Source organism: Thalassobellus sediminis, from assembly GCF_044386045.1.
GTDB classification, from domain to species: Bacteria; Bacteroidota; Bacteroidia; order Flavobacteriales; family Flavobacteriaceae; genus Thalassobellus; species Thalassobellus sediminis.
This window is the reverse complement of the sequence record NZ_JBISCD010000040.1, coordinates 922,743-980,413: the sequence shown is the minus strand read 5'-3', so window position 1 is coordinate 980,413 and position 57,671 is coordinate 922,743. Positions and strand designations below refer to the sequence as shown.

The window sequence follows — 57,671 nt, the reverse complement described above, 5'->3', positions numbered from 1 at the left end:
AGTTTTTTCACCTATTCCAGAAATAGTTTCAAGTTCTGTATTTAAAGCCCCTTTACTACGCTTATTCCTATGATGCTCTATACCAAAGCGGTGCGCTTCATTTCTTAAAAACTGTATCACTTTTAAGGTTTCACTCTTCTTATCTAAATATAAAGGAATTGGATCGTTTGGATAGAATAATTCTTCTAAACGTTTTGCAATACCTATAATGGCTATTTTTCCTCTTAAATTTAAAGCATCTAAACTTTTTAATGCTGATGACAATTGCCCTTTTCCTCCATCAATAATAATAAGTTGCGGCAATGGTTGCTCTTCATCTAACAAACGTTTATAACGCCGATACACCACTTCTTCCATAGAAGCAAAATCGTCTGGCCCTACAACTGTTTTTATATTAAAATGACGGTAATCTTTTTTACTTGGTTTCCCGTTTTTAAACACTACGCATGCTGCAACCGGATTCGTTCCTTGAATATTAGAATTATCAAAACATTCTATATGTCTTGGTTCTTCATGAAGGCGTAAATCTGTTTTCATTTGCGCCATAATACGATTGGCATGCCTATCTGGATCTACAATTTTTATTTGCTTGAAACGATCCATTCTAAAATACTTCGCATTACGAATCGATAAATCTAAAATATGTTTTTTATCACCTAATTTAGGAATGGTTACTTTAAGAGCTTCTCCTAAATTAACTTTAAAAGGCACATAAATTTCTTTTGAATTAGAATTAAATCGTTGCCTAATTTCTGTTATAGCTAATTCTAATAATTCCAAATCGGTTTCGTCTAATTTCTTTTTTATCTCTAAGGTATGAGAACGAATGATAGATCCGTATGATAGTTGTAAAAAATTAACGTAACCATAACTTTCGTCACTAACTATAGAAAACACATCTACATTGCTAATTTTTGGGTTTACAATGGTCGATTTTGCTTGGTAGTTTTCTAAAACTTCAATCTTTTCTTTTATTTTTTGAGCTTCTTCAAACTGCATGTTTTCAGCAAAACTTTTCATTCGAAGTTTAAACAAACTTAAAGAATCTTTAAAATTTCCTTTTAAAATTTCTTTTATAGCTTTAATGTTTTCGTTGTAAGCTACTTCTGTTTCCAAACCTTCACAAGCACCTTTACAGTTTCCTAAATGATATTCTAAGCATACTTTATACTTACCAGCATCCACTTTTTCTTGAGCCAGATGATAATTACACGTTCGTAAACTATACAAGCCTTTTATTAAATCTAACAGTACATGCACGGTTTTTCCGCTGGTATATGGTCCAAAATATTCGCTACCATCTTTAAAAACACGTCGCGTAGAAAACACTCTTGGGAAACGCTCTTTTTTTATACAAATCCAAGGGTATGACTTGTCGTCTTTAAGTAGTACATTATATCGAGGCTTATGCTTTTTTATTAAATTATTTTCAAGTAAAAGCGCATCTGTTTCTGTATCAACAACTATATGCTTAATGTCGGCTATTTTTGTTACTAATACGCGGGTTTTACCATTATCATGCGTTTTAGTAAAATAAGAACTTACCCGTTTCTTTAAATTTTTAGCCTTTCCTACATAAATAATAGTGCCTTCTTTATCATAATATTGATAAACTCCAGGTTGATTTGGTAGTGTTTTTAGTTGTATTTGTAAATCGGGAGTATCCATTAAATCAAAGGTAATTATTTTAATTTTTTATTGCTGAAATACTACTTATATAAATGTGTTAAACTTTTAAATAATTTGATTTTTGAATTGACAAATTCACTACATTTCGCCACGTTTTATAAAACCTTAAAATGAATAAAAAAATTATCGGACGTATTGATATTGTTGACTTTCCTAAATTAGGGCTATTCAATATTGATGTGAAAATTGATACAGGTGCCTATACATCTGCCATTCATTGTTCTAAAATTATTGAAGAAAACAATAGTTTAACATGTATTTTTAATAGTGACGACCATAAAAACTTTGGAAAAACAGAAATTATTTTCGACACCTTTTCACGTACCAACGTAAAAAGCAGTAATGGTTTTAAAGAAAATAGATATAAAGTTAAATCTGAGGTCATATTTTTTGGAAAAACATATAAGATTAACTTAACTTTAAGCACTAGAGAGGACATGAAATTTCCGGTATTAATTGGTAGACAATTTTTAAAAAGAAAATTTATGGTTGATGTAGACTTGGAAAACATTTCTTTTTACAAAAAAGCACAATGAATATAGTAATCCTATCAAGAAATTCAAACCTATACTCAACTGAAAGATTGGTTGAAGAAGGTGAAAAAAGAGGTCACAAAGTAGAGGTTATAGACCCATTAAAATGTGATATTATTATAGAAAAAGAAAAACCTACCATTTATTACAAAGACAGGTATCTAGATTATGTGGATGCTATTATTCCTAGAATTGGAGCCTCAGTAACCTTTTATGGTTGCGCTGTAGTGCGCCAATTTGAAATGATGGGTGTTTTTACCATAGTAACATCTGATGCCATTCAGCGTTCAAGAGATAAACTACGCAGTTTACAACGCTTAAGTAAAGCAGGAATAGGCATGCCTAAAACGGTTTTCACCAATTACTCTAGAGATGTTGAAGAGGTTATAGAACATGTTGGAGGTACCCCAGTAATTATTAAATTGTTAGAAGGCACTCAAGGTTTAGGTGTTGTTTTGGCCGAAACAAAAAACGCAGCAGAATCGGTTCTTGAAGCTTTTAATGGCTTACAAGCCAGAGTAATTGTGCAAGAATTTATAAAAGAAGCTGGCGGCGCAGATTTAAGAGCACTAGTTGTTGATGGTCAAGTTGTAGGAGCTATGAAACGCCAAGGAAAAGAAGGTGAATTTCGTTCTAATTTACACCGCGGTGGGTCGGCTAATATTATAAAACTAAATCATGACGAATTAAAATTAGCAATGAATGCTGCTAAAGCTTTAAAACTCCCTGTTTGCGGTGTAGACATGTTACAATCTTCTCGAGGCCCTTTACTTTTAGAAGTAAATTCTACCCCAGGATTAGAAGGTATTGAAGCTGCTACAGGACGAAATATTGCAAAAAGCATTATTCATTATATTGAAAAAAATAGCCATAAAAAATAAATGACTCTACCAAATACTAACATTTTAAATATTTTAAACACAAAAATATACCCTGGCGAAAGCAAAGAAGTTAATTTTGATGTGGCCAATTTACACACATCAACACCTGTAAACATTCCTATTATTGTTGAACGTGCCAAAAAACCAGGTCCCATTGTACTATTTACAGCTGGTATTCATGGTGACGAGGTAAATGGTGTAGAAATTGTTAGAAAATTAGTAGCTAATGGCATAAACAAACCAAAATGCGGTACCATTATTTGTATGCCCGTTATTAATGTTTTCGGATTTATAAATTTAAAGCGTGAGTTTCCAGATGGTAGAGATTTAAATCGTGTTTTCCCTGGCACTAACAATGGCTCTTTAGCAAGTAGAGTTGCTTACAAATTAATAAACGAAGTACTTCCTTATGTAGATTATATTATGGATTTTCATACCGGTGGTGCTGGTCGTTTTAATGCTCCACAAATACGCATTACAAATGGAGATTCTCAACTTAATAATTTAGCTAAAACCTTTGGCGCTCCTTTTGTTTTATATTCTAAAAACATATCGAAATCATTTAGACATACCTGCTTTAAATTAGGTAAATCTATGCTTCTTTTTGAAGGTGGAAAATCTTTTCATATAGATGAAAATGTAACAACTGCAGGCGTTAACGGCGCTAAACGCATTTTAAAGCATTTAGATATGCTAAATACTAAATTTAAAGTATCTAAACCTAAAAAAGAAACCGTTTTTATTGAAGAAAGCAAATGGCAACGGGCTAAATACTCAGGCATGTTTAGAGCAAAAACACCTATTGGTAAGCATGTTGAAAAAAGGGAAGTTTTAGGAAATATTACAGATCCTTATGGTAAGTTTAATTACGAAGTAAAAGCTCCAAACTCGGGCTACATCATCAATGTAAATGAAGCGCCTATTGTGTATCAAGGTGATGCTTTATTTCATATTTCAACTAAACTTGAAGCTTAGATTATGACGAAATCTGAACTACGAAAAACATATAAAACACTTCGTAATAATTTATCAGAAAATGATATTGATGAGTTTAGTTTAGCCATTGCCAATCAACTTTTAAAACTTCCTATTTGGGAGCATACATTCTATCATATTTTTTTAGCTATAGAAGAACAAAAAGAAGTTAACACCGATTATATTTTAAATATTCTTTCGGGTAAAGACAAAAATATCCTGATTTCTAAAAGTGATTTTGAATCAGGAAACATGACTCATTTTCTTTTAACTGATAACACCGCTATTAAGAAAAATAAATACAATATTCCTGAACCTGTTGATGGCATAGAAATTTCAAATGATAAAATTGATGTTGTTTTTATTCCGCTTTTAGCTTTTGACAAACAAGGAAATCGTGTGGGTTACGGTAAAGGTTTTTATGATCGTTTTTTATCCAATTGCAAACCCAAAACTATAAAAATAGGGTTATCTTTTTTTGAAGCTGAAACTGAAATTAATGATGTTTATGAAAGTGATGTTAAATTAGATTGTTGTGTTACGCCTGAGTTGGTTTATGAGTTTTAATTTTTACAGGTTTCGCAGTATGTTTTCCTAAGATATTCAGTCGCTAGTAACTGAAAAGTCACTCCTCCTTTTTCAATGGAATTAAATAGTTTGCAGTACCTCTCTTTATTCATGTTAATTGCATTAAACATTATAGTTCTATAACTAGAATCATACATTAAACCACTATCTATTATTGTTAAATTCAAATAATAAAACAATAAATCTTCATTAATATCTATACTCCTTGCTTCATCTTCTAAAAGCTTTATTGACAAATCTGTATTTGCATAATAACTAAAAAACTGTGCTAAACTTAAATAATCATAATCAGAAAACGGAAATTTATCATAGTTGTTATTTATATATGTAATCGATTTATCTTTGTTTACATAATCTTTTGATTTCATTAAATTTTCTGCTTTTATAATATGAAAATTTACCATCATTCTCGAAATAAGAGAACTATGAATACCATAGCTTTTTAAAACATTTATTTGTTTTTCTAACTTTGTTTCATTTATTTCTAGGGAGTTATGCCTCCATAACTTCAGTTTAATTACTACTATATTATACTTTACTTCTCTATTTTCAGGCACTAGTTTTTCTAACTCCAATAATTCATTATAAACAATTAAAGATTGCCTCTCATTTAGCATATATCTATAAGCAGAATTCTTATTAAATATCTTAACGAATTTTTCCTGTTTTGGAATATCCATTTTCCTCAATATATCTGGAGACACTTCCTTTGCTTTTAATTTCTCAAAAATAGAATTCTGAATTTCCTTTGCTTCTTCTATATATTCCAAATTTATAGCCTCATTAAACTTTTTTAACAACAAATCTGAAGTGACGCTTTTATACCTATCCTTCTTTTCTAATTCTAATTCTACAACAGCCTTTCTATGATTATTTAAAATAGGCTCCATTTTTTTTGAAAGATCTCCTACTAACTTTTCTTTAATTTGATTTTTATTTAAAATTAGTAAATTTTCATATTCAGTTTCTTTTATATCATTTAAAAATTCCACCCAATTCTCAGAAGAAGAAATACTTGTTTTTATAGTTGGTTTTTGAAATTTTTGTAACGCTGCAACAATACTATTAGCTCGTTGTTCTTGTAATTCTATATTTCTATCTAAATGTCCTTCTACAGATGAATACGCTTTAATATTTATAGCTTTAATATTAAAATCGGTTAATCGTAAAGAATCGTAAATAGGCTTAATATCTTCTTGAGAATAATTAGATTTATTCTTTTCAAAAGGGATTTTAAACTTTAATATTTTGTTTCTAATTAGATAACTTTCTTCTGCAGAAGTTTTTATTTCTTTTGGATTATATGTTAAAGAATCTAAATACATGCCCATATCCAGTAAATCCCATGAATAATTCTCTAAATCATATAACCAATAATATTTACATAAATTTTTATTACTTAAAAACAAAATATTGTATTCTAATTCTTCGCTAACAATACCCTCTGGAACACTTCCTACATAAACTCTAAAAAAAGAATCTCCGCTTGATTTTAATTCTTTTTTTAATTCCTCCCTATATATTGGTTTAAGAAGAAAACCTCTTATTTGAGAATCTGCTACAGTTTCATAAGCGCAATCGTATATACTTTTAGGAACAATATCTATCGCTATACCATCTCCAGCATTCTTAAACAATAAATCAAACCAATTTTTATCATTTATCTGAAAGTACAAATCATTCTTTTCTCTTTTAATAGAAAACCTAACCTCTTTAGGTTTTTGTTCAAATATCTCTATACATTGCTGACACTTTTTGTCTCTATCATTTCCTGGAAAAGTAATATCGTAGGTATTTTGAGCGCTAACACTATTTGAAATGAATGTATAGAATAAGACAAGAAGCAAATATTTACTTTTCATTAATTGAGGGTTTTTATATATAAAGATAACGAACACCTTTAAGAATAGAAAAATACTTACTTAAAAGTTTGAAAAATATACTTAATTCTTAGAAAATGCCTTCTTATTAAATACAATAAGCATTATAAAACCAGTACTTATAGCCATATCGGCAATATTAAAAACAGGTTCGAAAAAGTTAAAACGTTTACCACCATAAAAAGGTACCCACTGCGGTAAATCTACTTCAAATAAAGGAAAATAAAGCATGTCTACAACGCGACCGTGTAATAATGAATCGTATCCGCCTGCATCTGGTAAAAACGTTGCAATTTGGCTATAACTTTCATCAAATAAAACACCATAAAAAACAGAATCGACAATATTACCTAAAGCTCCTGCAAATATTAGAGCGATTGCTATTACCAATATTTTTGACCCTTGTTTTCTGGTTGTATCGTATAACCAATAGCCAATACCAAATATAGCAACGACTCTAAACAACGTTAAGGCTACTTTGGCAGTTCTATCGGAGATAAAAGAGACAAAATCACTAATTTTTGTTCCCCAAGCCATTCCATCGTTTTCTATAAAATATATTTTAAACCAACTAAAAACGGCAACACTTTGATGAAGTGAAAAATGGGTTTTAATATATATTTTACTAACCTGATCGATAAGCAAAATAAGAATGATTAAGAAAACAGATTTTTTTAGTGACATATAAAAAATAAAAACGCCTCAATATATGAGACGTTTTAATATATAATTAAAATAAAATTATTGTATGTTTTTTGCTTCAATACTTAAAGTAGCATGAGGCACTAACTTTAAACGTTCAGCATTTATTAGCTTACCTGTAACACGACATATACCATAGGTCTTGTTTTCTATTCTAATTAAAGCATTTTTTAAATCGCGAATAAATTTTTCTTGACGAATAGCTAATTGCGCATTAGATTCTTTACTCATAACAGCACTTCCTTCATCAAAAGCTTTAAATGTTGGAGAAGTATCTTCTGTACCATTATTATAGTCATTCATATACGCACTTTTAATAAGCTCTAAATCATGTTGTGCTTTTTCTATTTTTTCTAAAATTAGCGCTTTAAATTCTGCTAAATGTTCATCTGAATATCTTACGTTAGCTTCTCCCATAATTTTTTAATGTTTTTGAATATACAATTTGGTATTTACATCATCAAAAGCAATTTCTATACCGTTCTCTAATTTATCTTTTATTTCAAGGTTATCTGTTAATGTTTCCGATTTTATATAAGCTATATTATCATCTACTGCACTTGTAACATATTCATCTTTTTGAAGCAATACATCTATTCTATCAGTTACTTCAAACCCGGAATCTTTACGTAAATTTTGAATACGATTTATTAATTCTCTCGCAATACCTTCTTTTCGTAAATCATCACTAATGGTTACATCTAAAGCTACTGTTATAGCTCCTTCGTTTGCAACCAACCAGCCTTCAATATCTTGCGATGTAATTTCTAAATCTGTGCGTTCTAAAGTAATCTTTTTTCCATTAACTTCAACATCCAAATTTCCAATTTTTTCTATTTTGTTAATATCTTCTGCTGTAAAGTTAATTACTACAGCTGCAATGGCTTTCATGTCCTTACCGAAACGTGGTCCTAAAGCTTTAAAATTAGGTTTTATTTGTTTTACTAATATATCTGAAGCATCTTCTAAAAGCTCTACTTCTTTTACATTTACTTCATGCTTTATTAAATCTGAAACCGCTAAAATCTCTTCCTTTTGTTGTTCATTATCAATTGGAATCATGATTTTTTGAAGTGGCTGGCGCACTTTTATCTTTTCTTTAGCTCTTAACGAGAGTACTAAAGACGATATTGTTTGTGCACTTTCCATTTTTCGCTCTAAAGACTTATTTATAAAACCAACATTTACCTTTGGAAACTCAGCCAAATGTACACTTTCAAATTGTTCAGTTTGTGTCGTTTTTGTTAAATCTAAGTAAAGTTTATCCATAAAGAAAGGCGCAATTGGTGCTCCTAACTTAGCAATAGTTAACATACACGTGTAAAGTGTTTGGTATGCCGAAATTTTATCTTGTTGGTAATCACCTTTCCAGAAACGTCTTCTACTTAAACGCACAAACCAGTTACTTACATAATCTTGAGTAAAGTCTGAAATAGCACGAGCTGCCTTTGTTGGTTCATAATCGGCATAATATTCATCTACTTGTTGAATAAGCGTATGTAATTCTGAAAGAATCCAACGATCTATTTCAGGTCTTTCATCTAAAGGAATATCTGCTTCACTATAAGTAAACCCATCAAGATTTGCATATAGATTAAAGAATGAATAGGTATTATATAGTGTGCCGAAAAACTTACGTTTTACTTCTTCAATACCTTCTAAATCAAATTTTAAATTATCCCAAGGATTCGCATTAGAAATCATGTACCAACGTGTAGCATCGGCACCATAATTTCCTAAAGTTTCAAAAGGATCGACCGCATTACCTAAACGCTTAGACATTTTTTGTCCGTTTTTATCTAACACCAATCCGTTAGACACCACATTTTTATAGGCTACAGAATCGAAAACCATCGTTCCAATAGCATGAAGCGTATAGAACCATCCTCGTGTTTGATCGACACCTTCTGCAATAAAATCGGCTGGGTATGATTTTTTATCATCAATTAACTCCTTATTTTCAAAGGGATAATGCCATTGTGCATAAGGCATAGAACCAGAATCGAACCAAACATCAATTAAATCGCTTTCGCGGAACATTTTCTGTCCCGTTGGTGATACTAAAACAACCTCATCAACAATATTTTTGTGCAAATCGATTTTTGCATAGTTTTCTTCAGAATTATTTCCAACTTCAAAATCGGCAAAAATATCTTCAGATAAAACGCCTGCTGAAACCGCTTTTGCCATTTCATTTTTCAACTCTTCAACCGAACCAATACAAATTTCTTCTTTACCATCTTCTGTTCTCCATATTGGAAGTGGAATTCCCCAATAACGAGAACGCGATAAATTCCAATCGTTAGCATTTGCTAACCAGTTACCAAAACGCCCTGTTCCTGTTGATTTTGGTTTCCAATTAATAGATGTATTTAACTCATGCATTCTTCCTTTAACATCTGTAATTTTAATAAACCATGAGTCTAACGGATAGTATAAAATTGGTTTATCTGTACGCCAACAATGCGGGTAGTTATGCTTATATTTTTCTACCTTAAAGGCTTTATTTTCTTCTTTTAATTTAATAGCTAACTCAACGTCTATTGATCGTTCTGGAGCTTCTCCATCTGGATAATACTCATTTTTTACATATTTCCCTGCTAACTCTTTCATTTCTGGTCTAAAACGACCTTGTAAATCTACAAGAGGCACTAAATTATCATTTTCGTCTTTTACTAAAAGTGGTGGGACTTCTGGTACTGCTTGTTTTGCAACTAGCGCATCATCTGCTCCAAAAGTGGGTGCTGTATGTACAATTCCTGTACCATCTTCTGTTGTTACAAAATCTCCTGAAATAACTCTAAAAGCATTTTCTGGATTATCATTTGGCAACGCGTATGGTAATAATTGTTCGTATTTTATCCCAACTAAATCTATTCCTTTAAACTCTTTTACTATATAAAACGGGATTTTCTTGTCACCGTCTTTATAGTTTAATAATTCTGATTTTGTTTCAACTTGTACATTATTTTTTCCAGCAAACTGTTTTCCTACTAAAGGCTTTCCTAAAATAACCTTAATAGGTTTAAAAGTATATTGGTTATACGTTTCTACTAACACATAATCAATTTTTGGTCCAACCGTTAACGCGGTGTTACTTGGTAAGGTCCATGGTGTAGTAGTCCAAGCCATAAAGTGAATATCACCTTCATTTTGTAAAAAGTCAGGCAATGTGTTTTCTAAAGCTTTAAACTGAGCTACAATAGTAGTATCGGTAACATCTTGATAAGCCCCAGGTTGGTTAACCTCATGCGAGCTTAAACCAGTTCCTGCTTTTGGTGAATAAGGCTGAATAGTATAGCCTTTATACATTAATTTTTTAGTATAAATCTCTTTTAACAACCACCATACACTTTCCATGTATTTAGGCTTATAAGTAATATATGGGTCTTCCATATCTACCCAGTACCCCATTTTTTGAGTCAAATCATTCCATACATCGGTATAACGCATTACTGCTTTACGGCAAGCTGCATTATAATCTTCGACAGAAATGGTTTTACCAATATCTTCTTTAGTAATACCTAATTCTTTTTCTACACCTAACTCAATAGGTAACCCATGGGTATCCCAACCAGCTTTACGCTTTACTTGGAAGCCTTTCATGGTTTTATAACGCGGAAAAATATCTTTAATAGCACGTGCTAAAACGTGGTGCACACCAGGTAATCCGTTTGCAGAAGGTGGACCTTCAAAAAACACAAATGGTTTATTGCCTTCTCTGGTAGATACACTTTTTTCAAAAATGTTATTTTCTTGCCAATAGTTTAAGATTTCATCTGCAACATTTGGTAAGTCAAGTCCTTTATATTCAGGAAATTTCGCGCTCATTTACTATATATTCTTATAAGGATGCGAATTTAAGGAATTTTGTGAAAAAAGATGCTAAAAATCTGAATGAAGTAAATAATCCTTAATTCTATATAAAACCACAGTTACTTCTATCAAGATAACCTAAAAGTTAGTCTAACATTTCATCATCACAATCGTTATAATAATATAAAAGTTCAATTACATTACTTTTTCTAAATTTTTCATTTTTAACCTTAGTAACCAATGAAGGACAGTCTATAAAATATTCCTCTGCAGCATTTTTATAAAATTCATAATTAAATTTAATTACTTCTGTTTCTTCTGGTCTTTTAAAATAAATTTTCTTCTTTTTGAAATCAAAACTATTTAAATCAAATCCCGTTTTCAATGGTATCGGGACATATAATGTTGCTATATGCGAATCTATATAAATATTTACATGACCTTCTTCTATAACTTCAAGTAAAAGAGGCCAGTTTTTTTTTGAATTTTCATAATGATATTCAAATTTCACCTTGGTCTGAAAACCATAAAATGTTATTCCCTTAACCATTAAATCCGTCCAAGTATCTGCTTTATTTTCTAAAGATGTTCTAAACTTAATTTTATAATTTGATACTATAGATCCAAACCCATCAATTTGAGTTCCATCATGAAAAAAAATTCGGGCTTCTTGATCTTGACCAAAAACATGCCCCATTACAAATAAGAAAATAATTATATTCTTTATCATAAACACTAAACAATTAAATCTACCAAATCTTCAATTTTAGAAATCAATTTAATTTTAATAGTAGTATTTTTTAAAGAAATCTTATTGTATTTAGATACAAAAATAGTTGAAAACCCTAATTTTTCAGCTTCAAGGATACGCTGCTCTACACGTTGTACAGGACGAATTTCTCCAGACAAACCAACCTCGGCTGCAAAGCAAAAATCTTTTTGCAAAGCTACATCTTCATTAGAAGATAAAATGGAAGCAACTACCGCTAAATCTATAGCAGGATCATCAACAGTAATACCACCTGTTATATTTAAAAATACATCTTTTGCTCCTAAACGAAAGCCTGCACGTTTTTCTAAAACAGCTAAAAGCATATTTAAACGTTTGGCATTAAATCCTGTGGCACTTCTTTGAGGCGTTCCATAAACTGCTGTACTAACTAATGCTTGTACTTCAATCATTAATGGGCGCATACCTTCAAGAGTTGCTGCTACAGCATTTCCTGATAATTCCTCATCTTTCTTAGAAATTAAAATTTCTGACGGATTAGAAACTTCACGTAAACCAGAACCTTGCATTTCATAAATTCCTAACTCGTTTGTAGAACCAAATCGGTTTTTATTAGCTCTTAAAATTCTGAATACATGATTACGATCGCCTTCAAATTGCAAAACAGTATCTACCATATGTTCTAAAATTTTAGGACCTGCAATATTTCCATCCTTAGTAATATGACCAATTAATAAAACGGGCGTAGCGGTTTCTTTAGCAAATTTTATAAGCTCTGTAGTGCATTCTTTTATTTGAGATATACTTCCAGAAGACGACTCTATATAATCACTATGTAGGGTCTGAATAGAATCTATAATAACAATATCAGGCTCTAAAGCTTCTATTTGTTTAAAAATATTCTGAGTTTTCGTTTCTGTAAGAATATAACAGTTGTTATTTTCCGGATTAATACGTTCTGCACGCATTTTTATTTGTTTCTGACTTTCTTCACCAGAAACATACAATGTTTTATAGGGTAATTTTAATGAAATTTGAAGCAACAAAGTACTCTTTCCTATACCAGGTTCTCCTCCCAAAAGCGTTAATGACCCTGGAACAATACCGCCACCTAAAACGCGATTAAATTCCCCATCAAAAGTATCTAGTCGAGCTTCTTTTGAAGCATCAATATCTTTAATTCGCAATGGAACAGATGCTCTTTTAGCGACTGAATTAGGTGTTTTCCAATCGCTTTTTTCTGGCTTTTGAATAACCTCTTCTACAACCGTATTCCATTCTTTACAAGCATTACATTGCCCTTGCCATTTAGCATATTGCGTTCCACAGTTTTGACAGAAAAAAGTAGTTTTTATTTTAGCCATTAATACCCGAAATCTGCTTTAATTAAATCTGCTTTTTCTAACATTAAATCTTTTGTAAGTCCTGCAATTTCTTTTAATGTATAAGCTGATTGGTAGGTGCGCATCGCTTTTTTAGTCTCACCAGTTTCTTCATAAAAACGAGCTAAATAATAGCTTCCTAAAAGAGTTTCTGGGTAAGACTTTCTCGCCATTTTACCTAACTCTTCATAATATTCAAAACTTTCGTTTTTTTCAATAGCTGCTGAAATAGCTTTATAATCGTTAATTAAGATTTGTTTGTCTATACCGAACAAATCTTTAATAGCTTGATACTTTTCTTGAAGATAAACAACTGGTGATATTTCTAACTCAAGTATGGTTTCTTTATACTCCTTTTTACTAATTGGCTGAAAAACCTTAAATATACCTTCTATAGCATTTGGTATGGCATGTGTTGGAACCGAATAATGTGAAGCCCCTTGAAAACTATCGAAATCATAATATAAATTTTTGTTTTCGATAATAGAAATATCGGTATTTAAAACACCTGTCATTTTTTTAATAGAAGACGCATCATTATTTGTATTAGCCAAGTAATAAAATGTTTTTGAGTCTATCTTTGCTAATACTTCTGGAATATAATCAATCATACTTGGTGCTAATTCTGGACTAACGACAATATAACCTTGAAATAAAGGTTGTGGTTTTAATAAAAAGTAATTGATAAAGTTTGCTGTTTCTCCATGACCAACTGCTACTCTAAAACCAACAGTTCTATATTTATTTTCTATATAAGGAATGAGTTCCATGCCTATAAACTCAAAAAAGGCTGCGCCAGATTCAATAGGTAATGAATTTTGCTCAGAATACATACAATCATCATAACGCTTATCAAACTGATTAACACCAACAACAATAGCTTCTGGCATATCCTCCCAATAACTATAATAATCTACATTTCCAGAAACCGCTTCAAATAAATAGTCGCCATCAAAGACTATAAAAATAGGATAGCTTTTTTCTTCATTTGCTGTATAGCCTCTAGGGAGTTGAATTTTTAATTCGCGTGTATCACCTAATTTTAAAGACTCTATGGTTTCGTATTTAACTTGTGCTTCGATAAACGGAGAAATAAAAAATAGAAATAAAAAGAAAAGAATGGTATGCTTCATTACAAATTGATTTGAGATTTAATAGCAGCAAGGTATGAAATAAAGAGAAACTAAAAAATGTGTTTGCTCTACTTTTTTCTATTATAAATTGGCAAATAAATAAGTGATAGTCCTCCAAAAACAATAATCATAAGCGTTTGTGATGCCCACATAATCCAACCAAAAGCAATACTCGGTTCTTCAGCTATTCCAAAAATTGAAAAGGCCGCATAAATAGCTAATGGATAAGAGCCAATACCACCATTAGTTGCAGCTATACTAAAACTTGCAGAAATGAAGCCTATTAAAATAGCACCTGCTGAAACCCCTTCTAAATCTTCTACAGCAAAAGACGTTACATAAAACATAAGCAAATACATAGCCCAAATAAAAAGGGTGTGAAATATATAAGCCCATTTTTTTTTCATCTTAAAAACACTTAGAGCACCTTCAATTAAACCAATAACGAACCCTCTAATTTTTAAAGCTATTTTTGAATTACTATTTTTTATAAACCTTGTAAAAAACAGTAATAAAACCGATCCTAAAGCTAGGACTATTATAATTTTAGTAGGATTAAATTTTTGAATTAAAAAACCATAAATAAAATCGAATTGAAGAAAAAGAGTCATTGTAATAATCCCTAACATAACAATTAAATCTGCTATTCGCTCTGCTACTATAGTTCCGAACCCTTTCTCAAAAGGCACATCCTCATAATTTGTAAGTATGGATGCTCTGGCAACTTCACCTGCTCTAGGAATGGTGTAATTTATTAAATAGGTAGCAAAAACAGCCATAACACTATTTCCAAACTTAATACTATACCCCATAGGTTCTAATTGAAAACGCCAGCGATAAGCTCGTGACAAATGACTTAACAGTCCTAAAAACATACCCAAAACCACCCAAGTGTAATCGGCTTTTTTAGCATAAACTAACAATTCTTCTATAGAAACTTTTGATAGAGAATACCAGACTAAAAAAACTCCCAATAATAATGGGAGTGAAATTTTAAGTATGTTTTTCGCCTTTTTATTCAAAAGCCTATTTTAATAAGTTTGTAGCTTCATCTGGAAATACTAAAGAAGGTTTAAAAACCTTAGCTTCTTCAATATCCATAAAAGCATAAGTAATTAAAATTAAGGTATCTCCTACCGAAACTCTTCTAGCTGCAGCTCCATTAAGAGTTATTTCCCCACTTTTCCTTGGTCCTGGAATACAATACGTTTCTAAACGTTCTCCATTATCGTTATTTACAATTTGAACTTTTTCGCCTTGTATAATATTGGCCGCTTCCATTAAATCTTCATCAATAGTAATACTACCAATATAGTTTAGCTCTGCACCGGTACACTTAACTCTGTGAATTTTAGATTTTACTACTTGTATTTGCATGTGGCAAAGATAATTAATTTAAAGCGATATTATCTATAAGTCTAATATCACCTGCATAGACAGCTATAAATGCTCTATACGTTTTCTTGTTAGATTTTCTTTTAACTGGTTTTAAGGTTTCGGTATCTGCAATAATAAAATACTCTAATTTTAATAAATCGTGTTTTGCAAACTGATTTTCAACCCATTTCACTACTTTATTAGCACTATTTGTGCCAAATTTACTTTTGGCACTTGTTAAAGTTTTATAAATAAATGGTGCAGCTTCTTTATATTCTGGTTTTAACCTTGTGTTACGAGAACTCATTGCTAAACCATTTGTTTCTCTATGTATTTTACAACCAACTACAACTAAGGGAAGATGGTGTTTTTCAACTAATTTTCTAATAATTTGTAGTTGCTGAAAATCTTTCTCGCCAAAATAAGCATTATCTGGTTTTACAATTTCAAAAAGACGTTTTACAATCGTTCCAACACCGTCAAAATGTCCATCACGAAACCTGCCCTCCATTTCAAACTCTAAACCATCAAAATCAAACGACTCAGACACTGTATTTCCTTCATAAACATCATCAACAGTAGGTGCATAAACCAAAATAGCATCTTTACTTACTGTTTTTAGTAACTCTACATCGCTATCTAATGTTCTTGGATATTTTTTTAGGTCTTCTTTATTATCAAATTGTGTGGGATTAACAAAAATACTAACAACAACTCTATCGTTTTTTTCAAAGGCTCTTTTAACTAATTCTAAATGACCATCATGCAATGCTCCCATAGTAGGAACTAATCCTACAGTTAGTTTTTTAGACTTTAAAGCATCTAAAGCTACTGTAATTTGCTGTTTTTCTGAGTATACTTCCACTTTTTAATAAAAATTTAACGGGTGCAAACTTAAGATTTTACAGTGAAACTGCATAAATTTTTGTACTTTTGCGTGTTTTTTATTTTCATTTTTTCAAAAGGGAACAAAAATTGCGTAATAAAATTATATATAATTTCTTCTTAATTAAAGAATAAATTATCATCCATTACAACAATCATTATTAAGTCAACAAAAACAAACATATGAAAGATAAGAGGATATTATATGTATCATCTGAAGTAGTGCCTTATTTACCTGAAACCGAAATTTCTTCAATGTCTTTTGAAGCACCTAGATTAGTAAATCAACAAGGTGGACAAATTCGAATTTTCATGCCTCGATATGGCAATATTAACGAAAGAAGACATCAATTACACGAAGTTATAAGGTTATCTGGAATAAACTTAGTTATTAACGACTTAGATATGCCACTTATAATTAAAGTAGCCTCTATACCTAAAGAGCGTATTCAGGTTTATTTTATTGATAATGAAGAATACTTTAAAAGAAAAGCTACATTAACAGATGAAGCTGGGAAACTATTTTCTGATAATGATGAACGTGCTATTTTCTTTGCAAAGGGTGTTATTGAAACTGTAAAAAAATTAAACTGGGCGCCAGATGTTATTCATGTACATGGCTGGTTAGCATCTTTATTGCCAGTTTACTTAAAAGAATATTATAAAGATGAACCTTTATTTAACGAAAGCAAAATTGTTACTTCTGTCTACAATCAAAGTTTTAACAATACTTTAAATAAAGATATGATCAATAAAGTTAAATTTGACAATATTAATGAAGACGCTATTAGCGTGCTTGAAGAGCCGTCATTTAACAACTTAATGAAAGTAGCTATTGATTACTCTGATGCATTAATAATAGGGTCTGAAGATATTACAGATGATTTAAATGATTATTTAAAAGCATCAAACAAACCTATTTTAGAGTACAAAAGCAAAGATGAATTTGGAGAAGCATATACCAACTTTTTTAATACAGAAGTTTTAAGCTAAACCTGCATATTCATTATTTTTATATATGAAAAAGACAATTAAAGCCCTTAAATTACCTTTTACTTTTATTTTAATTCTTATTTCTTTTATTGCTTGTGATAAAGATTTTAGCATTATTGAAAGTGATGTTTTAGGTAAAGAAAATTCTAATTTTTTAACAGACAGCGTTTATTTACCTATTTCTGTTTATAACAAAAAACTAGATTCATTACAAATTAATGGATTAGCTTCTAACCTCTTAGGATTTTTTAATGATCCAGCTTATGGAAAAACTACAGCTAATATTGTAGCTCAAATTACGCCTACAACAAATAATCCAGATTTTGGTGAAAAAACAAAAATTGATTCTGTGGTATTAACTATTCCATATTTTAGTAAAACAATAACAGATTCTACGTATACAATTAATGATTCCTTGTATGGTAATTCTCCAATTAAATTATCTATTTATAAAAATGATTATTTCTTAAGAGATTTTGATCCAAACTCGGCCCTAGGAACATCTCAAAAATATTATTTAAAATCTGATGGAACTGTTTTAAATGGTATTTCTGTTATTAATTTTGAAGATCAAAAAAGTGATTTAATATATGAAGATTTAGATTTCACTCCTAGTAACAAAAGAATCAGTTTAAAAACTACTGATAGTGATGGAAATACTACAACTACATATTCTACTCCTGCTTTAAGAACAAAATTAGATACTCTTTTTTGGAGAAATACAATAATAAATAAACAAGATGACCCTGTATTAAGTAATGCTAGTAATTTTAATAATTACTTTAGAGGTTTATACTTCAAAGCAGAAGCTATTGAAGGAAAAGGTAATATGGTTCTATTAAACCTCGCATCAACAGGTGCTAATATTATTATTTATTACTCGAAGGATTCTTCAGTTGCTGGTGAAAGAACATTATCAACATATCAACTCAATTTTACTGGAAATAAACTTAATATTTATAATAATGATTACAGTTTAGTAACATTACAAAATGGAAATAAAGTTTCTGGAGACGAAAAACTTTATTTAAAAGGTACAGCAGGCTCTATGGCTATTGTAAATTTATTTAAAGACCAAAATGCTTTTGATACTTTTATAAACAATTTTAGAATACCTGATGGTAATGGAAATTTTATTAAAGAAAATAATACAGGTAATTATAAACTTAAAAGACTTATAAATGATGCACAAATAGTTATTTATGAAGATGAAAATATAAATATTGGCTCATATAGCAATGAATTTCATAAATACGACCGTATATACGCATACGATATTAAAAACAATGAACCTACCATTGACTATCAAATAGATCCTACAGAAAACACTCAATCTCCTATTTCTTCTAAAATAATAAGTTTAAGTCAAAGAGATACTATTTTAGGAAAATATAAAATACGTCTAACAGAACATTTAAATAATATATTACTTAGAGATTCTACTAATACAAAGATTGGATTAGTATTATCTAATAATGTAAATTACATAAATAATGCTGAAATTTTAAATAGCAATGATGATGTAACAGGTATTCCTGCGGCAGCTATAATTAGTCCAAGAGGAACCATTTTATATGGTAGCAATGAAAACGTCCCTGAAAATAAACGATTGAAATTAAAAATATTTTATACAGAACCTAAAGACAATTAGTTCTACTGGTTTTTCTTTTTTAACTTAATTGTTAATAGTTGTAAAAATGAATTTCATCGTATAAAGCAAGGACTTTATATAATAATTATTAATCATTAATATTTATTTTACATATTTGCTCTAAATTTTTGAACCCCAAAATCTAAATTAAAAATTATGTGTGGAATTGTTGGATACATTGGATATAGAGAAGCTTACCCAATTATAATAGAAGGACTTAAACGTTTAGAATATAGAGGTTATGATAGTGCTGGTATTGCATTATTTGATGGTGCTAACCTTAAAGTATCTAAAACAAAAGGTAAAGTAGTCGATTTAGAAGAACGCTCTGATAAAGAAATAACAAAAACTGGTAAAGTAGGCATTGGCCATACGCGTTGGGCAACTCACGGAGTACCTAATGATGTTAACTCTCACCCTCACCTTTCAAACTCTGGTGAACTTGTAATTATACATAATGGTATTATTGAAAATTACGATTCGCTTAAACAAGAATTAATATCCAGAGGATATATTTTTCATTCTGATACAGATACAGAAGTCTTAATAAACTTAATTGAAGACGTAAAAAAACAAGAAAATGTAAAACTTGGTCAAGCAGTTCAAATTGCATTAAACCAAGTAATTGGTGCTTATGCAATTGCTGTTTTTGATAAAAACAAACCAGAAGAAGTTGTTGTTGCTCGTCTAGGAAGCCCATTAGCAATAGGAATTGGTGAAAATGAAGATGAATTTTTTATTGCAAGTGATGCCTCACCTTTTTTAGAATATACTAAAAATGCCGTTTATTTAGAAGATGAAGAAATGGCAGTTATTAGATTTCATAAAGGCATAAAAATAAGAAAAATTAAAGACGATTCTTTAGTTCCTACCTATGTACAGAAATTACAATTAAATTTAGAGCAAATAGAAAAAGGTGGGTATGATCATTTCATGTTAAAAGAAATTCATGAACAACCAAAAGCTATAACTGATACATACAGAGGAAGATTATTAAGAAACGAAGCTATAATAAAAATGGCTGGTGTTGAAGATAACATGAAAAAATTCCTCAATGCAAACCGCATTATTATTGTTGCTTGCGGAACTTCATGGCATGCAGGCTTAGTTGCTGAATACATTTTTGAAGATTTAGCAAGAATTCCTGTAGAAGTAGAATATGCTTCGGAGTTTAGGTATAGAAATCCAATTATAACAGAAAACGATGTTGTTATAGCTATTTCGCAATCTGGTGAAACGGCTGACACACTTGCTGCCATTAAATTAGCAAAATCTAAAGGTGCTTTTGTTTTTGGTGTTTGTAATGTAGTTGGCTCTTCTATTGCTAGAGAATCTAATGCTGGTGCTTACACACATGCAGGACCAGAAATAGGTGTCGCATCAACTAAAGCATTTACAACTCAAATTACAGTCTTAACACTAATAGCTTTAAGGTTAGCTAGAGCTAAAGGCACTATTAGTAGTTCTGATTTCCGTCAGCATTTACTAGAATTAGAAATGATTCCTAAAAAAGTGGAAAAAGCTTTAGAATCAGATTCAATCATTAAACAAGTTGCCGATATTTATAAAGATTCAACCAACTGTTTATATCTTGGTAGAGGATTTAATTTTCCAGTTGCTCTAGAAGGCGCTTTAAAATTAAAAGAGATTTCATACATCCATGCCGAAGGTTACCCTGCTGCAGAAATGAAACATGGCCCTATTGCTTTAATTGATGAAAACATGCCTATTGTTGTTATCGCAACAAAAAAAGGACATTATGAAAAAGTAGTTAGTAATATTCAAGAAATCAAATCTAGAAAAGGGAAGATAATTGGTATTGTAACAGAAGGTGATGTACAAGTAAAAGAACTAGCAGATCATGTTATAGAAATACCTGAGACATTAGAATCTTTATCGCCACTATTAACTACTATTCCTCTACAATTATTATCGTATCATATTGCTGTTTTACTAAATAAAAATGTTGATCAACCAAGAAATTTAGCAAAATCAGTAACGGTAGAATAAATTTACTATCGTAAATTTATTAAAACATATTAAGGCTTAAATGTGATAAAATCTCATATTTAAGTCTTTTTTTTGCTAAAAACATAATAAAACACATTTTTTTTTGTTAAAATATACTATGCGTGCATAATTTTTTTATACTTTTATGCTTGAGTAATATTTTATATACATATATTGCTACCATAAAATTAACTAATTCAAAATAGATGAAAACAATTTTTCAATTTTTATTGTTGTTTTTTTGTACGATATCTTTCTCACAAACAACAATTACTGGTTCTGTTTTAGATGATAACAGCCAGCCCATTCCTGGAACTAACATAATCATTGTTGGAACTTCTACAGGAACAGTAACAGATTTTGATGGCAATTTCTCCTTAAGTTATAATCAAAATCCACCTTTCGAAGTACAAGCAAGTAGTGTTGGCTTTAAATCTATGACCATTGAAGTTACTAGTAATAACCAAGTATTAAATTTTGTACTTAATGAAGGAACTTCTTTAGATGAAATTGTAATTTCAGCTTCAAGAACTCCAGAAAGCGTGAGAGAGTCTCCTGTTACCATTGAAAGATTTGACATTAAAGATATAAAATTCGCTTCCTCTCCAGACTTTTATTCTAGTTTAGAGAATTTAAAAGGAGTAGATGTAAATAAAGGAAGTTTAACATTTAACGCTGTTAATACTCGTGGATTTGCAACGTTTGCTAATACACGTTTTGTTCAACTAGTTGATGGTATGGATAATTCTCTTCCTGGATTAAATTTTGCTTTAGGAAATATTCTAGGACTTAGTGAACTCGACATAAATAGTGTAGAAATATTACCTGGAGCTTCTTCAGCATTATATGGAGCAAATGCTTTTAATGGTATTCTATTCATGACTAGTAAAGACCCATTTAAACACCAAGGAGTAAGTGCTTATGTAAAAACAGGATTAACAGTACAGGATGAAGCTGGTGATAATCAATTTCATGATTTTGGATTTCGTGCGGCACATGCATTTAGTGATAAATTTGCTGCAAAAGCATCATTTTCATACTTAAGAGGTACAGATTGGTTTGCATCAGATAACAATCAATATGAATTAGGAGCCGTTGGAACAGCAGATGCCATAACCCCTTTTAGATCAGACCCTGCACATGACGGATTAAATATATATGGAGATGAAGTAGCTTTGGCCGCAAACGGACCTGGTCAACCACAAAACCTTAATGAAGTTGCTCAATTTTTAGAAGCTAATGGAATTTTACCACCAGGAGCAAGTGGATTAGTTCCTGCTGTAAATGTAGCAAGAACAGGATATAAAGAATCTGATTTAACCGATTATAAAGCTGAAAGCATAAAAGCATACTTTACCTTAAACTACAGACCTTTTGGGAATAATACAGAAGTTATTTGGAGCTCAAAAATAGGAAAAGGCTCATCAATATACCAAGGATCAAATAGATATGCTATAAAAGATTTCGCTTTACAACAACACAAATTAGAATTTAGAGGCGATAATTTTTTCCTTAGAGGCTATACAACCATAGAAAATGCTGGAAACTCATATGATATGCGTTTTACAGGAATTAATATGAATAAAGTTGGTGCTTCAGAATGGTTTGGTGCTTATGCAGCGGCTTATGCACAAGGTGCTGGACAAATATTAGGTGGCGGTGGAAACCCAGGTGACCCTGCAGCTCAGTCTCAATTGCACTCGGGTGCAAGAGCTTTTGCAGATGCCAATTATACGCCACAACCAGGAACTCCTGAATTTATTTCATTATTTAATAAAGTTACAAATGATCCAGATATAACTACAGGATCTAAACTTGTAGATGAATCAAAAATGGATATAGTAGATGGAAATTACAACTTTAAAGATATACTAAATAATGTTGTAGACTTACAAATAGGTGGTCAATATAGACAATATTCATTAAATTCTAGTGGAAGTGTATTTACAGATTATGATGGTTCAATCGATTATCATGAATACGGGACCTACTTACAAGGTATTAAAAAATTGATGGACGACCGATTAAAAATTACGGCTTCTATTAGATATGATAAAAATGAGTTTTTTGATGGCAGCTATTCACCAAGACTTTCTTTAGTTTATGCAGCTGGGAAAAACAAACAACATAATTTTAGAGCGTCTTTACAAACAGGTTTTAGAAACCCAGACACTCAAGCACTATTTATTGGTTTTGATGTGGGTAGAGCTATACTAGTAGGTTCTGCTCCAGATAATTTAGATAGAAGGTTACCAAATACTACTTTAACAGGAAGAGATGCTTACTCAAATGCTTACACATTATCATCAGTACAAGCATTTGCAGCTAGTGGAGGAACAACCTCTTTAAACCCTGTAAATGGTAATGGTATTACACCTCTTGCTGAACAAGAAAAAGTTACAGCATTTGATGTTGGATACCGTGGTAAAATAAGCTTTGTAACCGTTGATCTTAATGCCTATTATAATACTTATGATAACTTTAGTGCTCAAAAATTTGTAGTTACGCCAAAATCTGGTTCAGTAACAGATGCATCAGGGGTTGTTGATGTTGCAACAGGAAATTTTCAAGTATTTAATGTATATACTAATTCATCAGCAGACGTTAGTTCTTATGGAGGAGTTATTGGTTTATCAACAAAAATTGCTAAAAAGTTTGATTTTGGATTAAACTATACATATTCAAAATTAGATTTTGATCAATCAACTGATCCAGATTTTAGTGCAGGATTTAATACCCCAGAACATAAAGTAAAAGTATCTTTAGGGAATCCTGAATTATTTAAAAATTTCGGATTCAATATTAATGCACGTTGGAGTGATGAATATTTTTGGCAAGCAACCATAGCCAATGCCATCATCCCTTCAAGAACATTAGTTGATGCTCAAATTAATTATTCCGTACCTTCCATGAAATCTACATTTAAAATTGGAGGAACTAATTTAGGAGGAAAAGAATATCAAAGTGCTGTTGGATCTCCTTTTATCGGTTCTCAATATTTTATTTCATGGACAATTAATAATTAATTGATTGACGAAAAAATTATAACATAAATTATACTTTTAAAACACCTTCAATTAGAAGGTGTTTTTTTATTCCAAAAAACCTATAAAACAACTTTTATTTTAAATTAAAAAATATATCTTTGCACGCGAAAACTTAAACTGTTTTCACACAATTAAATCGCATAATATTAAACATATAAGTAATGTCTAAAGTTACAGGTAAAGTTGCACAAATAGTAGGTCCGGTTATCGACGTTGAATTCGGAGCAGGATCAGAACTTCCAAAAATTTACGATTCATTAGAAATAAAAAGACCTGATGGTTCTTTATTAGTTCTAGAAGTACAATCTCACATTGGAGAAGATACAGTACGTACTATTGCTATGGATTCTTCGGATGGTTTAAGTAGAGGAACAGAAGTTACTGCAACTGGAGCGCCTATACAAATGCCAATTGGTGGAGATGTTTACGGACGTTTATTTAATGTAATTGGAGATGCTATTGATGGTCTTGGAGATTTACCTAAAGCTGGAGAAGCTGGGTTACCAATTCACCGTCAAGCACCTAAATTTGAAGATTTATCAACTTCTACTGAAGTTTTATTTACAGGTATTAAAGTAATCGATTTAATTGAGCCTTATGCAAAAGGTGGTAAAATTGGTTTATTTGGTGGTGCTGGTGTAGGTAAAACAGTATTAATTCAAGAGTTGATTAACAATATAGCAAAAGGTCACGGTGGACTTTCAGTATTTGCTGGAGTTGGAGAAAGAACTCGTGAAGGAAATGACCTTTTAAGAGAGATGTTAGAATCTGGAATTATCAAATACGGTGATGACTTTATGCATTCTATGGAAGAAGGCGGATGGGATTTATCTAAAGTTGATAAAGCTGGAATGAAAGAATCTAAAGCAACTTTCGTATTCGGACAAATGAATGAGCCTCCTGGAGCACGTGCACGTGTTGCCTTATCTGGTTTAACTATTGCTGAATATTTCCGTGATGGAGCTGGTGAAGGACAAGGGAAAGATGTACTTTTCTTCGTAGATAACATTTTCCGTTTTACTCAAGCTGGATCTGAGGTATCTGCATTACTTGGTCGTATGCCTTCTGCGGTAGGTTACCAACCAACATTAGCAACAGAGATGGGTGCGATGCAAGAACGTATTACTTCAACTAAAAGAGGTTCTATTACATCTGTACAAGCGGTTTACGTACCTGCGGATGATTTAACCGATCCTGCTCCTGCTACAACCTTTGCTCACTTAGATGCAACAACAGTATTATCTCGTAAAATTGCTGAGTTAGGTATTTACCCTGCGGTAGATCCTTTAGATTCTACATCAAGAATTTTAACTGCTGATATTTTAGGAGAAGAGCATTATGCTTGTGCTCAAAGAGTAAAAGAGTTATTACAACGTTATAAAGAATTACAAGATATTATTGCTATCCTTGGTATGGAAGAATTATCTGAAGAAGATAAATTAGCTGTAGGTAGAGCTAGACGTGTTCAACGTTTCTTATCTCAACCTTTCCACGTGGCAGAACAATTTACAGGTATTCCAGGTGTATTAGTAGATATTAAAGAAACTATTAAAGGTTTTAACATGATTATGGATGGTGAATTAGATCGCTTACCAGAAGCAGCGTTTAACCTTAAAGGAACTATTGAAGAAGCTATTGAAGCTGGAGATAAAATGTTAGCTGAGGCATAGCCAAAACTAATACTGAACTTGTTTCAGTATCTCACAAAAGTCAATTAAACATTAAAAAAGACCCTGAAATAAATTCAGGGTAGTTAAACAAGTTTAACTATGTATTTAGAAATTGTATCACCTGAAGCAACCCTATTTAGTGGAGAAGTAACTAGTATTTCTGCTCCTGGAGTAAATGGTGAATTTGAAATGCTTAAAAATCACGCTCCTATTGTTTCTTTATTGAAAGAAGGGTTTGTGAAAATTTCAGGTAGTATCGAATTAGAAAAAGAAGTTGAAGATAAATTTACTAAAGGAGACAAAGGCACTACTTTATTAAAAATAAATTCAGGAACTTTAGAAATGAAAGATAATAAGGTTATTGTTTTAGCCGATTAAACTTTTATTTTAAAATATATTAAAAACGCGAAGCATATGCTTCGCGTTTTTTGTTTATACCTTCTTAATGACGTTGGTAACAATACCCCAAATTAAAAAGTTATTGTCTTCTGTAATATGAATTATGGGATAGTCTGGGTTTTCTGGTTGCAACCATACCTCGCCGTTAGAAACTCTTAAGCGCTTTACCGTAAACTCGCCATCTAAAAAACAAACAGCTATTTTATTATTTGAAGGTTCTAAACTTCTATCTATTACTAATAAATCGTTATCATCTAATCCTGCACCAATCATAGATTGTCCACTTACTTTTGCATAAAAGGTAGCCTCTTTGTTTTTTACTAATTCTTCATCTAACGATAACCGTTGTTCTTTAAAATCTTCAGCTGGCGATGGAAATCCTGCAGAAATACCTGCATCGAAAAAATGAGCTGAAGCGCCGTCGACTGCTTCTGGGGTGAAAAATGTTAAACTTCCTGATTTATGTGCTATCATTTTATTCTTTATTACTGCTGTTTGTATTAGTCTCCATTTTTCGTTAGGGATTGAACGGTTTGTTTGAGCTCCTCGCAGAGAGCGAGTAGTGAAAGCCCGACCTGTTCCTGAACTAAATTCAGGATAAAGGTAACGCCCAATTTAACATTTTACTTTTATAATATCGTTAATATTAGTTGTATATCTTGGTGATAATCGTTCTTGGCGCATTTTCCAGGTGCGTTTTAAATCTTGATTACCTATTTTAATTTTATAGTTTTTATACTTGCTATTCATACTATCGATAGCTTGCATTAAGGGTTGGTGCTTTGGGTTTTCGTGCTCGAAAATATTTAATTGATAATTATCTACCGGCACCAAACCTGTAACGATAACTCCTGCCCTTTTATATTTTATTCCTGTTTTAAAGATAGACATTACTGCGCTAACGGCACAATTACTTATAATTAAAGATGAATTTGTTGGAAAAGATAGATTAACACTGGTGCTTACACGATGTTGTTCTAAGTCTTTTTTATGCCTATCGCTACTAAGCGTAACAATGATAACGTAACAACTAGAGTCTTGTTTTCTTAATTTTTCGGCACAACTTGATGCAAATGTTGAAACGCGTTCTTTTATGTTATCGATATCTGAAAATGTGTATTCGAAACTTCGGGTGGTGGCAATGGCTTGCTTATCTTTTACCTCTTCTAATTGCAAGGTTGAAATACCTTCTAAATCTTTTTTTAATCTCCATTCGACTACTGAAAAGTTTTTACGCACCCAATCGTCTGGTAATTGTGTAAAATGAAATGCTGTCTTGCATCCTTTTTCTTTTAAACGTTTTGCTAATCGCCGTCCTATACCCCAAACATCTTCAATTTTTGTCCATTTTAGGGCTTTAATGCGTTTTTCTTCAGAATTTATTACATACACCCCTTTTGTTTTTTTTGGAAACTTACGGGCTATTTTATTTGCCACTTTACTTAAAGCCTTTGTTGGAGCAATTCCAACACTGGTTGGAATACCTGTCCATTTTAAAACACGTTGCCTTATTTGTTTTCCGTAGTCATCAAAATTATAGTTTTCAAAGCCTTTAAATTGTAAGAACGATTCGTCTATACTATACACCTCAACATCTGGTGTAAATTGTTTTAATATAGACATTACACGGCTACTCATATCTCCATATAATGGGTAGTTTGAAGACAATACATGAATATTATTTGCTTTACAGAAACTTTCCCATTTAAAAATAGGTGCTCCCATAGGAAGGTTTAACGCTTTGGCTTCGTCACTTCTAGAAATGACACAGCCATCGTTATTTGAAAGAATAGCGATTGGTTTTCCTAATAAATTAGGATTAAAAACCCGTTCACAAGAGGCATAAAAATTATTACAGTCTACTAAGGCGTACATAGTAGTAAAGATAATTGAAAGACTTAAAAAAAATACATTTTTAAGTAAAATTGAATGTTAAAAAAGCTTCCTATTCTCTATAATAGAATTACCAACACGTTTATAGCTTACTTTTTTTCCATTAGCACAAAAATCATATCTGCCTTTAGCCTTTTGCTCTGAAACAGACAACAACACCACATCATTTACTGTACAGTCATTATCTTTAGCCACTTTTGCTTTAATATGACTAATTGTAGCGCGTCCTTTTTTTAATTGGTTTTGAATTTTCTTATCTAATTTAGGTTCCGTAAAATCATTTGCTAACTCACACCCATTCTTCTTAGCTGTTTTTATAATTTCTTTTACCTCAATATTATTTTTAGGACTTTCGGCATCAATATACTCCCATGTATAATCGGCTTTTAAAAGTACACGTCTACCATCATCGGTTTTTACTATATAATTGTTTTGTGCAAAACCAAAACCTGAAATAATAAATAAAAGAATAAAAAAAGACGTTTTCATAGCAAGATTATATTTAATAGAATTTCAAAAATACGCTTTTAATAAAAACGATGAAACTATTCTTCAGAAGTTCTACTTACATTTGTAATTATGAGTGATACCTTTAAAACCATAGCTAAATTTCAGTATTCTAGTGAAGCCCAAATTATAAAAGGACGGTTAGAGGCTGAAGGTATCGATGTTTTTTTAAGCGATAACTTTACCATAGACACAGACCCACTTGTAAGTAACGCCATTGGTGGTGTAAAACTTAAAGTATTAACTAAAGATGCTTTAAAGGCTGAAGATATTTTAGATAGTATTTCAAAATATTCTATAGACGATGAAGGCAACGACATACATTGCCCTAGCTGTAATAGCAACAGAATCCAATTATATTCTACAATTAAAGATTTTAAATCGTTCTTTTCATTTATAATTGGCTTTCTCTTTGGAACATTACCTTTTTACGCTAAAGACAAATACAGATGCGACGTTTGTAATCATGAATTTGATATTGAATCATAAGCTTGTTTCAACTTTTTAACGACTGTTTCAATTTCTACTTCATTTAAATCGCCAAAGCCAAAACGAATACAGCAGGTGTTTTTATCTTGATAAAGAATGGTTTTAGGTAAGAATAAATCCTGTTTCAGTGCTTGTTCTGCTAACTTAACTAAGGATATTTTGGGGTCAAAACGCAACCAAAGCGCTAAACCTCCCGATGGTTTTTCCCAAAACACAAATTCATTAAAATATTTCGTGAGGCATTCACATAAAAAATCGCGTCTTTGTTTATAAATGATGATATTCTTCTTAATCAATCTATGTATTTCACCTTCATAAATAAGCTCCGAAAGCATTTGTTCTTGAATTAAATCACCTTGTCTGTCTAATATTTTTAAATAGTTTTTAGCTTCCGAAATTAAATTTTCTGGCGCTATTACAAAGCCTGTTTGAAAACTTGGAAATAATGATTGCCCCATTTTTCCTAAATAAATAATAACACCATTAGCATCAGAACTCGCCATTGGTAACATGGCAGAACCATCGAACTGAAAATCGTAGTCGAAATCGTCTTCAATAATAGCAAACTGATATTCTTTAGCAAGCTGCATTAATTGTAAACGGCGTTCGGCACTAAGTGCTCTTGTAGTTGGGTAATGCCTATGTGCACAAACATAAATACAACGAATGGCATTTTTTATAAAATGGGTTCTAATATAATCTACATCAATACCATCGTCGTCTATGGGAATGGTTTTAACATTCGCTCCCGACTGCTGAAAAATCATATTGGCAGCATAATTACTTAAATCGCCAACCAAAACAATATCATTAGGTTTTAATAATAACTGAGACACAATGTACAAACTCATTTCTATACTTCGTGTACTCATTAAATTATGCGATTTTATATGAAATCCGCGCGTCGCATTTAAATAATTACAAAGCTGTATTTCGAAAGCAGAATGAGATGACACCGCTGTTTGATTCCATTTTGAAACTAAGGATTTCCGTTTCATAGAAGCACTGTACCATTTTGAAAATTGGTGCGTAGGGTGTAATCTTAAATCGGGTTGTCCATCATTAATACTATATGTTTTATGATTCTGTTCTTCTGTAGAAGCTAAATTAAAAGAAGGCTGAAACGGAAAACCGGTTGTTTTAGCATACTCATTAACTTGATCTATATGCTGCGAAGTTGCTTTAATAGCTGCTGTTTTCTGTTCTGGCACTAAAATACAAGTACCTTTATTTGGCACAATATCTACCCAACCTTGTGAAGCTAATTCATCGTATATTGCAACAACGGTATTCCTGTTAATATTAAATAACTCACTAAAAGTACGGGTTCCAGGTAGCCAGGTTCCCTCGGTTAAATATCCACGCTGAATTGCATTAATAATTTGCTGCGCCGCCTGAATATAAACGGGCGTTGCATTCGATTTTTCAAGATGAATTAATTGCTCTAAAAGTTTATTAACCGGACTATTCATTATTTTAAAACTGGACTACTTAACTAGTCCAGAAAGTTACGAATTTTGCAGCGTAAAAAACACATTGAATTACTTGTTATGAAAAACAATTATTTTTTAGCTATTGCTATACTCCTTTCTATCTATGGAAACGCTCAAAACGAGCCTATTATACAACAAGACACAACTGCTCTTGGAGAAGTTATAATCAAATCAACACGAATAGATTTACCGTTTAAAGAAAACTCTAGAACTATTTCTATAATTTCTTCAGAAGATATTAAAAACAGTGCTGCAAATAATATTGCAGATTTATTACAACAAGTAGCCGGATTAGACATTAGACGTCGTGGTACTGCCGGAAGTCAAGCCGATTTATATATTCGTGGTGGAAGTTTCGATCAAACCTTATTACTTATTGACGGTATAAAAATGGACGATGCGCAAACAGGACACCATACCATGAATGCCGCATTACCAATTGAAGTTATTGAGCGTATTGAAATTATAAAAGGGCCTGCAGCTCGTGTATTTGGGCAAAATGCTTTTACTGGCGCTATAAATATTGTCACTAAAAAAGAATTAAAAAACTCGGTTTCAGTTAAAGCAGAAACTGGTTCTTTTGGACAATTTAATGGAGGCATCACGGTTGGTGCAGACATGGAGAACTCATCGCACATCGTGCATGTAGATAAAATGTCTTCTGCTGGATACCTACATAACACTGATTATGACAATAGTAATTATTTTATAAAAAGTGTTTTTAATAAAAACAAAAAAGCTATTGAAATGATTGCTACGTTTCAAGATCGAAAATTTGGTGCAAACAGATTCTATGCTAGAGAAAGTGCTACAGAACAATACGAAGAAACTCAAAATAGTTTAATAGGGTTTACTACATCATTTAACACCGAAAAACTAACCATTAAACCACGTGTTTATTGGAAAAGAAATCAAGATGAGTATGTGTATTTGAGAAATGACCCAACGGTTTACAGAAACTTACACATTACCAATAAAATTGGTGCAGAAGTTAATGGTAGCTACAAATCTAATCTTGGAACTACTGGGTTTGGTGTTGATTTATCTAAAGTTTATATTAAAAGTAATAATTTAGGAGACCGCAATAGATTTATGACAACCCTATTTTTAGAGCATGAATTTAAAACAGCAGATGGTAAATTAGATATTACCCCAGGAGTGGCAGTAACTTATTTTTCAGATTTCGATTTTTATGCATTTCCTGGGATAGATATAGGTGTCAAGATAAACGACCAATTAAAAGCCTATGGAAATGTTGGTTATACATACAGAATACCAACTTATACCGATTTGTTTTATAACGATTCTAGTACAGCAGGGAATCCAGATTTAGAAGTTGAAGAAGCTTTTGCTCAAGAAGTAGGAATTAAATATTTCTCTCCTAAATTTTCAGGATCGTTAGCAGTTTACAACAGAGATGCACAAAACTTGATTGATTATATCCGTCCAAATACTACAGAAACTATTTATACAGCTACTAACATTACCGAGGTTAACACCAAAGGTTTTGAAGTTGATTTAGCATATCATTTTAAACTAAGTAATTTTAACCAAACACTTGCCGTTGGGTATAACTTTTTAGAAGATGATATTTTAAACCAAAACAAAGAGCTTTCTCGTTACTCACTAAATACGCTTAAACATCATTTTACAACACGTTTAAGTACACAATTATTTAAAAATGTAAGTCAGAATATTATTTACAAACATGCTGAACGTACTACAGGCGATAGTTATAATGTTTGGGATGCTTCGTTAGCAATAAACCTAAAACAATTAGAATTTACAATAACAGCAAGCAATATTTTTGATGCCGATTATATTGAAGCTGGCTTTGTACCTATGCCTCCAAGTAATTTATTATTTGGTTTGAGGTATAATTTTAACTAAAACTTGATACTTTTAAAAGCTAGAATAGCTTTATAATTTATGCCTGTTAGTTTTTTAAGCTAACAGGCATAACTATTTTTAAGGACCTAATTCTTCCCTTAATTGAAAATATACAATAAATTTTCACAACACTTCTGTAACAAAAATCACTTTTAAAATACCTATATATAAAATCAAGTTTTAGTATTGTAAAACTCTTTTTAAAGTTTTACCTTACAAAAAATTTCAAAGCGGTTTTATTATGGTAGATTGGTTTTCAAATTTAGAATTATTCCCAAAAATATACTGGAGTATAGCCTTATTAGGGTCTTTAATTTTTACAATATCTATGGTTTTAACCTTTCTTGGAGGCGACGCCGATGATTTAGGAGATGTAGATAGTGACATAGAAGGCGATACTGGTATTGGCTTTCAATTTATAACTTTCAAAAACTTAGTTGGCTTTTTCACCATTTTTGGCTGGAGTGGTATTGCCTGTATAGATGCAGGACTATCAAACCCAATAACCATCCTTATTTCTATAGTTTGCGGGTTACTCATGATGACTGTCATGACAGCTATGTTTTACTACATGGGAAAACTTAACGATAGTGGAACTTTAAAATACAAAAATGCCATAAACACCATTGGCGAAGTATACTTAACCATTGGCGCTAACAGAACTTCTATGGGCAAAGTACAAGTAAAAATACAAGGCACTTTAAGAGAACTTGAAGCGCTTTCCGATTCTGAAACCGATTTAAAATCTGGAGCAGTAATAAAAGTAAAAAATGTTACCGAAAACGGAATTCTAATTGTCGAACAACTTAATAAATAATTTATGCTACTATTAACAACACAAGCCTCTCAATTTGGCTTACCAATAGCTGTAATCTTTGCAGTTCTATTTATTTTCATCTTCTTTATTGTATTAATCAGAAGGTATAAACGCTGTCCTTCAGATAGAATATTAGTAGTTTATGGTAAAGTTGGTGGCGGTCAATCGGCTAAATGTATTCATGGTGGTGCTGCTTTTATACTTCCAGTTATTCAAGATTATGAGTTTTTAGATTTAACACCTATTTCAATAGAGGTCAATTTAATTAACGCCTTGAGTAAACAAAACATACGTGTTAATGTACCATCTCGATTTACTATTGGTATTTCTACAGAACCTGGTATTATGCAAAATGCTGCCGAAAGACTTTTAGGTTTAGGGCAAAACGAAATTCAAGAATTAGCACAAGAAATCATTTTTGGTCAGTTACGTTTAGTCGTTGCTTCCATGGACATTGAAGAAATTAATAGCGATAGAGACAAATTTTTAACCAATATTTCTAAAAGTGTAGAATCTGAACTTAAGAAAGTAGGTTTAAAACTTATTAACGTAAACATTACAGATATTGTTGATGAGTCTGGATATATTGAAGCTTTAGGAAAAGAAGCTGCGGCACACGCTATAAATGCGGCTCGTAAATCGGTTGCCGAAAAAACTAGAGATGGTTCTATTGGTGAAGCCAATGCCGTTCAAGATGAAAGAACTCAAGTTGCAGAACTTCATGCTAAAGCAAAAATTGGTGAAGCTAATGCTAGTCAAAATGAAAGAACTCAAATTGCTGCTGCCAATGCAGAAGCAAAAATTGGTGAAGCAAAAGCAAGTCAAAATGAACGTGTACAAACAGCTAGTGCCATAGCATTAGCTAAAATTGGAGAAGCAGAAGCCTTAAAAGACGAAAGAATTAAAACATCTGAAGCTAACGCGCGTGCTATTGATGGAGAAAACATTGCCAAAATATCTATTGCAGAATCTGATGCTCTAAGAAGAGAAAAAGAAGCAGAAGCTGAAAAAAGAGCGATTGCTTCTGAAAAAGTACAAGCAGCAAAAGCTTTAGAAGAATCTTATGCAGCTGAACAACGCGCAGAATCTGTGAGAGCAGAACGCGAACGTTCTTCTCAAATAGCCGATGTAATTGTACCAGCCGAAATTGATAAAAAGAAAGTTGAAATTGATGCTGAAGCTGAAGCTGAAAACATACGAAGAATTGCTAAAGGTGAAGCAGATGCCATTTTCTTAAAAGCTGAAGCAGAAGCTAAAGGTTTATATGAAGTATTAACCAAACAAGCTGCTGGTTTAGATCAAATTGTAAAAGCTGCTGGTAATAGTTCTAAAGATGCTGTTCTACTTTTAATTGCTGATAAATTACCAGAATTAGTAAAAACTCAAGCCGAAGCTATTAAAAACATTAAGATTGATAAAGTAACTGTTTGGGAAAATGGTGGTAATGGTGATGACGGAAAATCGTCTACAGCAAACTTCCTTTCTGGTATGTATAAATCAGTTCCGCCTTTACAAGATATGTTTAATATGGCTGGTATGGATTTACCAGAGTACTTAAAAGGAAAAGATGTTAAAGAAATTGAAGCTAAAGTTGAATCAAATGACAACAACGACGAAGCTACAATTATAAAAGAAGATTAGTTAAATGAATAATACAACGCTACAACACCTAAGAAAAGTTCCTACATCGAAGCTTATTTTTGGTGTTGTATTGTTTCTTCTTGGTGTTTTTGGGGCAATAACCAATAATATTTTTAGTTTAGTTTTATCTGGAATTGGTGTTTTTCTTATGCTAAGAGAAGGCTCTGAAATAGATTTAGCATCAAAAAAGTACCGAGAAATTTATTCTATTATGGGAATTAATATAGGTATATGGAAAGACTTACCAAATATTGAATATGTTTCGGTTTTTAAAACCAAAGAAAACAAACGAGTTCAAGCTATGGGGGCTTCTGCTAACTTTTCAAATCAAGTTTATCTATTAAATTTATTTTACAATAGAAATCAGAAAATTGAAGCATATAGAACCGAAGACTTAAATGATGCTTTTAAAAATGCAAAATATATAGCACAAGTACTTAGTATTAATGTTTTAGATGCCACAGAACGAGCATCTAAATGGCTGTAACTTATTTACTAAGAATAAGTCCGTCTTTTATAGTAACACCCAAATACTATTTTAAATTAAGTAAGGTTTTCTTAACTTTGCAAATCTAAACTTATTAAGTATTGTCGTTAAATTTACAAGACATTCCTCGAGTAAAAACCATTACCAAAGAGGACTTTTTAAAACACTATTTTAAACCTCAAAAACCAGTAGTTATTGAGCGTTTTATAAATCATTGGCCAGCTTATAGCAAATGGAATTTAGACTATATGAAAGCTATTGGTGGCAACATTACCATTCCTCTTTATGATGACAGACCTGTAGATTATAAAGATGGTTTTAATGAGCCTCATGCCAAAATGAAACTAGGCGATTATATTGATTTACTAAAAAAAGAGCCTACTAAATACCGCATCTTTTTATGGAACGCTATTAAGGAAATACCTCAACTACAAAAAGATTTCAGCTTTCCAGATTTTGGTTTACGCCTCATGAAAGGCATTCCTATGTTATTTTTTGGAGGAAAAGATTCGCACACCTTTATGCATTATGATATTGATTTAGCTAATATTTTTCATTTTCATTTTGAAGGCAAAAAACAAGTGATTTTATTTGATCAAAAACAAAATAATTTTTTATATAAAATTCCACATTCATTAATCACAAGGGAAGACATCGATTTTAACAACCCAGATTTAAAAAAATGGCCCATGTTAAAAAAAGCTCAAGGCTATAAAACCGAACTTAATCATGGCGAAATTTTGTATATGCCAGAAGGTTATTGGCATTATATGCGCTATATAACCCCAGGGTTCTCTATGAGTTTACGTGCCATTGCTAGAAATCCAAAAAACTTTAGTAAAGCTGTTTACAACTTAGTTATAATGCGAAATTTTGACAATATAATGCGCCGTATAAAAGGGCAAGAATGGATTGATTGGAAAAATAAACAAGCCATTGTTAGAACACATAATAACCTTTAACAAACCCCTCTCTTAATTACAATATTATATGTGACTTGTAAAAAAATACGGGTCTTAAACTAAATGTTTATTTAAAACAAAAGCAGCATTAATAAAACTTATAATATATTTGCGCACTGAAAAAATTAAAAACTCAAATCATGAAAAAAAATGTAATTGTATTAGTATTAGCTATTCTTAGCATATCATTTGTAAATGGACAAGCATTTACAGGTAGTAACGATAATAAATTTCAAGTTGGTGCTAATTTTCAAAATAATGCTACCGGTATTAATATAAGTTATGATTTTGGTGTTGGTCCAAATATGTCTTTCGGGGTATCATCAACTTATGCCTTAAGTGTAAACGACATAATTGATGCCGACTTTGGAGACCGTTTTGATATTAAAGGACGTTTTAATGCTAACTTAGGAAATATTATTAGTTCTGATGAAAATTTTGATCTTTATCCGGGCTTAAATTTAAGTCTTAAAAATTTTGGTGGTCACTTAGGAGCTAGATACTTTTTTTCTGAAGGTTTTGGTATTTTTACCGAGCTTAATTTGCCTCTCGCAAAATACAATAGCGATATATTAACTCCTGCTGAAAAATTACACAACCAATTTACACTTAACTTTGGGGCTGTTTTTAGCTTATAAAAACTATCTATAAATAAAAGCGGAATATTTATTGTTTTCCGCTTTTTTATTTCTCATACTTAAAAAAATAACGGATTACTATTTAACAAGTTAATTAGGTTAATACCAATTAATTTACAAAGATTTATTTTATAAGTTCATTTGCCTTTTCATACACTAAATATGATTCCCAACCACGATATAAAAAATAGTCAATAAACTTTTTTCTTTTCTTATAAACATTGGGTTCTTTAAGTAAATTCGCTCTTTTTTCGGCTAAATCACTAAAAAAACCGATGTAATCAACATCTGGTATCGTTGCAAGTGCTTGATTTATATTAAATTTGCTTACACCTTTTTGTTTTAATTCAAAATTTAATCGACGTCGGCCCCAAGCCTTAATTTTAAACTTACCGCTTACAAATGTTTTGGCAAAACGTTCTTCATTTAGAAAGTTATGCTCTAACAGATGTACTATTATCACATCTATAGCTTCAGGTATCATATACATACCTTCTAGCTTTTGCCTTACTTCTTGATGACAACGTTCTTGATACGCACAATAATGCTCTAGTTTTTTAGTAGCTTCTTGTAATGTATATGTTTTTTTTGTTTGCATAACATGCCAAAAATAACGATAGATTCATTAATAAAAAGAATAAAATTTATAAAAACCAAATCTTTAGATTGTAAAACTTAACAGATATGAGTAAAATCACCCATTTAAAAACCATTTCTTTTTTAATTTCATTTATATCTATTGTTAGTTTTGGGTTTGGACAAATTGTTGCATGGGAAATGGACACTAATATAGGAAATGAGCCAACTGTTAATGCAACTACAAATGACGCTAATTTAAACTCATCCGCATTAAGTCGTGGTAGTGGTTTAACCCCACATATTCAAAATAATACATTTTCTTCTGTTGGCTTTACTGCTTCAGGCACACAAGCAGATGCAATTACTAATAACGATTATTTACAATTTCAAGTTTCAACATCTAGTGGTTATCAAGTATCATTAAGTACACTTGATGCTACTTTTAGAAGATCTAATACTGGACCAGATTCTTTTATTTGGCGTTATAGTACAGATGGCATTAACTTTACTGATATTGGAACTCCATTTTCTTATACTGTAAATTCAGGAAATGGTACAAATCAAACACAAATTAATCTATCAACTATCCTTGCTTTACAAAATGTTGTTTCTGGTACAACTATTAGCTTTAGACTTTATGGTTGGGGAGCAAATAGTGGCACTGGAACATTTGCCATTGGAAGATTGGCAGGAAATGATCTTAGTTTAGATGGCGTAGTAACTATTACTCCTCCTTGCTCCTCTGCAATAACATGGAATGGATCATGGAGTAATGGCACTGGTCCTGGACTACTTTTAGATACAGAAGTAACTCTGCTTTCAAATTATAATACCACTACAAATGGAGGTAGTTTTAGTGCTTGTAACTTAAACATAAGTAATGGTGCTACATTAAACATAGCCAATAATGACTATGTTGAAGTACAAAATGATTTAACTGTTGATGCTGGTGGAGAAATAACCGTTCAAGCTTATGGTGCTTTTATTCAAAATAATGATTTGGGTGTTATAACAAATAATGGAGCTATTAGTGTCGTTAAAACTACATCTGAATTAAATAATTGGTATGAATATACCTATTGGAGCTCACCAGTTTCTGGTGAAACTATTGGCCAAGGATTATTTGAATCTGAAGTTTCAAGACGCTTTATCTATAATGCACAAAACTTCTTAGATTCTGAAGCTGAAACCGGAAACAATAATGCAACTGTTGCCGGACAAGACGGTATAGATGATAATGGTAATGATTGGCAATTAATAAATGGAGCTACAGTCATGCAACCTGCTGTTGGATATGCTGCAACGCACTCAGAAGACTTTTTCACTGGTCCACCAATGAGTTCTCCTCCATACCAATTTGATTACACTTTTAATGGAACGTTTAATAACGGTATAATTACAACTCCTATATATAGAAATGACTTTGAAACAAATGATATCAATTTTAATTTAATTGGCAACCCATATCCTTCTGCTATTGATGCTGATTTGTTTTTAGCAGCCAATAATAATATTTCTCAAGACATTAATGGAACAGATATTAACGGAGCAGCTTATACAGATGGAGCCATTTATTTGTGGTCTCAAAACACAGCTCCTTCTGCTACAGTTAATGGAAATGAAGATTTTAATTTTTCAGCATCTGACTATGCAATCATAAATGGAGTAGGACAAAATGCTGGTGGTGATGGCTCAACACCTAGTAGGTTTATTCCTTCTGGTCAAGGTTTTTTCATTTCAATGTCTGACTCAGCAACTCCTGTTTCGTCAAGTGTTAATAGTGATGGACATACAATTTCTCAAGGCATAGTTACTTTTAATAATGCAATGCGAACAAATGGTACAACAGATAACAGTCAGTTTTTCAAACATTCAATCACAAAATCTAAAACATTTACACCAAATAGCAATAAACTATGGGTTAACTTAACATCCGATAACGGTGTATTCAACCAAACACTAGTAGGCTATGTAAATGGAGCTACCAATGATAATGACGGATCTTATTTTGATGCTCAAAAAAGCATATCTACAGCGACATCAGCTATATTATATACAACTATTGATGGCTCAAATAAAAAGTTTGCTATCCAAGGTAAAGCTACAAATAGTTTAAATGAAAACGAAATAATAAAACTTGGATTTAGTACCAACATTAATGTTGCAACACTTTACAAACTATCTATTTCTCAATTTGAAGGTGACTTTTTAAATAGCAATCACATTTATTTAAAAGACAATTTATTAAACAAAACACATGATTTAAAAGTTTGTGATTATTCATTTACATCAGAAGTAGGTGAGTATAACGAACGTTTTAAAATTGGTTTTACTGCTGAAGCATTATCTACCGAAGACAATATTTTAGATACTAAACAGCTTAAAATTGTTCAGCTAAATAATGATCATGTTCAATTTAGTACTTCAAATAACTTAAATATTAAAACAATTCGTATTTTTAATTTATTAGGCAGACAACTTTATAACTTAAAAGGCGATAAGAGTTCTGAAACTTACAAGCTTTCAAACCTAAAGAACGCTATTTATATTGCTAAAGTAGAATTATCTAACGGTGCTATTATTACTAAAAAAAGTATTAAAAATTAATAGCTTAACAAAGCAATTCTTTATAGAATAAAAAGTCCTCTAGATAAAACCAAAGTGCTTTTTTATTATTGTAAACTTTATTAAATATAAATAAAGAGCTACGTTACAATAAACTTATAAAGTATATTTTAAAGACAAAATAAAGTTTCTTCCTGCAGCTGCAATACCCGATGAATAGGTTTTATAACGTTGGCTACTTATGTTTTCTAAACTAACAGTTAACATTGTAGAATTAGTTAATTGATATTGGGTTCTTAAATTAAGCGTATACCAAGAAGGACTATATGGATTTCCGTAAGCATCTAAGGCGTAGATATAATCTTTTTCTTTTTCAGAGGGCGCTAATTGACTAAAAGATAATTCATTATTATAATTTGCAAAAAAATCAAACTTTAAACTTTTATTAATCCAAATTAGATGCGTGTTTCCAAAATAAGGAGCTACATGCCTTATAGGAACTTCAATACCATCATTTTCTTCTGTACCTCCAATAATACTATACTGCGATGTTAATTTCAATGTATTTGTAATTGGCATTTTCAAACCAACTTCAAAGCCGTAAATCCATGCTTTAGATGCATTTTGTATAGCTTGTACATTACTTAATTCGCCATCATAAATAATTTCTGTATCGCCATTTAAATTATAATTCCTTCGTACTAAAGCATTATCTAAATAAGTATAGTACGTACTCATATCTAGAATTAGTTTTTGGTTAAAATTCAATTTCAACCCTACTTCTCCTCCATAGGCATACTCTGGCCTTAATGTTTCATTAGGCACTACTACAGAACCTGGTTCAGAATCAAACACCTTTCCTATATCATCAATATTTGGAGCTCTAAAAGCAGATGATGCATTTAATTTCCATTGCATAATATTATTTGGCGACCAACTTATTCCTGCTGTTCCTGTAAGCGCTCCTGCTTCATTTTTTGAAGCATTAAAAGGCAAGTTTAAATACACATTATTTTCGCTAAAATCGGCTTTAGAAATAACATGATTAAAACGCAAACCAGATTGAAATACAAATTTAGAGTTTGGTTTGTATTTAATACTAGAATAAACTGCTGCCGATTGCCAACTGGCGCCATTAGGATACCTTGAAACTGTTGGAGTTATTATATGAGTTGCAATATTTTCTTCATTGCCATGAGACATAATTTTATTATATACATACTCAACCCCATAAAAAAACTGTGTTTTAAAGCTTAGTGTTTTTTCAAAATCTAAATTAAAAGAATAGGCATCAACAGCTTCTTCCCTCACACTTCGAATATCTGATTGAAAATCACGATCATTTCTACTCTCTTGAAAGTTTTGATACGCTAAAGTAGCTTTAATTTTATCGTATAAATTTGAGTGACTACTTAATTTAGTAATCTGTAAATTAGACATAAACCATTCTTGTGGCCCATAATTCCATTCTGCAGATCGTAACACACCGTTTTTATAACGAATTAAACGATCGTATCTTGGTGCATTAGACGTTGTAGTATAAAATAAACCTAAATCGAAACTTAAATTTTCAGAAGATTCATATCGTATCTTTTGCATCATATTAAGTTGATTATAGCCTGTCTCCCTTTGAATTAAAGGATCGCTATTATTTATAATAACATCCCCAGTATTGGTAGCCAAAACAAATTCGGGTCTTAAATATGCATCGGGTCCATGCTTACCCATTTTTAAGTCGCCAAAACTCGTATAACTCGCATTGGTTACAAATGCCCATTTTTTATATCCTAAATTAAAATCGAAATGTCCTGTTTTTTCATCACTAGCAGATGCATATCTTACTATTGTATTTGATTTAAATAATAATGAATCGGTATAAGATAATTTTGGTTTTTGAGTATAAAAACTCATAACACCTCCAACAGCATCACTTCCGTAAATAACAGATCCGGAGCCTAATGTAACCTCGGTAGATTGAATTGAAAACGGATCGATAGCTATCACGTTTTGTAAATTACCACCTCTAAATATGGCATTATTCATTCTAACACCATCAACAGTAATTAATAATCTATTGGTTGAAAATCCACGAATCATAGGGCTTCCTCCTCCTAACTGACTTTTTTGAATATAAACTTGCCCAGTAGTTTCAAGTAAATCTGCACTTGTTTGTGGATTTGTAAACTGAATGCTTTCTGGGTTTATACTTACTATTTTTTGAGGAATATCTTTTTTATTTTGCTCAAACTTTGAAGCCGAAATAACAATTTCTTCGAGACCTTGAGTATTAGAATATAAATACACTCGGTTTAAAATTCCTAACTCTTTTTTTGTGATTTTTTTTAATATATGTGAAAGATGTTTGAAATAAATTGTTTCAGAATTTGAAAAACTATCTAAATTGGCTTCTCCCAAAAAGTTAGTAACCACACTTTTAGATTTATCTATATTATAGATGGCAACTCCAATTATGGGTTCATTAGTATCTTTACTAAGAACCTTAATATTCTGAGTTTGTGCTGTTATAACAACAAAAAAGAAACAAAAAACAAAAAACAACTTCATTGTTTAACTAAAAACTTGATTAAATACCTGCAGAGATTTTGGCGTTTTAAAACTCCCCAAATGTAATTCAAAATAAAGCAAAATCATATTTAAAAATGACTGTCTTTGCTTTCCATTTACTTTAACTAAAGATAAAGCATCAAATGTTGTGCCCAAAAGCTGTTTTAACAACCTAATATTTTCACCTGTTATAGAATATTTACTTTGTTCTTGTTTTTCAAATCTGCCATCACTTAAATTAAAATAATTAAACTCTATATTCTTTAAGTCTGGATAAAACCCCAAATATTTAGTAAGATTAAGTAAAAAAAGCAAATGAAAATTTGAATATTCTGAATGAATATCTAACCACTGAAGCGCAGTCTCTAAATAACTAAAAAGTATTTCGTTTTGTTCCTCTTCTTTTAAAGCATTTGACAATACTTCCGTTAAAAACATAACTATAGAACCTTTTAAAACATTAGTATGTAAACTTGTATATAAATGATTTAGTTTAGCTTCTTTTACAGATTGTAAAGACCTATTATTTTTATAATCTAAAACTAACTGTAATTGAGAAAGTGGTTGGTAATACGCACTTTTTGATTGTCCGCGTTTACTTTTTAAAACCCCTCTTAAAATAACACTAACCAGTCCTAATTGCTGTGTATAACATTTTACAATAAGATCGTTATCTCTATATTTTAATTTTGATAAGACTATTGTATTGGTGTTAATTATCATTATCTAACAACCATTAATTTTAAAACTTTAGTTTCAAAAGTATCTAAATCAGATAACATAACTAAATAAACTCCTGAAGCCACTAGGTTATTTGCAAGGTTTTTACCATTCCAAAACGCTGTTCCGCCATCTATTTCTAGATTATAACCTCTATATCTTTGGTTTATTCTAGATTGCGCTTCAGCCACTAAATTACCTTCAATATCGGTAATTTTAATATTTACATTCTCAGAAATATCTTTGATTTTCACTTTCTCTTCAACAATATTGAAGTTTGGCCTTACTGGGTTAGGATAAGCAAAAGCCGATTGTAAATTTTCAAAAGTACTTGAACCACCCGCACTAAAAGAAACTAGCCCACGACTTGTAGCTATATAAACAGTTCCTTTAGTATTATCAATAGATACATCATTTATTTCATTTGAAGGTAAAGGAGAATTATCCTTAGTAAAATGAAATATAGTGTTTTGTCCATCAGATGAAAAATAAAATATTCCAGCATCTGCAGTTGCTATCCATTTATTATTAGAACCATCAACTTCTATATCTGTTATAAATTGTTGAAAAAGCAATTCTTTAGCAACACCATCTTCTTCAATAATAACTTCTTCTACTTGTACATTATCATCTTCAAAAAAATTAGAGGTGTTATATAATATCCGTAATCCCCTGAAAGTACCAATCCACAACTGATTTCTTTTATCTAATGCTAAAGCAGTCACAAACTCGGTTGGCATATTTTCATCTTCTTTACTAATGTTTTTAATAAATTGAGTACTTCCTCTTTGATTAAAACCTATAAGTCCATATTTATAGCTTGCTATCCATTTTATTTGATCATTATCTATTACAATATCTGAAAAACCTAAATTCCCATTAGCAAAACCATCAACAATAATATTTGTAAAATCAAAAGAGCTCCATTGATTTGAAGTTGGATTATACGCTTTTAAAGGGCTATCTATTAAACTAGTCATTGTCCATAATATTCCATCATTGTCAAAAGCAGAAGCTCCTACTCTTAGGTCTATATAATTTGGATTATTAGGTAATACTAATGATTCTAGACCACTATTAGATTCATTATATAACATACTTGGAATATCTTCATTAACTTCCAATAAACCACTAAAAAAAGAACTTATATATACTTGACTAGTATTAAATGGGTTTATTGCTATTTTATTTAAGTTTTTCGCTTCAAACACCTCACGATATGCGTTGTTAATCCAAACTTCATCCTTTAAATGACTAAAACCTCTACTATTTAAAGGGTAAGGATTATAAAATAAATCGTACTCACCAAAAGTAACCCATAAACCATCAGGTTCTGCTTCAATAGAAAATGGTATGTTTAACAAAGGTCCATCCGGATGAATCTCTTCATATAAAACTGGACTTGCTAAAAGTGTTTTCAAAATTCCAAAATCTTTAGTTCCAATGTACAAATATTCTGAATCTATTGATGCAGAATTAAACTTTGTGCTAAAACTAGGGTCAATTAGCGCTTCTGAAATTAAATTGAAACTAGCATCGTATATAAAAGCAGTATTATTAGTTGTTACAATTAAATTATTATCGACAGATTGTAATTCAACAGGAATATCGGCATATAAAAACAACTCTGTTAAAGCATCATTTACAACTTCATAAATTTTTCTATTAGTTCTTATTGTATACAACTTATTGGCTGAAGTTTCAATTGCTAAAAAATCTCCGGATATAATAGTTTGCCAATTTTGATAATCTATTAAATTAGGATTTGAAATTGATGCTTTTCTTATACCATTACCACCAAAACAAGCTGCATAAATTTCTCCATTGTGAATTGTGGTTTGTTTAACTTGCATTTGAGAACCTCCATTACCAATAAAATATGTATCTCCAAACTCTAACCTTTCTAAATTAAAAACAGAAATACCATAATTTGTAGACACATAAACAACATTATCATAAGCATTAAAATGATTTATTCTTTTATCTGTTTCTGGTATTGTAGGTTTTTCAATAATATCTACTACAGTTAAAATATCATCCTCATTATCAAAAGCTATTTCTATTAATCCATTTTCATAGCCTATAACCAATAATTCATAAACATCACTATAATATATAGTAGAAATACTCTCTCCTGACAAACCATTAATAGTAGATAATTCTTCAATATTATTTGTTTGAGTGTCTAAACTAAAAATTGCATTATCTGCAGCAGCATATATTTTGCTATTGCCTTTTACAACATCTTTAATGTTATAGTATGAAAAATAACCTTCCCAAAGCGCTGAATAATCTTGAGCAAATTGAAGTAAGGGAAATATATAAACAAATAAAATTAATAATCTTTTTAGCATATGAGATTTTAATATTCAAATATATTTATATCTAACGAGTTTTACCTCAAAATAATATGTTTTAAAGCAAAAAGCATCCTAATAAATTAGAATGCTTTAAATTTTTATCAAGCCCTTATCTTTATACAACTCCTTGTGCTAACATAGCATCTGCTACTTTTACAAACCCAGCTATATTTGCTCCTTTTACATAATCAATGTATCCATCCTCATCTTTACCATATTCTATACAAGATTTATGTATCTCTGACATGATATCTTTTAACTTATTATCTACCTCTTCTCTTGTCCATTTAAATCGTAAAGAATTCTGTGTCATTTCTAAACCAGATGTTGCAACACCTCCAGCATTTGAAGCTTTTCCTGGAGCAAATAATATTTTTGCTTCATGAAATACTGTAATAGCATCTTTAGTTGATGGCATATTAGCTCCCTCACTTACACAGATACATCCATTCTTTAAAAGAGTTTTTGCATCATTTTTGTTTAATTCGTTTTGAGTTGCACATGGTAAGGCTACATCACATTTTACACCCCAAGGCGTTTCTCCTTTAACAAATTTAGCATTTGGATACGATTCTAAATACTCTTTTATTCTTCCTCGTTTTACATTTTTTAGTTCCATTACAAAAGCTAATTTCTCAGCATCAATACCTTCAGCATCATAAATATACCCTGAAGAATCTGATAACGTTAACACCTTACCTCCTAATTGTATTGTTTTTTCTGCTGCATATTGCGCTACATTTCCCGAACCAGATATAACAACATTTTTACCTTTAATATCGTCATTTCTTGTTTCGAGCATTTTTTGAGCAAAATACACATTACCATAACCAGTAGCTTCTGGTCTAATTAATGATCCTCCCCAAGACATTCCTTTTCCTGTTAAAACGCCAGTGAAACCATTGCTTATTTTTTTATACATCCCAAAAAGATACCCAATTTCTCTAGCTCCTACGCCAATATCACCTGCTGGAACATCTGTATTATGACCTATATGTCTGAATAATTCATTCATAAATGCATGGCAAAAGCGCATAATCTCACCATCACTCTTTCCTTTAGGGTCAAAATCACTACCTCCTTTACCACCGCCCATAGGTAACGTTGTAAGACTGTTTTTGAACACTTGTTCAAATGCTAAAAACTTTAAAATACTCATATTTACTGTAGGATGAAAACGCAAGCCTCCTTTATAGGGCCCTATGGCTGAATTCATTTGTATTCTATAGCCTCTATTTACTTGTATTTCGCCAGAATCATCAACCCAACAAACCCTAAATGTAATGACACGTTCTGGTTCAACCATTCTTAAAAGAATGTTTTTACCATAATAAATATTATTCTGTACTATATAGGGAATTACTGTTTCTGCAACTTCTTCTACAGCTTGTAAAAACTCAGGTTCTTGACCATTGCGTTCTTTTACAATATCTAAAAACGAATCAATTATGTTTTTCATTTATTCTTATTTGTATTAGTAATTTATTGAATATGTAGTTTACAAGCGCAAAGATACGTTATCTTTAAAAATAACATTGTTTTTTTTTGAAATTCGCAATAATTTTTTTTTAGTTATTTCACTAAAATTACAAATGTTTGTTTGTTAATGCACTTTTTATATATTTGTTGTTAATAATGCCTCAAAAAAACAAAACCTTATATGCTTAAATTGAAACATTTAGCTTTAGCTTTTTGTATACTTATCACATCTCAAACGGCAAATGCTCAATTAGGTTTTTCTCATGAAATAGGTGTTATTGCAGGACCTGTACAGTTTCGTTCTGATTTTGGAAGTCGTAACGAAGAGATAACCAACTTTGGTAATTCAGGATACGGAATAGGAATTATTCATTATATTAGTTTTGCTTACAGAGCAGATTGTAATTGTTATACCACCGATACATACTTTAACGATCACTTTAAATTACGAAACGAAATATCTTACAATAGAACAAACCTTGATCACCATGGTTTTTGGGTACAACCAGATAAAATTAGTGTTCAAGCAGATCAACTTAGAGCTCATGAAGGGGTTGCAAGTAATTTTGACATTGGTACGCAAATTGAGTTTTTTCCTTTAAGTATTCGCTCTTTTCAAGCATTTGCTTATAGAATTGCCCCTTTTGTAAGCTTAGGTATTCATTACACATCCTTTAGCCCTAAAGCTAGCACAACTTTTAACAATCCAAACCCCAGTGCATATGGAGATGTATTTGATCGATCAAATATATACTCTTATTGGTTTGATAATTTTCCAGTAGGAGGAGATGAATACCCCATCGACATTAACGGAGGAAGCACTTGGTCAACAGTAGCTAGTGTTGGTTTTCGTTATAAACTTACTGTCCTATCAGATTTAATGCTAGATTTAAGATGGCAATACTATTATAGTGACTGGATTGATGGACTAGATCACAACTGGCGAAATTATGACAAAAAAAATGATTGGCTAGTATGGTTAAACGTTGGCTACATCTATTATTTAGATTAGCACCCATTTATTATTTAAATATTTCTACTTTCATACATTATTCTTTCTTTTTCTTAAACAATAAATTTTAACAAATTCTTAATTAATTCGGTGCAATCAAATGCAATAATTACCTTTAATCTTAGTTTATAAAATTAGCTATGATTAATAAATATATCATTTTTTGTTGTTTCTTCTTTTTGTTAAACTGTAACGAAGACATAAAAACGACATTTTCAGAGACTACAATATCAACAGATAACAATGATGTTGTTATTGTCAATATTCCAAAAGCTTATGGAAATGAAACCATCATAAATCAAATAAATTCTGAAATAAACAAAACAGTTGTAGCGGCTTTATATATAGGAGAATCAGATAGTGTACCGCATATTTCTATTGAAGAAAGTATTACAAATTTCAATAAAGAATATCAATCATTTAAAACTAATTTCTCTGAAAGCAAACAAATATGGGAAGCACAAATAGATGGAGAAATATTATACCAATCGCCTGAAATTATGAGCATAGTAATAACGTCTTACATAAATACAGGCGGTGTTCATGGTAATTTAAACATCTCTTTTTTAAATTTTAATAGTGAAACAGGTAATTTAATTCACAATAAAGATTTATTAAAAAATATTGTTGCTTTTAAAGAAATAGCAAAAACATATTTTGATGAAGCAATAAAAGATAACGATGTACTTTTCGATTCTAAAAGCTTTCAATTACCTACAAATATAGCCTACAATGAAGAAGGAATTGTTTTGCTTTACAACACCTATGAAATTGCGCCTTACTCATCAGGGATTATAGAATTTACAATCCCTTTTGAAAAAGTAAGTAATTTTTTAGTTTTTAACAGCTCTTACTAAAGCTAAAATATAACCAAGGTGCATCCCTTCATGAAACAATATAAATTGTAATGCATCATCAATGTTTTTTAATGTATTACCTGTTGTAGAAACTGTATACTCTTGGTAATTTTTAAAAGCGCCATTTTTATAATCGACTTCTAATTTTTCAACAGAAGAAAATAACAAGTCTTTAATTTCATCAACTTCTTCTTGAGAAACAAAGCCTTCTGGCTTACTATCTTTTCTATATTTATTAATTAAATTATCACTTGCTGCCATTGGCAAACCAGATAATTTATAGGCTAATAATTGTTGAGTAACCACTATATGTCCAATATTCCAAATCATATTATTATTAAACCCTTCAGGAATTTTATTTAAATCTTCTAAAGAATTGTTTTCAAGATATTTCTTTGAAAAAACGCGAATGTTAGATAATACGTCAAAAGTAAATTGCATGTCTTTATTTTTTCGATAAATATACTTTTAAATGCTATAATTCCTTTTATTTTGCATAAAATTTTTATTAAGTCATTAAGAAATAAACACATGAAAAAAGTATATTACCTAAAAACTTGTAGCACCTGTATTCGAATTCTAAAGGAATTAAATCTTTCTTCTGATTTTATTCTTCAAGACATTAAAACGGAAAGCATTACCGTTAAACAACTAGAACACATGCAAAGTCTTGCTGGTAGTTACGAAGCTCTTTTTAGTAAACGTTCTAAACTTTACAAAGAAATGGATTTAAAAAACCAAGAACTTACAGAACGTGACTTTAAACATTACATTTTAGAACATTATACTTTTTTAAGTCGTCCAGTTATAATAATTGATGATGTTATTTTTATTGGAAATTCTAAAAAAGTAGTAGAAGCAGCTAAACAACATATTGGATAAACATAGGCAAAAGTTCTGACTTTATCTAAAAACAAATTTTTATTTTAATGCAATTATAATATAGACTATATACTTAATAGATAAAACATTTAACGCAACCGGTTGCTTTATTTTGGGATTAATTTTATATTTTTGCTATCTATCTTTATTTTTTTATCAAAAAAATCATTAAAATAACACCAACAATTAGGAAGTATAATAACTTCTTAACCAACTAAACTATCAAACAAATGAATAAAATACTTAAACTTTGTTTACTTCTATTCATATTAAATATACAACTCTGTGATGCCCAAATCCCTTTTTTAAGAAAAAGCAATAAAACAACTCAATTAATTGTAGACAATAAGCCTTATATAATTCTTGGTGGAGAATTAGGAAATTCTACAGCAACAAGTATGGCTAATATGGAGTCTGTATGGCCAAAACTAAAAGCCTTGAATTTAAACACCGTTTTAGTACCTGTTTATTGGGAATTAATTGAAAAAAAACAAGGGGAATTTGATTTTTCTCTAATAAAACAATTAATTGAAGAAGCTAGAAATAATAATTTAAAAATAGTATTCCTCTGGTTTGCTTCATGGAAAAATAGCATGTCTAGTCATGCCCCAGAATGGGTAAAATTAAATCAAAAAAAATATCCTAGAGCTGAAGATGATAAGAATATAGGTCAGGAAATTTTAACGCCATTTAGTGACAATAATTTAAATGCAGATTTAGTTGCTTTTGAAAAATTCATGCAATTTATAAAAGACTTTGACAGCAAAGAGCATACAACAATTATGGTGCAAGTTGAAAATGAAATTGGCATGTTACCAACAGCTAGAGATTATCATCCTTTAGCAAACGAAGCCTTTAAAAAAGAGGTGCCTAAAGCATTAATTTCCTATTTACAGAATAACAAAACTAAACTTGTTCCAGAGTTTTATGCTGTTTGGGAAAAACAAGGCTTTAAAACCTCTGGAAACTGGGAAACTATTTTTGGAAAAGGATTACATACCGATGAAATTTTTATGGCATGGTATTTTTCAAAATTCACTAATAAAATTACAAAAGCAGGTAAAGCTATATATCCGTTACCAATGTATGTTAATGCGGCATTAAATAGCTCTAAAAAAATACCGGGTAATTATCCTAGTGCTGGACCATTACCTCATATTATTGATGTTTGGAAAGCTGCAGGACCTGATATAGATTTTTACTCTCCAGATTATTATAATCCAGATTTCAAACATTGGAACGATTTATACACACGCCAAGGCAACCCATTATTTATTCCAGAACATCGATTTGATGATACCGTAGCAGCAAAGGCGATGTATGCTATTGGGCATTATGAGGCTATGGGATTTTGTCCTTTTTCAGTGGAATCTAAAGACATAATTACAGCTGAAAATATGGGTGATACAGGTTTTTCAGATGTTTCTAATAACAACTCTATTACTACCGAGCCACTTGCTAAAATGTATGATTTAATAAATCAATTGACTCCCATAATAAGTAACAAGGAAAAAATAAAAAACATCGATGCTGTTTTATTGAACAAAGATATATCTGAGACCAAAATAGTTATGGGTCAATATGAATTTACCTTACGCCATGATTATACCTTAAACTGGTCTCCCAATGCAAAAGATGATAGCTGGCCTTTTACTAGTGTCGTTTTAATAGAAACCAAAAATGGCGAATTTTATATTGCTGGCTCTGGTGTTGTGGTTACTTGTAAAAATGCTAAAAATCCCTCGCTTAATGCAGGAATTCTATCTGATGAAGAAGGTTATTTCAAAAATAACAAATGGATTGTATCTAGGTATCTAAATGGAGACCAAACCCACCAAGGAAGACATATTCGTATTCCTTTTGACACGTATAGTATTCAAAAATTTAAGCTTTACACTTATAAGTAAATAAGCTAAAAACTTCACCTATAAAAACAGAACCTTTTTAACAATCGATTGTGTAATTATTCTAAACTAAAAAAATGAGACTATTATTATTAACGCTACTATTAATTCCCTATTTGTCCTTTTCTCAAATAGAGATAAAAACAAGTATTAAAAACAATAATAACTGCTTTTCAATAGTAAGTAAAACTGAAGCATCATCCATACTATACGATGATTCAGATATTGAATTAGTTAAAAAATCGGTTTCATTCCTTGCAAGTGATATTGAAAAGGTAACGGGAAGAAATCCTAAAATAATGTCTTCTATAGATGAATCTACAAAAAATGTGATCATCATTGGGTCTATTGGAAACAGTCAATATATTGATGAACTGATAGCAAATAGAAAAATAAATGTTAATGCTATTCAAAACCAATGGGAACGTTTTATTATACAAACAATTAAAAACCCTTTTCCAGGCGTAAAGCAGGCTCTAGTTATAGCAGGTAGTGATAAAAGAGGAACAGCTTACGGTGTGTTTAGCATCTCAAAAAAAATAGGAGTGTCTCCATGGTATTGGTGGGCAGATGCGCCAATCAAAAAAAGTAAAGAATTGTATATTAATAAAGGACGATTTGTTTCGAACGGACCATCTGTAAAATACAGAGGTATCTTTATTAATGATGAATCTCCAGGATTCAGAAATTGGGCAAAAGAAAAGTTTGGAGGTACGAATCACAAATGCTATGAAAAAATATTTGAACTACTTCTACGTAATAAAGCAAACTATTTATGGCCATCAATGTGGCTACCAACAATGTTTAATGTAGATGATCCTTTAAATCCTAAAGTTGCTGATGAATATGGAATTGTAGTATCCACAAGTCATCATGAGCCTATGATGCGAGCTCATAACGAGTGGTCATTATTTAATGGAGGTGCTTGGGATTACACTACAAATAAAGAAAAACTAGGTGAATTTTGGCGTGGTGGCATTGAACGAATGGCCAACTATGAAAGTGTTGTTACTGTTGGAATGCGTGGTGATGGTGATGAAGGAATGTCTGAAGAAACAGCTGTAGATCTTTTAAAAAATATTATAAAAGATCAACGAAAAATTATTGCAGATGTTACTGGTAAACCTGCTTCTGAAACACCACAGGTTTGGGCAATTTACAAAGAAGTACAGGATTATTACGATAAAGGTATGCGAGTTGATGATGATATAACTGTTCTGTTTAGTGACGACAATTGGGGTAACATCCGCTATTTACCAAAAAAAGAAGATCTTAATCGTTCGGGTGGATTTGGTATGTACTACCACTTCGACTATGTTGGATCACCTGTATCATACAAGTGGCAAAATGTAACTCAAATAGAAAGAGTTTGGGAACAGATGAAACTAAACTATGATCATGGTGTGAAAAATTTATGGATAGCTAATGTTGGAGATATTAAGCATATGGAATTACCTATTAGTTTCTTTATGGATTATGCTTGGAATCCTGATGCAATCCAAGCTAAAGATTTACCAAATTACTATGCTAATTGGTCAAAACAACAATTTGGTAATTACTTTACAACGGAAATCACTGAACTTCTTTCTCTTTATACAAAATACAATTCACGACGCACACCAGAAATGTTAACACCTGAAACCTATAGTATTAAAAATTATCGAGAGGCTGACAGAATTGTTCAAGAATACAATGATTTGAAAAAGAAAAGTGAAACTATTTATAATCAACTTCCAGAAAGCCATAAATACGCTTTTTATCAGTTAGTGCACTCTCCTATTGAAATGTGCGCAAACCTAAACGAAATGTATGTCGCCGCAGGAAAGAATAAATATTATGGAGTGCATGGAGCTGCATCAGCTAATTTCTATGCCGAAAAAGTTAAACAGCTGTTTAAAAAAGATGCTGAATTTACAAAAGAATATCACGAACTAGGAGATGGTAAATGGAATCATATGATGTCTCAAACGCATATAGGCTATACCTATTGGAATCATCCTCCTTTAAATATGATGCCCGCTGTATCATATGTTCAAATTCCAAAACCTGCAGAATTAGGTTATCTTTTAGAATACGGAAAAAAACCACGATGGGGATGGCTCGATGTTGAAGCAGATTGGTCCTTTAGTCATGCTCTACCTCAATTTGACTCTTTAAATAACCAAAACTATTATGTTGATATTATAAATAGAGGTCAAGAAAAATTAAACTACACCATTAAAGCAAAACAAGATTGGATAAAATTATCAAAAGAACAAGGGTCTACATTATTTAATGAAAAAGTTTATGTTAGTATTGATTGGGATAAAGCTCCTAAAGAAAATACTATTGGTGAAATTCTCATTGCTGGTACTGGAAATGAATATTCAGTTGAAGTGCCTATACGTTATAACCTTCCAAAGGCATCAGGTTTTATAGAAAATAATGGAGTTATAGCATTTGAGGCAGATCATTATACTAATTTAATTGACACAAAAAATATTCATTGGACGGTTGTACCTAATCTTGGTCGCACAAATTCTTCAATTATTGCTGAACCTGTAACAGCTAAAACACAAACATTAAATAATAACTCACCAAGATTAGAATATGAATTTACTGTTTTTGACATTGGAGACCTTGTTATAGAAACATACCTTTCCCCTACACAGGATTATAAAAAACAAGGCGGTTTAAAATTTGCCATTTCAATTGATGATAACGAACCACAAATAATTAATATGAATGAGGGGGAAATAAAACCAGATTATGAATATGCTGATTGGTGGAAAGAATCAGTTGGAAATCATATAAAAATAAAAAAAACGAATCATAAAGTTAATAAAAGTGGCAAACACATTCTTAAGATATGGATGATTGACACTGGAATCGTTTTTCAAAGATTTGTTATTAATACTAAAGAAGAATTAAAAGTAAGTTATTTAGGAGCTCCTGAAAGTATATTTATTAATGAAAAAGTAAAATAACTATTATTAAAAAACACATACTAATATATTATACATTAGTAACGAATTAAAATATGTCATTTTGAAAAAGAAAAACGTATTTAAAATTATTAGTATTTCGCTACCATTTCTACTTATATTAATGATAGAGTTAATATTGAGGCTGAGTGGTTATGGTGAAAACTATCAGCTTTTCAAAACACTAAAAATTAAAGATAGGCCAGAATACCTCGTCATGAATTCTGAAGTATCTAAAAAATATTTCAATAACGAAGGTTTTAATTCAGATAATCAATCTGATATTTTTCTTAAGACTAAAACAGATAGTACATTTAGAGTTTTTGTTCAAGGCGCTTCTACTGTCGTTGGATTTCCTTATTATCGTGGAGGCTCTTTTCCGCGGATGCTTAAACATAGATTATCTCAAACATTTCCTAATAAAAATATTGAAATAATAAACACTGGTATAACTGCAGTTAACTCATATACCTTATGGGACTTAACTGATGAAATAATAGAACAAAAACCAGATTTAGTGCTCTTTTATGCAGGACATAATGAATATTATGGAGCATTAGGAGTGGGTTCATCTAGTTCTATTGGCAGCCATCCAATAATAGTTAGATCATATCTTTTTCTTAAAAAATTCCGTTTTTTTCAGTTATTAGATAATAGCTATTCTAAAATCTTTAGTAAAAAAACAAAAACTCCTAAAGTTGGTGAAACAAATTTAATGGAGGTTATGGCGAAGGAACAACGTATACCTTACAATTCAGAGGTTTACGAAGCAGGAATTAACCAGTTTGAAAATAACTTAGATAAGATATTAAACACCTATAAAAAATATAATATTCCAGTCATTATTTCGACCATAGTATCAAACGAAAAAGACATAAAACCTTTTATAAGTGATAGCATAAATAATGAAAAAAAGTTTTTAAAAAATTTAGAAGAAAATAATATTGAAGCAAATAAAGTAGCCAAGAATAATGCTTTAGCAGCATATAAACTAGGAAGACATTATCTTAAAAAAAACCAAGATACTGCTAAGAAGCATTTACACATAGCTAAAGAACTAGATTATCTTAGGTTTAGGGCTCCAGAACGGATAAATGATGTCATCTCTAATTTATCTAAAAAACATAATTTCCCTCTGATAGATATGAAAAAAGCTTTTATATCTCATTCACCTGATGATATTATAGGAAATGAGTTGCTCACTGAACACTTACACCCCAATATAGAAGGTTATTTTATTATGGCAGATGCCTTTTATAATAAAATTAAAGAATTAAATTATTTAAAGAATTGGAGTAATTACATTCCATATAGTGAAGCTTTCGAAGATATCCCAACAACAGATATTGACTCTATTAAAGGAAAACTTATTATAGCTGATCTGAAAAAATCTTGGCCATATGTTATGAATATGTCAGGTTCACTTCCTAAATCAACTTATTATGATATTACAAACCCAACTTACGAGGAAAAAAAAGCCATGTCTATATACATGAATCAACCTCAATGGAAAAATGTAATGATTGAAGCTTATGAAACTTATAAACGCACAAAGAAATATAGTAAAGCGCTACGTATTGCACAATCTTTAATTTTTGAATATCCAGAGCAAGCAGATGGATATCTTGAGGCTGGCACAATATGCTTAAAAATGGAAGATCCAAAACGTGCTGTTTATTATTTTATTAAATACAATCAATTAGATAAAACAAGTGCTTCAGCTAAACAATTAGCAAAAGTTTACATGACTTTAAATAAACTTAATTTGGCACAAAAAACTATTTTCGAAGCAAAAAAGAGTGGATTAAAAGATACAGATCTTGACAATCTTCTTCAAAATATAACCGATAGAATAAATTAAAATTTACCAAGGGTTTTTAATATCCTTATCAGTGTACAAATGATTTCGTTTAATAAAATGAGAATTATTTTCTTCTTTTTTTAATATTTGATTCTTTCCAAATAAACGCTGAAAAAAAGATAAAGTGCACAGAAATAAATAAAAGATAATGAACATGATTATATAGTTCATTACAATTCCTAAATATTCAGAAAAAGTAAACCAGACCTTAGCTATTAAGGTTGTTGTTTTTTTAGAAATAAATGATATCGCTAATAAGCCAATTGATAAATAGATTAACCAACTAACCTCAAACCATAAGCAACCAATAAGCGATGCTAGGGCTAGAATAATAATGGTTTCTAAAGACTTTTCCCAGTTCATTAAAATAAAGAGTAAATAAATGGTGCTAATGCAGAACCACTAGTTAAAAATATTAGTATACCAAAAAGCAAGAAAATAATAATTAATGGCATGAGCCACCATTTTTTTCTTTCTTTTAAAAAGAGTAAAAATTCCTTTAAAAATTCCATTTATTTTTCAATTAAATAATTTTCTAAAACCAAAACATCCATCCCAGATTTCATAAAACATAAATAAGCATCCTCTGGAGTATTTACTATTGGTTCATCTTTCACGTTAAAACTAGTATTAATAAGAACACCAATTCCTGTATTTTTTTTATAAGCTTGAATCAAACACCATAATGCAGGATTTACTTCTCTTTTCACCACTTGAACTCTAGCTGAAAAATCAATATGAGTTATAGCTGGTAAATCAGACTTTA

At 31.0% G+C, this 57,671-nt stretch carries 48 protein-coding genes (2 of these 48 cut by a window edge); 24 read left to right on the top strand and 24 right to left on the bottom strand.

Annotated elements, in window-relative coordinates; genetic code table 11:
• Positions 1-1,668: the 5' portion of an excinuclease ABC subunit UvrC gene (gene uvrC / locus ACH5TW_RS10835; RefSeq protein WP_439336521.1), read on the bottom strand. The gene continues 126 nt to the left of window position 1, outside the view; 1,668 of the gene's 1,794 nt are visible here — the first part of the coding sequence; it begins with the start codon at positions 1,666-1,668; the stop codon falls past the left edge of the window.
• A 131-nt stretch (positions 1,669-1,799) separates the two neighbouring features.
• Between uvrC and ACH5TW_RS10830 the strand changes: the two genes are divergently transcribed.
• Genes ACH5TW_RS10830 through ACH5TW_RS10815 form a run of 4 tightly spaced genes read left to right on the top strand, consistent with a single transcriptional unit; the run spans position 1,800 to position 4,645 of the window.
• Positions 1,800-2,225 carry an ATP-dependent zinc protease family protein gene (locus tag ACH5TW_RS10830; RefSeq protein ID WP_439336520.1) on the top strand — a complete coding sequence of 142 codons (426 nt, stop codon included), beginning with the start codon at positions 1,800-1,802 and terminating at the stop codon, positions 2,223-2,225.
• Entirely contained in the window at positions 2,222-3,103 is an 882-nt protein-coding gene (gene rimK, locus ACH5TW_RS10825; RefSeq protein WP_439336519.1) for a 30S ribosomal protein S6--L-glutamate ligase, read from the top strand. The genes ACH5TW_RS10830 and rimK overlap by 4 nt, the downstream gene beginning before the upstream one ends.
• Entirely contained in the window at positions 3,104-4,078 is a 975-nt protein-coding gene (locus tag ACH5TW_RS10820; RefSeq protein ID WP_439336518.1) for a succinylglutamate desuccinylase/aspartoacylase family protein, read from the top strand. It abuts the gene before it with no gap.
• Positions 4,079-4,081: 3 nt separating this feature from the next.
• A complete protein-coding gene (locus tag ACH5TW_RS10815) occupies positions 4,082-4,645 on the top strand; it encodes a 5-formyltetrahydrofolate cyclo-ligase (protein ID WP_439336517.1) in 564 nt (187 codons plus the stop codon).
• Here the strand turns inward: ACH5TW_RS10815 and ACH5TW_RS10810 are convergent.
• The 10 genes from ACH5TW_RS10810 to panC form a co-directional block, all read right to left on the bottom strand.
• Complete coding sequence (locus ACH5TW_RS10810) at positions 4,642-6,528, bottom strand: hypothetical protein (RefSeq protein ID WP_439336516.1); 1,887 nt, start codon at positions 6,526-6,528, stop codon at positions 4,642-4,644. The genes ACH5TW_RS10815 and ACH5TW_RS10810 overlap by 4 nt on opposite strands.
• An 81-nt stretch (positions 6,529-6,609) precedes the next feature.
• The gene (locus tag ACH5TW_RS10805; RefSeq protein WP_439336515.1) at positions 6,610-7,230 is read right to left on the bottom strand and encodes a lipoprotein signal peptidase; all 621 of its coding nucleotides are present in this window, start codon (positions 7,228-7,230) and stop codon (positions 6,610-6,612) included.
• A 57-nt stretch (positions 7,231-7,287) separates the two neighbouring features.
• The gene (locus ACH5TW_RS10800) at positions 7,288-7,665 is read right to left on the bottom strand and encodes a TraR/DksA family transcriptional regulator (protein WP_439336514.1); all 378 of its coding nucleotides are present in this window, start codon (positions 7,663-7,665) and stop codon (positions 7,288-7,290) included.
• Positions 7,666-7,671: 6 nt separating this feature from the next.
• Entirely contained in the window at positions 7,672-11,079 is a 3,408-nt protein-coding gene (gene ileS, locus ACH5TW_RS10795) for an isoleucine--tRNA ligase (protein WP_439336513.1), read from the bottom strand.
• Positions 11,080-11,209: 130 nt separating this feature from the next.
• A complete protein-coding gene (locus ACH5TW_RS10790; RefSeq protein ID WP_439336512.1) occupies positions 11,210-11,794 on the bottom strand; it encodes a hypothetical protein in 585 nt (194 codons plus the stop codon).
• A gap of 5 nt (positions 11,795-11,799) precedes the next feature.
• Positions 11,800-13,158 carry a DNA repair protein RadA gene (gene radA / locus ACH5TW_RS10785; protein ID WP_439336511.1) on the bottom strand — a complete coding sequence of 453 codons (1,359 nt, stop codon included), beginning with the start codon at positions 13,156-13,158 and terminating at the stop codon, positions 11,800-11,802.
• Positions 13,158-14,309 carry an alpha/beta hydrolase gene (locus ACH5TW_RS10780; protein ID WP_439336510.1) on the bottom strand — a complete coding sequence of 384 codons (1,152 nt, stop codon included), beginning with the start codon at positions 14,307-14,309 and terminating at the stop codon, positions 13,158-13,160. The genes radA and ACH5TW_RS10780 overlap by 1 nt, the downstream gene beginning before the upstream one ends.
• A 68-nt stretch (positions 14,310-14,377) precedes the next feature.
• On the bottom strand, positions 14,378-15,331 hold the full coding sequence (locus ACH5TW_RS10775; RefSeq protein WP_439336509.1) for a lysylphosphatidylglycerol synthase transmembrane domain-containing protein: 954 nt from the start codon (positions 15,329-15,331) through the stop codon (positions 14,378-14,380).
• A gap of 4 nt (positions 15,332-15,335) precedes the next feature.
• Complete coding sequence (gene panD / locus ACH5TW_RS10770; RefSeq protein WP_439336508.1) at positions 15,336-15,686, bottom strand: aspartate 1-decarboxylase; 351 nt, start codon at positions 15,684-15,686, stop codon at positions 15,336-15,338.
• A gap of 13 nt (positions 15,687-15,699) precedes the next feature.
• A complete protein-coding gene (gene panC, locus ACH5TW_RS10765) occupies positions 15,700-16,551 on the bottom strand; it encodes a pantoate--beta-alanine ligase (RefSeq protein WP_439336507.1) in 852 nt (283 codons plus the stop codon).
• Between the two features lie 203 nt (positions 16,552-16,754).
• On the opposite strand from panC, the gene ACH5TW_RS10760 reads away from it, so the two are divergent.
• The 6 genes from ACH5TW_RS10760 to ACH5TW_RS10735 all read left to right on the top strand — a co-directional run bounded on the left by ACH5TW_RS10760 (position 16,755) and on the right by ACH5TW_RS10735 (position 26,320).
• The gene (locus ACH5TW_RS10760) at positions 16,755-17,564 is read left to right on the top strand and encodes a glycogen/starch synthase (protein WP_439336506.1); all 810 of its coding nucleotides are present in this window, start codon (positions 16,755-16,757) and stop codon (positions 17,562-17,564) included.
• Positions 17,565-17,589: 25 nt separating this feature from the next.
• Positions 17,590-19,215 carry a BamH family beta-barrel-assembly machinery protein gene (bamH, locus tag ACH5TW_RS10755; RefSeq protein ID WP_439336505.1) on the top strand — a complete coding sequence of 542 codons (1,626 nt, stop codon included), beginning with the start codon at positions 17,590-17,592 and terminating at the stop codon, positions 19,213-19,215.
• Between the two features lie 156 nt (positions 19,216-19,371).
• On the top strand, positions 19,372-21,225 hold the full coding sequence (gene glmS / locus ACH5TW_RS10750) for a glutamine--fructose-6-phosphate transaminase (isomerizing) (RefSeq protein ID WP_439336504.1): 1,854 nt from the start codon (positions 19,372-19,374) through the stop codon (positions 21,223-21,225).
• Between the two features lie 206 nt (positions 21,226-21,431).
• Entirely contained in the window at positions 21,432-24,251 is a 2,820-nt protein-coding gene (locus ACH5TW_RS10745) for a TonB-dependent receptor (RefSeq protein ID WP_439336503.1), read from the top strand.
• 182 nt (positions 24,252-24,433) lie between these two features.
• Positions 24,434-25,942 carry a F0F1 ATP synthase subunit beta gene (gene atpD, locus ACH5TW_RS10740; RefSeq protein WP_439336502.1) on the top strand — a complete coding sequence of 503 codons (1,509 nt, stop codon included), beginning with the start codon at positions 24,434-24,436 and terminating at the stop codon, positions 25,940-25,942.
• 99 nt (positions 25,943-26,041) lie between these two features.
• A complete protein-coding gene (locus ACH5TW_RS10735) occupies positions 26,042-26,320 on the top strand; it encodes a F0F1 ATP synthase subunit delta/epsilon (protein ID WP_439336501.1) in 279 nt (92 codons plus the stop codon).
• Positions 26,321-26,374: 54 nt separating this feature from the next.
• Here the strand turns inward: ACH5TW_RS10735 and ACH5TW_RS10730 are convergent, their stop codons facing one another.
• The 3 genes from ACH5TW_RS10730 to ACH5TW_RS10720 all read right to left on the bottom strand — a co-directional run bounded on the left by ACH5TW_RS10730 (position 26,375) and on the right by ACH5TW_RS10720 (position 28,723).
• On the bottom strand, positions 26,375-26,815 hold the full coding sequence (locus tag ACH5TW_RS10730) for a LexA family protein (RefSeq protein ID WP_439336500.1): 441 nt from the start codon (positions 26,813-26,815) through the stop codon (positions 26,375-26,377).
• A 141-nt stretch (positions 26,816-26,956) separates the two neighbouring features.
• Positions 26,957-28,216, bottom strand: a complete 1,260-nt coding sequence (locus ACH5TW_RS10725; protein WP_439336499.1) for a Y-family DNA polymerase — start codon at positions 28,214-28,216, stop codon at positions 26,957-26,959.
• A 57-nt stretch (positions 28,217-28,273) separates the two neighbouring features.
• Entirely contained in the window at positions 28,274-28,723 is a 450-nt protein-coding gene (locus ACH5TW_RS10720; RefSeq protein ID WP_439336498.1) for a DUF3157 family protein, read from the bottom strand.
• Positions 28,724-28,813: 90 nt separating this feature from the next.
• Between ACH5TW_RS10720 and ACH5TW_RS10715 the strand changes: the two genes are divergently transcribed.
• The gene (locus ACH5TW_RS10715; protein ID WP_439336497.1) at positions 28,814-29,230 is read left to right on the top strand and encodes a putative signal transducing protein; all 417 of its coding nucleotides are present in this window, start codon (positions 28,814-28,816) and stop codon (positions 29,228-29,230) included.
• On the opposite strand, the gene ACH5TW_RS10710 is transcribed toward ACH5TW_RS10715, so the two are convergent.
• Positions 29,206-30,702, bottom strand: a complete 1,497-nt coding sequence (locus ACH5TW_RS10710; RefSeq protein WP_439336496.1) for an aminotransferase-like domain-containing protein — start codon at positions 30,700-30,702, stop codon at positions 29,206-29,208. The two genes, ACH5TW_RS10715 and ACH5TW_RS10710, sit on opposite strands and share 25 nt — an antisense overlap.
• 78 nt (positions 30,703-30,780) lie before the next feature.
• On the opposite strand from ACH5TW_RS10710, the gene ACH5TW_RS10705 reads away from it, so the two are divergent.
• The 6 genes from ACH5TW_RS10705 to ACH5TW_RS10680 all read left to right on the top strand — a co-directional run bounded on the left by ACH5TW_RS10705 (position 30,781) and on the right by ACH5TW_RS10680 (position 37,158).
• Positions 30,781-32,613: a TonB-dependent receptor plug domain-containing protein gene (locus tag ACH5TW_RS10705; protein WP_439336495.1), complete on the top strand. Its 1,833-nt coding sequence runs from the start codon at positions 30,781-30,783 to the stop codon at positions 32,611-32,613.
• 241 nt (positions 32,614-32,854) lie between these two features.
• Positions 32,855-33,430, top strand: coding sequence for a hypothetical protein (locus ACH5TW_RS10700; protein WP_439336494.1), 576 nt, complete (start codon positions 32,855-32,857; stop codon positions 33,428-33,430).
• Between the two features lie 3 nt (positions 33,431-33,433).
• The gene (locus tag ACH5TW_RS10695; protein WP_439336493.1) at positions 33,434-35,071 is read left to right on the top strand and encodes a flotillin family protein; all 1,638 of its coding nucleotides are present in this window, start codon (positions 33,434-33,436) and stop codon (positions 35,069-35,071) included.
• A gap of 4 nt (positions 35,072-35,075) precedes the next feature.
• Positions 35,076-35,558 carry a hypothetical protein gene (locus ACH5TW_RS10690; protein ID WP_439336492.1) on the top strand — a complete coding sequence of 161 codons (483 nt, stop codon included), beginning with the start codon at positions 35,076-35,078 and terminating at the stop codon, positions 35,556-35,558.
• A gap of 101 nt (positions 35,559-35,659) precedes the next feature.
• Positions 35,660-36,520, top strand: a complete 861-nt coding sequence (locus ACH5TW_RS10685) for a cupin-like domain-containing protein (protein ID WP_439336491.1) — start codon at positions 35,660-35,662, stop codon at positions 36,518-36,520.
• A gap of 140 nt (positions 36,521-36,660) precedes the next feature.
• A complete protein-coding gene (locus ACH5TW_RS10680) occupies positions 36,661-37,158 on the top strand; it encodes a DUF6646 family protein (RefSeq protein WP_439336490.1) in 498 nt (165 codons plus the stop codon).
• Positions 37,159-37,282: 124 nt separating this feature from the next.
• Here the strand turns inward: ACH5TW_RS10680 and ACH5TW_RS10675 are convergent, their stop codons facing one another.
• The gene (locus ACH5TW_RS10675) at positions 37,283-37,756 is read right to left on the bottom strand and encodes a regulatory protein RecX (RefSeq protein WP_439336489.1); all 474 of its coding nucleotides are present in this window, start codon (positions 37,754-37,756) and stop codon (positions 37,283-37,285) included.
• Positions 37,757-37,842: 86 nt separating this feature from the next.
• Here ACH5TW_RS10675 and ACH5TW_RS10670 point away from each other — a divergent pair, with 86 nt between their 5' ends.
• A complete protein-coding gene (locus ACH5TW_RS10670) occupies positions 37,843-40,344 on the top strand; it encodes a RemA C-terminal-like gliding motility protein (RefSeq protein WP_439336488.1) in 2,502 nt (833 codons plus the stop codon).
• A 114-nt stretch (positions 40,345-40,458) separates the two neighbouring features.
• Here ACH5TW_RS10670 and ACH5TW_RS10665 read toward each other — a convergent pair whose 3' ends face one another.
• The 4 genes from ACH5TW_RS10665 to gdhA all read right to left on the bottom strand — a co-directional run bounded on the left by ACH5TW_RS10665 (position 40,459) and on the right by gdhA (position 47,406).
• Positions 40,459-42,867, bottom strand: a complete 2,409-nt coding sequence (locus tag ACH5TW_RS10665) for a TonB-dependent receptor (protein ID WP_439336487.1) — start codon at positions 42,865-42,867, stop codon at positions 40,459-40,461.
• A gap of 3 nt (positions 42,868-42,870) precedes the next feature.
• Positions 42,871-43,590 (bottom strand): DNA repair protein RecO, encoded by a 720-nt coding sequence (recO, locus tag ACH5TW_RS10660; RefSeq protein WP_439336486.1) that lies wholly within the window; start codon positions 43,588-43,590, stop codon positions 42,871-42,873.
• Positions 43,590-45,941, bottom strand: a complete 2,352-nt coding sequence (porZ, locus tag ACH5TW_RS10655; RefSeq protein WP_439336485.1) for a type IX secretion system anionic LPS delivery protein PorZ — start codon at positions 45,939-45,941, stop codon at positions 43,590-43,592. The genes recO and porZ overlap by 1 nt, the downstream gene beginning before the upstream one ends.
• Positions 45,942-46,062: 121 nt before the next feature.
• Positions 46,063-47,406, bottom strand: coding sequence for an NADP-specific glutamate dehydrogenase (gdhA, locus tag ACH5TW_RS10650; RefSeq protein WP_439336484.1), 1,344 nt, complete (start codon positions 47,404-47,406; stop codon positions 46,063-46,065).
• A gap of 201 nt (positions 47,407-47,607) precedes the next feature.
• Between gdhA and ACH5TW_RS10645 the strand changes: the two genes are divergently transcribed.
• Positions 47,608-48,438: a THC0290_0291 family protein gene (locus ACH5TW_RS10645; RefSeq protein WP_439336483.1), complete on the top strand. Its 831-nt coding sequence runs from the start codon at positions 47,608-47,610 to the stop codon at positions 48,436-48,438.
• Positions 48,439-48,578: 140 nt separating this feature from the next.
• Positions 48,579-49,295, top strand: coding sequence for a DUF3298 and DUF4163 domain-containing protein (locus tag ACH5TW_RS10640; RefSeq protein WP_439336482.1), 717 nt, complete (start codon positions 48,579-48,581; stop codon positions 49,293-49,295).
• On the opposite strand, the gene ACH5TW_RS10635 is transcribed toward ACH5TW_RS10640, so the two are convergent.
• Positions 49,272-49,736 carry a DinB family protein gene (locus ACH5TW_RS10635; protein WP_439336481.1) on the bottom strand — a complete coding sequence of 155 codons (465 nt, stop codon included), beginning with the start codon at positions 49,734-49,736 and terminating at the stop codon, positions 49,272-49,274. The two genes, ACH5TW_RS10640 and ACH5TW_RS10635, sit on opposite strands and share 24 nt — an antisense overlap.
• Before the next feature lie 90 nt (positions 49,737-49,826).
• On the opposite strand from ACH5TW_RS10635, the gene ACH5TW_RS10630 reads away from it, so the two are divergent.
• From ACH5TW_RS10630 to ACH5TW_RS10615, 4 genes are all read left to right on the top strand, one after another.
• Entirely contained in the window at positions 49,827-50,177 is a 351-nt protein-coding gene (locus ACH5TW_RS10630; protein WP_439336480.1) for an arsenate reductase family protein, read from the top strand.
• Positions 50,178-50,407: 230 nt separating this feature from the next.
• Positions 50,408-52,084 (top strand): GH35 family beta-galactosidase, encoded by a 1,677-nt coding sequence (locus ACH5TW_RS10625; protein ID WP_439336479.1) that lies wholly within the window; start codon positions 50,408-50,410, stop codon positions 52,082-52,084.
• A gap of 74 nt (positions 52,085-52,158) precedes the next feature.
• Complete coding sequence (locus ACH5TW_RS10620; RefSeq protein WP_439336478.1) at positions 52,159-55,047, top strand: glycosyl hydrolase 115 family protein; 2,889 nt, start codon at positions 52,159-52,161, stop codon at positions 55,045-55,047.
• Positions 55,048-55,108: 61 nt separating this feature from the next.
• Positions 55,109-56,905 carry an SGNH/GDSL hydrolase family protein gene (locus ACH5TW_RS10615; RefSeq protein ID WP_439336477.1) on the top strand — a complete coding sequence of 599 codons (1,797 nt, stop codon included), beginning with the start codon at positions 55,109-55,111 and terminating at the stop codon, positions 56,903-56,905.
• Between the two features lie 3 nt (positions 56,906-56,908).
• Here the strand turns inward: ACH5TW_RS10615 and ACH5TW_RS10610 are convergent, their stop codons facing one another.
• The 3 genes in view from ACH5TW_RS10610 to ACH5TW_RS10600 are tightly spaced (each overlapping or abutting the next) and all read right to left on the bottom strand, a layout consistent with a single transcriptional unit that may run on beyond the window.
• Entirely contained in the window at positions 56,909-57,268 is a 360-nt protein-coding gene (locus ACH5TW_RS10610) for a hypothetical protein (protein ID WP_439336476.1), read from the bottom strand.
• The gene (locus ACH5TW_RS10605) at positions 57,268-57,417 is read right to left on the bottom strand and encodes a DUF5989 family protein (RefSeq protein ID WP_439336475.1); all 150 of its coding nucleotides are present in this window, start codon (positions 57,415-57,417) and stop codon (positions 57,268-57,270) included. Before ACH5TW_RS10605 ends, ACH5TW_RS10610 begins: the two co-directional genes overlap by 1 nt.
• Positions 57,418-57,671, bottom strand: partial view of a carbamoyltransferase family protein gene (locus tag ACH5TW_RS10600; RefSeq protein WP_439336474.1) — the 3' portion only. The gene runs 1,546 nt beyond the window's last position; the window shows 254 of its 1,800 coding nt (coding positions 1,547-1,800); its start codon lies off the right edge, out of view — the gene reads right to left on this strand; it ends in the stop codon at positions 57,418-57,420.

Bases quoted from the DNA above. Each gene is read 5' to 3' on its own strand.
- ACH5TW_RS10695 (WP_439336493.1), top strand. From the start codon at position 33,434: ATGCTACTATTAACAACACAAGCCTCTCAATTTGGCTTACCAATAGCT.
- ACH5TW_RS10645 (WP_439336483.1), top strand. From the start codon at position 47,608: ATGCTTAAATTGAAACATTTAGCTTTAGCTTTTTGTATACTTATCACA.
- ACH5TW_RS10710 (WP_439336496.1), bottom strand. From the start codon at position 30,702: ATGAATAGTCCGGTTAATAAACTTTTAGAGCAATTAATTCATCTTGAA.
- ACH5TW_RS10675 (WP_439336489.1), bottom strand. From the start codon at position 37,756: ATGCAAACAAAAAAAACATATACATTACAAGAAGCTACTAAAAAACTA.
- ACH5TW_RS10690 (WP_439336492.1), top strand. From the start codon at position 35,076: ATGAATAATACAACGCTACAACACCTAAGAAAAGTTCCTACATCGAAG.
- ACH5TW_RS10635 (WP_439336481.1), bottom strand. From the start codon at position 49,736: ATGCAATTTACTTTTGACGTATTATCTAACATTCGCGTTTTTTCAAAG.
- ACH5TW_RS10605 (WP_439336475.1), bottom strand. From the start codon at position 57,417: ATGGAATTTTTAAAGGAATTTTTACTCTTTTTAAAAGAAAGAAAAAAA.
- ACH5TW_RS10630 (WP_439336480.1), top strand. From the start codon at position 49,827: ATGAAAAAAGTATATTACCTAAAAACTTGTAGCACCTGTATTCGAATT.
- ACH5TW_RS10745 (WP_439336503.1), top strand. From the start codon at position 21,432: ATGAAAACAATTTTTCAATTTTTATTGTTGTTTTTTTGTACGATATCT.
- ileS (WP_439336513.1), bottom strand. From the start codon at position 11,079: ATGAGCGCGAAATTTCCTGAATATAAAGGACTTGACTTACCAAATGTT.
- glmS (WP_439336504.1), top strand. From the start codon at position 19,372: ATGTGTGGAATTGTTGGATACATTGGATATAGAGAAGCTTACCCAATT.
- atpD (WP_439336502.1), top strand. From the start codon at position 24,434: ATGTCTAAAGTTACAGGTAAAGTTGCACAAATAGTAGGTCCGGTTATC.
- porZ (WP_439336485.1), bottom strand. From the start codon at position 45,941: ATGCTAAAAAGATTATTAATTTTATTTGTTTATATATTTCCCTTACTT.
- bamH (WP_439336505.1), top strand. From the start codon at position 17,590: ATGAAAAAGACAATTAAAGCCCTTAAATTACCTTTTACTTTTATTTTA.
- ACH5TW_RS10830 (WP_439336520.1), top strand. From the start codon at position 1,800: ATGAATAAAAAAATTATCGGACGTATTGATATTGTTGACTTTCCTAAA.
- ACH5TW_RS10790 (WP_439336512.1), bottom strand. From the start codon at position 11,794: ATGATAAAGAATATAATTATTTTCTTATTTGTAATGGGGCATGTTTTT.
- ACH5TW_RS10640 (WP_439336482.1), top strand. From the start codon at position 48,579: ATGATTAATAAATATATCATTTTTTGTTGTTTCTTCTTTTTGTTAAAC.
- ACH5TW_RS10610 (WP_439336476.1), bottom strand. From the start codon at position 57,268: ATGAACTGGGAAAAGTCTTTAGAAACCATTATTATTCTAGCCCTAGCA.
- ACH5TW_RS10725 (WP_439336499.1), bottom strand. From the start codon at position 28,216: ATGTACGCCTTAGTAGACTGTAATAATTTTTATGCCTCTTGTGAACGG.
- ACH5TW_RS10665 (WP_439336487.1), bottom strand. From the start codon at position 42,867: ATGAAGTTGTTTTTTGTTTTTTGTTTCTTTTTTGTTGTTATAACAGCA.
- ACH5TW_RS10625 (WP_439336479.1), top strand. From the start codon at position 50,408: ATGAATAAAATACTTAAACTTTGTTTACTTCTATTCATATTAAATATA.
- ACH5TW_RS10805 (WP_439336515.1), bottom strand. From the start codon at position 7,230: ATGTCACTAAAAAAATCTGTTTTCTTAATCATTCTTATTTTGCTTATC.
- ACH5TW_RS10700 (WP_439336494.1), top strand. From the start codon at position 32,855: ATGGTAGATTGGTTTTCAAATTTAGAATTATTCCCAAAAATATACTGG.
- ACH5TW_RS10735 (WP_439336501.1), top strand. From the start codon at position 26,042: ATGTATTTAGAAATTGTATCACCTGAAGCAACCCTATTTAGTGGAGAA.
- ACH5TW_RS10720 (WP_439336498.1), bottom strand. From the start codon at position 28,723: ATGAAAACGTCTTTTTTTATTCTTTTATTTATTATTTCAGGTTTTGGT.
- recO (WP_439336486.1), bottom strand. From the start codon at position 43,590: ATGATAATTAACACCAATACAATAGTCTTATCAAAATTAAAATATAGA.
- ACH5TW_RS10780 (WP_439336510.1), bottom strand. From the start codon at position 14,309: ATGAAGCATACCATTCTTTTCTTTTTATTTCTATTTTTTATTTCTCCG.
- radA (WP_439336511.1), bottom strand. From the start codon at position 13,158: ATGGCTAAAATAAAAACTACTTTTTTCTGTCAAAACTGTGGAACGCAA.
- panD (WP_439336508.1), bottom strand. From the start codon at position 15,686: ATGCAAATACAAGTAGTAAAATCTAAAATTCACAGAGTTAAGTGTACC.
- ACH5TW_RS10810 (WP_439336516.1), bottom strand. From the start codon at position 6,528: ATGAAAAGTAAATATTTGCTTCTTGTCTTATTCTATACATTCATTTCA.
- ACH5TW_RS10760 (WP_439336506.1), top strand. From the start codon at position 16,755: ATGAAAGATAAGAGGATATTATATGTATCATCTGAAGTAGTGCCTTAT.
- gdhA (WP_439336484.1), bottom strand. From the start codon at position 47,406: ATGAAAAACATAATTGATTCGTTTTTAGATATTGTAAAAGAACGCAAT.
- ACH5TW_RS10620 (WP_439336478.1), top strand. From the start codon at position 52,159: ATGAGACTATTATTATTAACGCTACTATTAATTCCCTATTTGTCCTTT.
- ACH5TW_RS10680 (WP_439336490.1), top strand. From the start codon at position 36,661: ATGAAAAAAAATGTAATTGTATTAGTATTAGCTATTCTTAGCATATCA.
- ACH5TW_RS10820 (WP_439336518.1), top strand. From the start codon at position 3,104: ATGACTCTACCAAATACTAACATTTTAAATATTTTAAACACAAAAATA.
- ACH5TW_RS10815 (WP_439336517.1), top strand. From the start codon at position 4,082: ATGACGAAATCTGAACTACGAAAAACATATAAAACACTTCGTAATAAT.
- ACH5TW_RS10715 (WP_439336497.1), top strand. From the start codon at position 28,814: ATGAGTGATACCTTTAAAACCATAGCTAAATTTCAGTATTCTAGTGAA.
- ACH5TW_RS10800 (WP_439336514.1), bottom strand. From the start codon at position 7,665: ATGGGAGAAGCTAACGTAAGATATTCAGATGAACATTTAGCAGAATTT.
- rimK (WP_439336519.1), top strand. From the start codon at position 2,222: ATGAATATAGTAATCCTATCAAGAAATTCAAACCTATACTCAACTGAA.
- ACH5TW_RS10705 (WP_439336495.1), top strand. From the start codon at position 30,781: ATGAAAAACAATTATTTTTTAGCTATTGCTATACTCCTTTCTATCTAT.
- ACH5TW_RS10730 (WP_439336500.1), bottom strand. From the start codon at position 26,815: ATGATAGCACATAAATCAGGAAGTTTAACATTTTTCACCCCAGAAGCA.
- ACH5TW_RS10670 (WP_439336488.1), top strand. From the start codon at position 37,843: ATGAGTAAAATCACCCATTTAAAAACCATTTCTTTTTTAATTTCATTT.